The organism is Pseudomonas parasichuanensis, from assembly GCF_021601385.1.
GTDB lineage: Bacteria > Pseudomonadota > Gammaproteobacteria > Pseudomonadales > Pseudomonadaceae > Aquipseudomonas > Aquipseudomonas parasichuanensis.
This window is the reverse complement of the sequence record NZ_BQHO01000009.1, coordinates 1-57,671: the sequence shown is the minus strand read 5'-3', so window position 1 is coordinate 57,671 and position 57,671 is coordinate 1. Positions and strand designations below refer to the sequence as shown.

Sequence of the window (57,671 nt, the reverse complement as noted above, 5' to 3'; positions counted from 1 at the left end):
CCTGTTCCAGGTACTGCTTGAGCCAGCCGCTGAACGGGTAGGCGCCGGACTCGCCATGGAACAAGCCCCAGGCTTTGCCTTGCTTGGCGTTGTAGTTGTCGTTGAGGTCGGCCAGCAGGTTTTCGATGGCGTCCGAGGCTGCCAGTTCGCTGTCGCGCGCATGCAGTACAGCGGGGCTGCCATCGGGCTTCTTGTCGATCAGGTGAACGATGCAATGACGGATTGGCATGGAATTCTCTGTGATGGAAGCGGGGGCGAGGCCGCGCTGCAAAGTCGCTCAGTTTACCTCAGGGTGAGGGCGATGCAGTGGCCAGATGTTGGCAGAAATGGCGGTTGTTCGTTTTTTGTTCATTTTTGTGCGTGTTTTCCTTACAGCCCCGAAAAACCTGCACAAAATCAGTGTCGACAGCGGATATTTATCGATTCCTGTGGTAGCTTTGCGCGGTCTTGCGCCCCCCGAGTGGCGCATTGCTGGCAGCTTGCTGGCGGGGTGTCGAACCAAACGCCGATTTGCGCATCTACATACGCGATCGACGCGGCCTCTGGATTGTCCCGGGCTGGCCCGACCACCGACCAAGCACGCTGCACAACCTCTGATTTGATAGGGAAGGAACACCACCATGGCACTGACCAAAGACCAACTGATTGCCGATATCGCTGAAGCCATCGACGCGCCGAAAACCACCGCGCGCAACGCCCTGGAGCAGCTGGGCCAGATCGTCGCCGACCAACTGGAAAACGGCGCCGAAATCACCCTGCCAGGCATCGGCAAGCTGAAAGTCTCCGAGCGTCCTGCCCGTACCGGCCGCAACCCTTCGACTGGCGCTGCCATCGAAATCGCTGCCAAGAAAGTCGTCAAGTTCGTTCCGGCCAAGTCCCTGAACGACGCCATCAACAAGTAATTGTTGCTGCGTTGACGAGACCGCGCCCGGCTTGCCCGGGCGCGGTTTTTTTATGCCTTTGATTTGCCGCCGGCCTGCCAGCTTTGGCGCGCCCCATCGTCGTGGAAGCTCCAGGCGACCATACGACTCTGTTTCTGCCCCTGGCCCATCTCGACGATGCGCACGGCCTTTACGCCGGCCTTCTTCAGCGCTGCCTCGATGCCCGGCAGGTTGCTGGCCTTGGACACCAGGCTGGTGAACCACAGCACTTGCGCTGCGTACTGCACGCTTTCACCGATCAGTTGGCTGACGAAACGAATCTCGCCGCCTTCGCACCACAGTTCGTTGTTCTGCCCGCCAAAGTTCAGTACTGGCAGCTTGCGCTTGGGGTCCTGCTTGCCAAGGTTTTTCCATTTGCGCTGGCTGCCACGGGTGGCTTCTTCGCGCGATGCATGGAAGGGTGGGTTGCACAGGGTCACGTCGAAGCGTTCATCCTCCTGCAGCAGGCCGCTGAGGATGTGGTTGCGTTGTGGCTGGTGGCGCAGGCTGATGGCCTTGTCCAGCTGGTTGGCCTGGACGATGGCCTTGGCCGAGGCCAGCGCGACGCTGTCGATCTCCGAGCCAACGAAGCGCCAGCGGTAGTCGCTGTGGCCCAGCAGCGGGTAGATGCAGTTGGCGCCGACACCGATATCCAGTGCGCGTACGTTGGCGCCCCGGGGTACTTCACCGGCGTTGTCCTCAGCCAGCAGGTCGGCCAGCACATGGATGTAGTCGGCGCGGCCCGGGATCGGCGGGCACAGGTAGTCGGCCGGGATGTCCCAGTGCTGGATGCCGTATTGAGCCTTGAGCAGCGCACGGTTGAACACCCGCACGGCTTCGGGGTTGGCGAAGTCGATGCTGGGCTTGCCGTAGGGGTTGGTGATGGTGAAGCGGGCCAGGTCCGGGTGGGCCTTGATCAGTGCCGGGAAGTCATAGCGGCCCTGGTGGCGGTTGCGGGGGTGCAGGGTGGGTTTCTGGGTCATCGTGGTGTCCTGAAAAGCATCGCCGGCAAGCCGGCTCCCACAGGTACAGCACATCCTGTGGGAGCCGGCTTGCCGGCGATGGGCTGCAAGGCAGCCCCGAAGGCTTCACTGAATGTTACAGCGCAGCAATCCGCGCATGCTGTTCGGTGAAGTTGGCCAGGGCCTGCTCCGACTCGGCCAGCTTGGCGCGTTCTTTCTCGATCACCGCAGGCGGGGCCTTGTCGACGAAGGCGGCGTTGGACAGCTTGCCACCCACGCGCTGGACTTCGCCCTGCAGGCGCTGGATTTCCTTGTTCAGGCGCGCAAGCTCGGCGTCCTTGTCGATCAGGCCGGCCATCGGCACCAGCACTTGCAGGTCACCCACCAGCGCGGTGGCCGACAGCGGTGCTTCGTCCGCCTCGCCCAGTACGGTGAACGACTCGACCTTGGCCAGCTTCTTCAGCAGGGCTTCGTTTTCCTGCAGGCGGCGCTGGTCGTCGGCGTTGGCGTTCTTGAGGAACAGTGGCAGCGGCTTGCCCGGGCCGATGTTCATCTCGGCGCGGATGTTGCGCAGGCCGACCATCAGTTCCTTGAGCCATTCGATGTCGCCTTCGGCGGCGGCGTCGATGCGGCTCTCGTTCGCTTCAGGCCACGGCTGCAGCATGATGGTCTTGCCGTCGATGCCGTCGATGCCGTCGATGCCGGCCAGCGGCGCGATGCGCTGCCAGATTTCTTCGGTGATGAACGGCATGAACGGGTGGGCCAGGCGCAGCGCCACTTCCAGCACGCGCACCAGGGTGCGGCGGGTGCCGCGGGCACGCTCGACGGGGGCGTTCTCGTCCCACAGCACCGGCTTGGACAGCTCCAGGTACCAGTCGCAGTACTGGTTCCAGATGAACTCGTACAGCGCCTGGCTGGCCAGGTCGAAGCGGAACTGCTCGAGCTGGCGGGTCACTTCGGCTTCGGTGCGCTGCAACTGCGAGATGATCCAGCGGTCGGCCAGCGACAGTTCGTAGGCCTCGCCGTTCTGGCCGCAGTCCTCGCCCTTGTCCAGCACGTAGCGCGCGGCGTTCCAGATCTTGTTGCAGAAGTTGCGGTAGCCTTCGACGCGGCCCATGTCGAACTTGATGTCACGGCCGGTGGAGGCCAGCGAGCAGAAGGTGAAGCGCAGTGCGTCGGTGCCGTAGCTGGCGATACCTTCGGGGAACTCGGCCTTGGTCTGCTTGGCGATCTTCTCGGCCAGCTTGGGCTGCATCATGCCGCTGGTGCGTTTTTCCAGCAGGGCGTCGAGGGTGATGCCGTCGACGATGTCCAGCGGGTCCAGCACGTTGCCCTTGGACTTGGACATCTTCTGGCCCTGGCCATCGCGCACCAGGCCGTGCACGTACACGGTCTTGAACGGGACCTGCGGGGTGCCATCGTCGTTCTTGATCAGGTGCATGGTCAGCATGATCATGCGCGCAACCCAGAAGAAGATGATGTCGAAGCCGGTCACCAGCACATCGGTGCTGTGGAACTTCTTGAGGAATTCGGTCTGTTCCGGCCAGCCCAGGGTGGAGAAGGTCCACAGGCCCGAGCTGAACCAGGTGTCGAGCACGTCGTCGTCCTGGCGCAGGTTCACATCGCTGCCCAGGTTGTGCTTGGCGCGCACTTCGGCCTCGTCGCGGCCGACATAGACCTGGCCGGCCTCGTCGTACCAGGCCGGGATGCGGTGGCCCCACCACAGCTGGCGGCTGATGCACCAGTCCTGGATGTCACGCATCCAGGAGAAGTACATGTTCTCGTACTGTTTCGGCACGAACTGGATGCGGCCGTCTTCCACGGCGGCGATGGCAGGCTCGGCCAGCGGCTTGGTGGACACGTACCACTGGTCGGTCAGCCACGGCTCGATGACGGTGCCGGAGCGGTCGCCCTTCGGTACTTTCAGGGCGTGGTCGTCGATGCTGACCAGCAGGCCCTGGGCGTCGAGGTCGGCCACGATCTGCTTGCGCGCGACGAAGCGGTCGAGGGTGGCGTACTGGGCCGGCAGGCTGGTATCGATCTGCTCGTTGACGCTGCCGTCGAGGTTGAACGCCTGGGCACTGGCCAGCACCATCGCGTTCTTGTCGAAGATGTTCAGCAGCGGCAGGTTGTGGCGCTTGCCGACTTCGTAGTCGTTGAAGTCGTGGGCCGGGGTGATTTTCACGCAGCCGGTGCCGAACTCGGGGTCGCAGTAGTCATCGGCGATGATCGGGATCAGGCGGCCGACCAGCGGCAGCTTGACGAACTTGCCGATCAGCGCCTGGTAGCGCTCGTCGTTCGGGTTGACGGCCACGGCGGCGTCACCCAGCAGGGTCTCCGGACGGGTGGTGGCGACCACCAGGTAGTCCTTGCCTTCGGCAGTCTTGGCGCCATCGGCCAGCGGGTAGCGCAGGTTCCACAGGTGGCCCTTCTCGTCGTGGTTTTCCACTTCGAGGTCGGAGATCGCCGTGTGCAGCTTGGTGTCCCAGTTGACCAGGCGCTTGCCGCGGTAGATCAGGCCGTCTTCATGCAGGCGTACGAAGGCTTCCTTGACCGCGTCCGACAGGCCGTCGTCCATGGTGAAGCGCTCGCGGCTCCAGTCCACCGACGAGCCCAGGCGGCGGATCTGGCGGCTGATGTTGCCACCGGACTGATCCTTCCACTCCCAGACTTTCTCCAGGAACTTGTCACGGCCCAGGTCGTGGCGGTTCTGGCCCTTGGCTTCCAGCTGGCGCTCAACGAGCATCTGCGTGGCGATACCGGCGTGGTCTGTGCCTGGCTGCCACAGGGTGTCGCGGCCCTGCATGCGGCGAAAGCGAATCAGGGCATCCATGATCGCGTTGTTGAAGCCATGACCCATGTGCAGGCTGCCGGTGACGTTCGGCGGCGGGATCATGATGGTGTAGGACTCGCCTGCACCTTGTGGGGCGAAATAGTTCTCGGACTCCCAGGTGTTGTACCAGGAAGTTTCGATGGCGTGCGGCTGGTAGGTCTTGTCCATGCGCGGCGGGACCCTATGGCATTTGTTCAGGAAAGCCGGGAAGTATAACGAAGCTGCGAGCTTCAAGCGACAAGCTGCAAAGGGAGATGGCGGCGCCAGGTGATGATCGTTCGAGTTCGCACGGGTGGTTGGCTGTACCGGCCCTTTCGCGGGTTTACCCGCGAAGGGGGCGCCGCGAAAGGCCCGACCTACTCGGAGCGCTTGAGCAAGCGCTCCAGGCGCGCATCGAGGCGGCGCTTGATCTCGGTCTCGATGTGCGGGGTGAAGTCGTTGATCACGTCCTGCATGATCTGCGCGGCGGCGGCACGCAGCTCGGCGTCCAGGTGCAGCAGGGTGTCCTGGCGGCGGGTCTGGGCATCCTCTTCGGGCGCAGGTGCGGGTGCCGGTGCGGCGACCGGCGGTGTGCCGGCCGGTTCGTCGAGCAACAACGGAATCTGCTCCACCGTTTCGGTCAGCAGCGGCGGTTGCAGGTCGGCGTCACCCAGCAGCTCGCGGATCGATTCGAGATCGTCGAGCAGGTGGGCGGAATGGGTGAGGGAGTTCAGCTGCTTGTCCATCGTCGTCAGAGTCGCTGTAAGCGGTGGTCTTGCAGAGCATAGCCCTGTTCGCGGTAGAAACGGAATCGTTCGCGGGCAGCCTGGCGTATCTCCGGCGCCTCGACGACGATCTCGGCGACGCGCTCGAACTGTTTGACGAACCCGGGCACATCGCCGCCCAGGTTGATCAGCAGGTCGCGGTGCTCGCCGGCATCGCTGCCGATGCCCAGCGCCACGCGGGCGTCCTGGTGCAGTTCGGCGTGGTCGTGGGGCACGAAGGCCTCACCCTTGAACTGCCACAGGCGCAGGTCAAGCGCGTTGCGTTGCGCCTCGTCCTGACAGTGCAGGTAGACCCGGTGGCCCAGGCGCCAGGCCTTCTCGCACAGCTTGCAGGCAAAATCCAGCCGCGCCGACAGCGAGTCGGTGGGCAGGATATAGAAGTCGACTTTGCTCATGGTTCGTTTCGCCAGCCCGTGGCGCCGTCAGGCGCCACGGGCCGTACGCCATCAGGCGCCAGCGCGGTCCAGCAGGTACTGGGTCAGCAGCGGCACCGGGCGGCCCGAGGCGCCCTTGTCCTTGCCACCGCTGATCCAGGCGGTACCGGCGATGTCCAGGTGCGCCCAGTTGTACGCCTTGGCGAAGCGCGACAGGAAGCAGCCGGCGGTGATGGTGCCAGCCTTGGGGCCGCCGATATTGGCGATGTCGGCGAACGGGCTGTCCAGCTGCTCCTGGTACTCGTCGAACAGCGGCAGCTGCCAGGCACGGTCGTCGGCGCGTTTGCCGGCGTCCAGCAGTTGGCCGATCAGTTCGTCGTTGTTGCCCATCAGGCCGGAGGTGTGGCTGCCCAGGGCGACGATGCAGGCGCCGGTCAGGGTGGCCAGGTCGATCACCGCCTGGGGCTTGAAGCGCTCGGCGTAGGTGAGGGTGTCGCACAGCACCAGGCGGCCTTCGGCGTCGGTGTTGAGGATCTCGACGGTCTGGCCGCTCATGGTGGTGACGATGTCACCCGGGCGGGTGGCGCCGCCGCTCGGCATGTTCTCGGCGCAGGCCAGCAGGCACACCAGGTTGATCGGCAACTGCAGTTCCAGCACGGCCTTGAGCGTGCCGAACACGCTGGCGGCGCCGCACATGTCGTACTTCATCTCGTCCATGCCGGCGCCAGGCTTGAGGCTGATGCCGCCAGTGTCGAAGGTGATGCCCTTGCCGACCAGTACGAACGGTTTCTCGCTCTTCTTGCCACCCTGGTACTGCATGACGATCAGGCGTGGCGGCTGGTCGCTGCCCTGGCCCACGGCATAGAACGCGCCCATGCCCAGGTCCTTGATCTTCTTCTCGTCCAGCACCTCGACCTTGAGGCCCTTGTGCGCCTTGCCCAGCTCCTTGGCCTGTTCGGCGAGGAAGCTTGGGTGGCAGATGTTCGGCGGCAGGTTGCCCAGGTCGCGGGTGAAGGTCATGCCGCTGGCGATGGCGGTGGCGTGCTTGACGGCACGCTCCACCTCGCCCTGGCCGGCCTTGTCGGCCAGCAGGGTGACTTTCTTCAGGGCGCGGGGTTCGGCTTTCTGGCTCTTGAAACGGTCGAACACGTAGGTGCCGTCGAGCAGGGTTTCGGCCAGCAGGCGGTATTTGCCGTAGTGGCCGTCACGGGCGGTCACGGCGATGTCGTCCAGGGCCAGCACCGCATCGGCGCCACCGAGGCCCTTCAGCACGCCGGCAACACTGGCGACCAGCTTGCGCCAGGCGCGGTCACCCAGCGCCTCGTCCTTGCCGCTGCCCACCAGCAGCACGCGCTCGGCCTTGAGGCCGGGCAGGCTGTGCAGCAGCAGGGTCTGGCCCGGTTTACCGGCCAGGTCGCCGCGCTTGAGCAGTGCGCTGATGGCACCGTCGGTGGCCTGGTCGACGGCCTTGGCGATGTTGCCGAGCTTGCGCCCTTCACCGACTGGCACCACCAGGGTGGCGGTCTTGACGGATGCGGCGGCTACGCTTTTTACAACCAGTTCCATGTCTGGATCCCCGAATGGTCTGTGAGTGGGCGCTGTCTTTCGCAGGCGCTCGGAATACGGGGCTGGCGGCCTTTGGCGGCCAGCGGAAAAGCTGCCAGTTTGAGCCTGCGGCAACCTCGATGACAACCCCGTTATGCACTGTCATGCGCGGCCAAGTGACAGGCGCCGCCAATCACAGGATAATGCGCGCACTTTACATGGAGGTTCGCCTTGGCGAGCCGGCATTGGTCCTGGCTGTTGCGAATCCTTCGTATGGCTGTCCGCCCCTGACAACCCAGGAGTGTCTGGTTTGATCGTCTTTCGTTATCTGTCCCGCGAGGTCTTGCTGACCTTGAGCGCCGTCAGCGCCGTGCTGCTGGTGATCATCATGAGCGGGCGCTTCATCAAGTACCTGGCTCAGGCCGCCCAGGGCGTGCTCGACCCGAGCGTGCTGTTCCTGATCATGGGCTTCCGCCTGCCGGGCTTCCTGCAGCTGATCCTGCCTCTGGGCCTGTTCCTCGGCATCCTGCTTGCCTACGGCCGGCTCTACCTGGAAAGCGAGATGACCGTGCTCTCGGCCACGGGCATGAGCCAGCAACGCCTGCTGGCGATGACCATGGTGCCGGCGGCGCTGGTCGCCCTGCTGGTGGCCTGGCTGAGCCTGAGCCTGGCGCCGCTTGGCGTGGCCCAGGTACAGAAGATCATTGCCCAGCAGGATGCGCTGACCGAGTTCGACACCTTGGTGCCGGGCCGTTTCCAGACTTTGCGTGACGGCACCCGGGTGACCTACACCGAGCAGCTGTCCGACGACCGTATCAACCTGGCCGGGGTGTTCATCTCCGAGAAACGCTTCAACCAGGACAAGACCAAGGACCGTGCACCTTCTGTGCTGGTGGCCGAGAAGGGCCACCAGGAAGTGCAGGCCGACGGCAACCGTTACCTGGTGCTGGAGAACGGCTACCGCTATGACGGCAACCCCGGCCAGGCCGACTACCGTGCGATCAAGTACGACACCTACGGCGTGCTGTTGCCCAAGCCCGAAGTCGCCGAGGACGTGACCGAGCGCGAAGCGATCCCGACCTCCCAGTTGATCGGTCAGGCCGGTACGCGTGAGCGCGCGGAGCTGCAGTGGCGCCTGTCGCTGCCGCTGCTGGTGTTCGTCGTGACCCTGCTGGCGGTACCGCTGTCCCGCGTCAACCCACGCCAGGGCCGCTTCCTCAAGCTGCTGCCGGCGATTCTTCTGTACATGGCCTATCTGACGATGCTGATTTCCGTGCGTGGCGCCCTCGAGAAGGGCAAGTTGCCCATTTCGCTGGGTATCTGGTGGGTCCATGGCCTGTTCCTGCTCATCGGCCTGGGGCTGATGTACTGGGAGCCGCTGCGCCTCAAACGCGCCGCGCGCCGTGCGGAGGTGGCCCGTGGCTAAACTCGACCGTTACATCGGCCAGAGCGTGCTACTGGCCATTCTCGCCGTGCTGGGCATCATCCTCGGGCTGGCCTCGCTGTTCGCCTTCATCGATGAGATGAGCGACCTCAGCGATACCTACACGGTGCTGGACGCCAGCAGCTTCGTCCTGCTGACCGCGCCGCGTCGGCTCTACGACATGCTGCCGATGGCGGCGCTGATCGGCTGCCTGATCGGCCTGGGTAGCCTGGCCAGCAGCAGCGAACTGACCATCATGCGTGCCGCAGGCGTGTCCATCGGCCGTATCGTCTGGGCGGTCATGAAGCCCATGCTGGTGCTGATGCTGGTGGGCGTGTTGATTGGCGAATACGTCGCCCCGGCCACCGAGAACAAGGCCCAGGCCGACCGCTCGCTGGCCCAGGGTGGTGGCGAGGCGCAAAGCTCCAAGCGCGGCATGTGGCATCGCCAGGGCGAGGAGTTCGTGCACATCAACTCGGTGCAGCCCAACGGCCTGCTGCTGGGCGTCACCCGTTACCGCTTCGACGACCAGCGCAAGATTCTCACCTCGAGCTTTGCGCGCAAGGCCCAGTACAACGAAAACCACTGGATGCTGAGCGATGTGAGCACTACCTATTTCCGGGGCGATCACACCGAAGTGGTGAAGAACGCCCAGGAGCCTTGGGATGTCTCGGTTACCCCCGAGCTGCTCAACACCGTGGTGCTGGCGCCGGAGTCGCTATCGATCACCGGCCTGTGGGACTACATCCACTACCTCTCCGACCAGGGCCTGAACAATGCTCGCTACTGGCTGGCGTTCTGGACCAAGGTGCTGCAACCGGCGGTAACGGCAGCGCTGGTGCTGATGGCGATCTCCTTCATCTTCGGTCCGCTGCGTTCGGTCACCCTCGGACAGCGCGTGTTCACCGGTGTGCTGGTGGGCTTCGTGTTCCGTATTGCCGGCGACCTGCTGGGCCCATCGAGCCAGGTGTTCGGTTTCCCGCCGCTGCTGGCGGTACTGATCCCGGCTGGGGTCTGTGCCCTGGCCGGTGTGTGGATGCTGCGGCGAGCCGGTTGATGGCGTGACAGCAATGAAAAAGCCGACCCTTGGGTCGGCTTTTTTGTGGGTGCGGGAGTGGGGCGTTACTTCTGGCGTTTTGGCAATCGAACCAGTTGGGTGTCGGAGTAGATGTCGTGCCAGCTGCGCTTGCGCTTGTCGAACAGTGACCAGATGAAGCCCAGCCCCAGGCACAGCCATGAAGCGATCGACACCACAAAACGCAGCAACGCCTGCCACAGGCTGATGGCGCTGCCATCGGCATTCTGCACGCGCAGGCCCCATACCTGCATGCCGAGGGTCTGGCCCCCATGGGTCCAGAACTTGGCGAAGAAGCCGAACAGCGCGAACACCAGGAGGGTCGACAGCAGCGGGTCGCCGTCCAGGGCGCCCGCTTCGGTCAACTCACGCATGCGTGCTTCGCCGATGATCGCCATCTGGATCATCTTGTAGGCACCGGCGGTCACGATCAGCAGGGCGGTGCACAGCAGGGAGTCGTAGAACATCGCTGCCAATCGGCGACCCAGGCCGACGGGAGGGAAGTCACCCTGGGGGTTGAGCAAAGGCTTGGACATGCATGACGGCTCCAGATGGCAAAGGCCCATTCTAGGGAATTGCAGGCACAAAAAAGCCCCTGTGCGTCAACACAGGGGCTCTTTTTGACAGAAGATCAGCCTTCTGTCTGAACCTCGTCAGCCTGCATGCCTTTCTGGCCTTGCACGGCAACGAAAGTCACTTTCTGGCCTTCCTTCAGGCTCTTGAAGCCGTTGCCCTGGATGGCGCGGAAGTGTACGAACAGATCCGGACCGCTTTCAGGGGTGATGAAACCGAAACCTTTTTCGTCATTGAACCACTTGACGGTACCGCTCTGACGTTCAGCCATTGTCTTATTTCCTATGAAACTAAAATTTTGATGACAGTTTCTTTCACACGTTATGTACGTGAAAGAGTACTGGGCTGGGTTGCAGGAAAGTAAGAGACGTCGAACGGGTTGTAGCAAATTGCAGCTACTGGCCCAGGTCACGAACTGTTGCGACCCATGCAAACACAGTGCACTGACTCTACGCCAACTGCCGAACGAAAAACAAGCCCTGCGCCGGGGTGAAAATCAGGCTTTTCCGAAGCCTCGAGGGATTTGCCCGAAGCGGCATGGCGCCTGGCCTGGCGCTATGTTCAGAAGTTATTGGGCAGGTTCGAAAACGAATATGCCGAACCTGCCCAAAGCGTTCAATCAACCGCGGTAGTAACGCTGTGTCACGAAAGGCATTTTGCTGACTTTAAGGGCAACTTGCTTGCCGCGCACGACAGCGAACAGCGCGGTGTCCAGTGCCGCATGTTCGGTATCGACATAGCCCATCGCGACCGGTGCGCCGAGCGTCGGGCCGAAACCACCGCTGCAAACCTGGCCGACAATCTTGCCGCTGCCGTCGACAATCTCGGCACCCTCGCGCACCGGGGTGCGTTCCTGCGGCAGCAGGCCTACGCGCTTGCGTGCAACGCCTTGTTGCTGCTGGGCGAATACGGCCGCGGCGCCGGGGAAGCCACCGGCACGTGCGCCGTCGGCACGGCGCACCTTGGAGATCGCCCACAGCAGGCTGGCCTCGATTGGCGTGGTGGCGGTATTCATGTCGTGGCCGTACAGGCACAGGCCAGCTTCCAGGCGCAGCGAGTCGCGGGCACCCAGGCCGATTGGCTGTACTTCAGGCTCGGCCAGCAGGCGACGGGCCAGGGCTTCGGCGGCATCGGCCGGCACCGAGATCTCGTAGCCGTCTTCACCGGTGTAGCCCGAGCGGCTGACGAAGCAGTCGCTGCCGAGCAAGGTGACCGGGCGGAACTGCATGAAGGTCATGCCGGCCACTTCCGGCGCCAGGCGCTCCAGCACCTTGACCGCCGCCGGGCCTTGCAGGGCCAGCAGCGCGCGCTCCTCGAACAGCGGCTGGATCTCGCACTGGGCGCCGATGTGCTGGCGCAGGTGGGCCAGGTCCTGGTCCTTGCAGGCGGCGTTGACCACCAGGAACAGGGTGTCGTCACCCAGGTTGGCGACCATCAGGTCGTCGAGGATGCCGCCTTGTTCGTTGGTGAACATGGCGTAGCGCTGCATGCCCACCGGCAGGTCGATGATGTCCACTGGCACCAGGGTTTCCAGGGCGCGGGCCGCATCGCTGCCGCGCAGGACGATCTGGCCCATGTGCGAGACGTCGAACAGACCGGCCTGCTCGCGGGTGTGCAGGTGCTCCTTGAGTACCCCCAGCGGGTACTGCACCGGCATGTCGTAGCCGGCGAACGGCACCATGCGCGCGCCCAGTTCGAGATGCAGGGCGTGCAGTGGGGTCTTGAGCAGAGTTTCGGACATCGGTGACTCCTTGGTTTTTGTTCGGGTCAACATTCGATGATGTTGACGGCCAGACCGCCGCGGGCGGTCTCCTTGTATTTGCTTTTCATGTCGGCGCCGGTCTGGCGCATGGTGCGGATGACCTTGTCGAGCGAGACGTAGTGTTGCCCGTCGCCGCGCAGGGCCATGCGCACCGCATTGATCGCCTTCACCGAGCCCATGGCGTTGCGCTCGATGCAGGGCACCTGGACCAGCCCGCCGATGGGGTCGCAGGTCAGGCCCAGGTTGTGTTCCATGCCGATCTCGGCAGCGTTTTCGACCTGCTGCGGGGTCCCCCCCATCACCTCGCACAAGGCCCCGGCGGCCATCGAGCAGGCCACGCCGACCTCGCCCTGGCAGCCCACCTCGGCCCCGGAAATCGACGCGTTCTCCTTGTACAGAATGCCGATCGCCGCTGCGGTGAGCAGGAAACGCACCACCCCGTCCTCGTTGGCGCCGGGGACGAAACGCATGTAGTAGTGCAGTACCGCCGGGACGATACCTGCCGCACCGTTGGTGGGCGCGGTGACCACGCGTCCGCCGTGGGCATTTTCCTCGTTCACTGCCAGGGCATAGAGATTGACCCAGTCGAGTACCGACAGGGCGTCGCGCAGGCTGGCTTCCGGGTGCTGGCTGAGCTGGCGGTACAGCGCCGGGGCGCGGCGCTTGACCTTCAGCCCTCCCGGCAGGATGCCCTCGTGGCGGCAACCGGCCTCGACGCAGTCCTGCATCACCTGCCAGATGCGCAACAGCCCGGCGCGGGTTTCGGCCTCGGGGCGCCAAGCCGCTTCGTTGGCCAGCATCACCTGGCTGAACGAAAACTGTTGCGCGGTGCAATGGGCGAGCAATTGTTTGCCGGTCTTGAACGGGTAGGGCAGCACGGTGCTGTCCTCGACGATGCGGTCATGGCCGGCGGCCTCTTCATCGACCACGAAACCGCCACCCACCGAGTAGTACTCGCGGCTGCGGATCTGCAACCCGGCCGCATCGAAGGCACGGAAGATCATGCCATTGGGGTGGTAGGCCAACGGCTTGCGGATCATTGCCAGGTGCTGTTTTTCGACGAATTCGATGCCGTGCTCGCCTAGCAGGCGCAGGTGTCCGCTGTCGCGGATCGCCTGCAGGCGGGCGGGGATGTTTTCGGTATCGACGGTGTCCGGGTGCTCGCCTTCCAACCCGAGCAGCACGGCCTTGTCGCTGCCGTGGCCCTTGCCGGTGGCACCGAGCGAGCCATACAGCTCGGCCTTGACGCTGACCGTGCTGGCCAGCAGGCCGTCACGGCGCAGGCCTTCGGCAAAGCGTGCAGCGGCGCGCATCGGGCCGACGGTGTGCGAGCTGGAGGGGCCGATGCCGATCTTGAACAGGTCGAAGACGCTCAGGGACATGCTGACCTCCTAACCGGCTCTACAGGTTGACGGTGAGCCTGTGGGAGCGGGTTTACCCGCGAAGACGTCGTTGCATACACAACCGCATTCGCGGGTAAACCCGCTCCCACAGGGGGCGCGGCCCGCCTCACGGGGAGTGGGCGGGCTTGAGCGCTATCAGACGTCCTGATAGCTCTCGATCGACGGGCAGGCGCAGACCAGGTTGCGGTCGCCGAACACGTTGTCGACGCGGCCGACCGGTGGCCAGTACTTGCTTTCCACCAGGCTCGGCAGCGGGTACACCGCCTGCTCGCGGCTGTAGCCGTGGGTCCATTCGCCGGCCAACTCCGCCGCGGTGTGCGGGGCGTTCTTCAGCGGGTTGTCATCCTTGTCCAGGCTGCCGTTCTCCACCGCGCGGATCTCTTCGCGGATCTGGATCATGGCGTTGCAGAAGCGGTCCAGTTCCTCTTTCGACTCGCTCTCGGTCGGCTCGATCATCAGCGTGCCGGCCACCGGGAACGACATGGTCGGGGCGTGGAAGCCGAAGTCGATCAGGCGCTTGGCCACGTCGTCGACGCTGATGCCGCTGGTGTCCTTGAGCGGGCGCAGGTCAAGGATGCACTCGTGCGCCACCAGGCCGTTGCCGCCGGTGTACAGCACAGGATAGTGCTCTTCCAGGCGACGGGCGATGTAGTTGGCGTTGAGGATCGCCATCTGCGAGGCGCGCTTGAGACCGGCGCCACCCATCATGCGAATGTACATCCAGGTGATCGGCAGGATACTCGCGCTGCCGAACGGTGCGGCACATACCGCGCCAGCGGTGTTTTCCAGCTGGGCGTGGCCCGGCAGGAACGGCGCAAGGTGCGACTTGACGCCGATCGGGCCGACGCCCGGGCCGCCGCCGCCGTGGGGGATGCAGAAGGTCTTGTGCAGGTTCAGGTGCGACACGTCGCCGCCGAACTTGCCCGGGGCGCACAGGCCGACCATGGCATTCATGTTGGCGCCGTCGATGTACACCTGGCCGCCGTTGTCGTGGATGATCGCGCAGATCTCGCCGATGGCCTCTTCGAACACACCATGGGTCGAGGGGTAGGTGATCATGATCGCGGCCAGACGCTCGCGGTGTTCCAGGGCCTTGGCGCGCAGGTCGTCGATGTCGACGTTGCCGCGGGCGTCACAGGCGGTCACCACCACGCGCATGCCGGCCATGTGGGCAGTGGCCGGGTTGGTGCCGTGGGCCGAGGACGGGATCAGGCAGATATCGCGGTGGCTGTCGCCACGGCTGCGGTGGTAGGCGCGGATCGCCAGCAGGCCCGCGTATTCGCCTTGCGAGCCGGCGTTGGGTTGCAGCGACACGGCGTCGTAGCCGGTGGCGGCGCAGAGCATGGCTTCGAGCTCAGTGGTCATCTGCAGATAGCCCTGGCTTTGCGCGGCCGGGGCGAATGGGTGCAGGTTGCCGAACTCGGCCCAGGTCACCGGGATCATCTCGCTGGCGGCGTTGAGCTTCATGGTGCACGAGCCCAGCGGGATCATGGTGCGGTCCAGCGCCAGGTCCTTGTCGGCCAGGCGGCGCAGGTAGCGCATCAGCTCGGTTTCGCTGTGGTAGCGGTTGAATACCGGGTGTTCAAGGATGGCCGACTGACGCAGCAGGCCGACCGGCAGGCGCCCGACAACGGTGTCGGCCAGGGCGGCGAAGACGGGGGTAGCCTGGCCTTCGGCGAACAGCTGCCACAGGGCTTCGACATCGGCCTGGCTGCTGGTTTCATCCAGCGACAGGCCCAGGTGCGCGGCGTCGATCTGGCGCAGGTTGATGCCTTGGGCGCGGGCCTTGTCGTGCAGGGCTGCGGTAGCGGTACCGGTGTTCAGCGTGACGGTATCGAAGAACTCGCGGGTGAGCACTTTAACGCCCAGTTTCACCAGGCCAGTGGCCAGGATCGCGGTCAGGGCGTGGGTGCGTTCGGCGATGCGCTTGAGGCCCTCAGGGCCGTGGTACACGGCGTACATGCTGGCGATGTTGGCCAGCAGTACCTGGGCGGTGCAGATGTTGCTGGTGGCCTTCTCGCGGCGGATGTGCTGTTCGCGGGTCTGCATGGCCAGGCGCAGGGCGCTCTTGCCGAAGCGGTCGATCGACACGCCGACCAGGCGGCCCGGCATGTCGCGCTTGAACGCGTCGCGGGTGGCGAAGTAGGCCGCGTGCGGGCCACCGAAGCCCAGCGGCACACCGAAGCGCTGGGCGCTGCCGATGGCCACGTCGGCCTCGAATTCACCGGGCGGGGTCAGCAGGGTCAGGGCCAGCAGGTCGGCGGCCACGGCCACCAGGGCGCCAGCAGCGTGGAAGCGCTCGACCACCGCGCGGTAGTCGAACACGTCGCCGTTGCTGGCCGGGTACTGCAGCAGGGCGCCGAAGTAGGCGCTGGTGTCGCTCAGTTCACGCTCGTCGCCCACCACCACTTCGATGCCCAGCGGTTCGGCGCGGGTGCGCAGCACGTCGAGGGTTTGCGGGTGGCAGTGCAGCGAGGCGAAGAAGGCATGGCTGGCCTTGTTCTTCGACAGGCGTTTGCAGAAGGTCATGGCCTCGGCGGCGGCGGTGGCTTCGTCCAGCAGGGAGGCGTTGGCGATCGGCAGGCCGGTGAGGTCGCTGATCAGGGTCTGGAAGTTCAGCAGCGCTTCCAGGCGGCCCTGGGAGATCTCCGGCTGGTAAGGGGTGTAGGCGGTGTACCAGGCCGGGTTTTCCAGCAGGTTGCGCAGGATCGGCGCCGGCGTGTGGGTGTTGTAGTAGCCCTGGCCGATGTAGCTCTTGAACAGCTGGTTCTTGCCGGCGATGGCTTTCAGTGCGGCGAGGGCGTCGGCCTCGCTCTGGCCGTCTTCGCTGCCCAGCACGCTGGTGCCCTTGATGCTGTCGGGGATGACTGCGGCGGTCATGGCCTCCAGCGAGTCGAAACCGAGGGTGCTGAGCATGGCCTGCTCGTCAGCGGCGCGCGGGCCGATGTGACGGGCGATGAATTCGTTGGCAGTGCCGAGGTTGATGGTCATGGCAGGTTCCTCAGGCGTCGTCGTTGGCTTTGATCAGGCGGTCGTAGGCGTCCTGGTCGAGCAGGGCGGCCACTTGGTTCATGTCGGCGGGGATGAAGCGGAAGAACCAGCCTTCGCCCAGCGGGTCTTCGTTGACCAGCTCGGGGCTGTCGTTGAGGCCATCGTTGACCGCGACCACTTCACCGCTCAGGGGCATGTACACGCCGCTGGCCGCCTTGACCGACTCAACGGTGGAGGCTTCGGCGCCTTTGTCGTACTGCTGCAGTTCCGGCAGTTGCACGTAGACCACGTCGCCCAGTGCGTTCTGGGCGTAGGCGGTGATGCCCACGGTGACGCTGCCGTCGGCTTCGACGCGCAGCCATTCGTGATCTTCGGTGAAACGCAACTCGCTCATGGGAATTCCTCGGGAAGCAGGGGCGTTGGGCGCGGTAGACCCGCGCTCTTAAGGTTGGAATTTCCCTAGCAATAATGCGGCCAGCCCTGATAATTCCTTTTGAATCAACTAGTTATGTATTTTTCGAAAAAATGTTGTGACTGTTGTGGAACGAAATCGATACACAAAGATTCGCTTTGCAAAGCGTTGTGGGATCAAGCCCTTGCGTAGACGTATCCGAATGCGTGTGTATCGATTTGCGTACGGTGTATCGATTTCAATACGACTTGTTGCGTTCAGTTCGCGCCAAACAATGGCAACGCCAGGTACAGCTTGATCACGATGACATTGATGATGTCGATGAAGAACGCCCCAACCATCGGTACCACCAGGAATGCAATGTGCGAAGGCCCGTAGCGTTGGGTGACGGCTTGCATGTTGGCAATAGCGGTTGGTGTGGCGCCCAGCCCGAAGCCACAATGCCCGGCTGCCAGCACCGCCGCATCGTAGTTGCGCCCCATGACCCGGAAGGTCACGAAAATCGCGAACAGCGCCATGACCAATGTCTGCATTGCCAGTAGCACCAGGAACGGCAATGCCAGGGACGCCAGGTCCCACAGTTTCAAGGACATCAGGGCGATCGCCAGGAACAGCGACAGGCTGACATTGCCCAGCACCGAAACTTCCCGCTCGAATACCTGGTAGACGCCCAATACCGACAGTACGTTGCGCAGCAGCACCCCCACGAACAGCACGCAGACGAAGGTTGGCAATTCGAACGCGGTGCCCAGCAATGCGCCATTGAGCAGTGAACCGGCCAATAGACTTACGGCGATCAAGGCAATGGTTTCAATCAGCGAAAAGGGCGTGATCAAACGCTCTTTGTTGGGTTGCTCGAAACCTTTTGGCAGCCCAGGCATGCCCTGTTCGACGCCCGGTGTCTTTATGCGTTTGATCAGCAGGCGTGCGACAGGGCCGCCGATCAGGCCGCCCAGCACCAGACCAAATGTTGCGCAGGCCATGGCCAGTTCGGTGGCCGATGCCAGGCCGAACTGTTCTGTGAAGGTGGCGCCCCAGGCCGCACTGGTGCCGTGGCCGCCCGACAGGGAGATCGAGCCGGCCAGCAGGCCCATCAACGGATCCAGGCCCAACAGCTTGGCCAGCCCGATGCCCATGGCGTTCTGCACCAGCAACAGCCCGACGACGACCAGCAGGAAGGTTGCGACGACGCGGCCGCCCTTCTTCAAGCTGGCAATATCGGCGTTAAGGCCAATGGTGGCGAAGAACGCCAGCATCAAGGGTGATTGCAATGAAGTATCGAACTGGACCTGAATATCGAGTTTGCGCAGCGCCAGCAGGGCAAGGGCAACGATCAAGCCACCGGCGACCGGTTCGGGGATGTTGTAAGTTCGCAAAAAGCCGATGCGTTTGACCAGGCCGCGCCCCAGCAGCAATACCAGTGAAGCGGCCACGAGTGTTCCGTAAAAATCGAGTTCAAGCATTCAACGTACCCTTCGTCATGGTGTAGAGGCCCAATTGAGGCGCCTCCCGAACAGAGTCGAGATGGTACGTGGCAATATTTCGAAAGTATTAGTTAGCCCGTAGGGTAACTCTGAAGAGTAAGTAAGGCTTTTCACTGGTTTGAGATGAGCGCGGATCAAATGGATCCGCGCGGCAACGATCAGCCTTTGTTTGGAATACCGTACTTGCGCAAGCGCTGGGCAATCGCCGTATGCGAGGTTTGCAGGCGCCCCGCCAGTTGCCGCGTCGAGGGGTAGCTGGCGTACAGGCGCTGCAACAGTTCGCGCTCGAAATCGCCAACGGCCTGGTCCAGGCTCGCCACTTCGCCGTCCTGCCCGCGCGCCACCGAGGTGCCGGCGATGTCCAGGTCGCCGATATCCACCAGGTTGCTTTCGCAGATGGCCGCGGCGCGGAAGATCACGTTCTGCAGCTGGCGCACGTTGCCCGGCCAGGGGTTGGCCAGCAGCGCCGCATGGGTAGCAGGCGCCAGCCGGCACGCGGGCCGCTGGATCTGGGTGCAGGCCTGCTGCATGAAGTAATGCGCCAGCAGCAGGATGTCCTGGCCGCGCTCGCGCAGCGGCGGCACTTGCAGGTTGAGCACGTTGAGGCGATAGAACAGGTCTTCGCGGAAGGTCCCTTCGCTGACCATCTGCTCAAGGTTGCGGTGGGTGGCGCTGATGATGCGTACATCCACCTTCACTTCGCGGTCGCCACCGACCCGGCGGAAACTGCCATCGCTGAGAAAGCGCAGCAGCTTGGCCTGCAGGTACGGCGACATCTCGCCGATCTCGTCGAGGAACACCGTGCCCTGGTTGGCCAGTTCCATCAGCCCCGGCTTGCCGCCGCGCTGGGCGCCGGTGAAGGCGCCCGGGGCATAGCCGAACAGCTCGCTCTCGGCCAGGCTCTCGGGCAGTGCGGCGCAGTTGAGGGCCAGGAAAGGCGCGCTATGGCGGCTGCTGATGGCGTGGCAGGCGCGGGCCACCAGCTCTTTGCCGGTGCCGGTTTCGCCGTGCACCAGCAAGGGGGCGTCGAGGGCCGCCACGCGCAGGGCGCGGGCCTTGAGGGTGCGGATGGCCGGCGAGTCGCCGAGCATGGCGTCGAAGCCCTCGGCGTGATCGTGGTGCAGCGCCGACAGCCGCTCGCCCATGCGGTTGGGCGGGTACAGGGTGAGCAGCCCGCCGGCATTGGTGATCGGCGTGGCGTCGAGCAGCAGGCTCTGGCCATTGAGCTGCATCTCGCGCATGGGCAGGTGGAAATTGTTGTCCAGCAGCGCCTGGAGCAGCTCGGCGTCGCCGAACAACTCGGCCAATGAGCGCCCGGCCGACTCGCGCCCGCACAAGGCGATCAGCGCCGGGTTGGCCAGCAGCACCTTGCCGGCGCTGTCCACGGCCAGCACCGGGTCGCTCATGGCGGCGAGCAGGGCGTCGAGCTGCAGGTGGCGGCGTTGGCCGGGGAGAATGTCGACCACTTGCACCGACTGCACGCCACGCACCTCGAACAGGGCGTCGTGCAGCTCTTCGAGCACGGCGGGGCTGAGGGTCGGGGCGTCGATGTAGACGTTCGGCGGGACCATCTCAACGGCATCGAGGTTGAGGTTGCGGGCACCGAGCAGGGCCAGGACTTCCTGGGTGATGCCGACGCGGTCGATGAAGCTGACGTGGATGCGCATGGGATTGAGGCTATGGCCGGGGAGGACGCCAGTATGCCTTGGGGGAAAGGCCTAGCCCAGTATCGCGGGGCGCTGTGCGCCCTTTCGCTGGCAAGCCAGCTCCCACAGGAGCGCCTGAGCCCTCGACATGCGCTGTACCTTGTGGGAGCCGGCTTGCCGGCGATGAGGGCATGACGGGTAACGCGTCACTCGAGGTGTTCAGGCTTGATCGGATCGCCCGACTTGACATCCAGCTTGGTGCGAATGTCTTCGAACATCGCGTCATACAGTTTGTGCGGCGAGCCCAGGGTCTCGAATTTCTTGGGCGGCGCCAGGTAGGCCTGGGCCTTGCGCGTAGTGACGCTGAGGAAGCTGGGCAGCACCTGGTCCTTGGCCAGGAAGAACTTCTCGTCGACCGGCTTGCCCTCGATGCTGCCGTGCAGGCGGAACTCGATGCCTCTGCCTTCCTTGGGGTCCTGGGCCACTTCGTAGTTGATGTTCAGGTCATAGCTGTGGTCGTTGGTGTTCAGCGCGGTGCGCTCGATATGAACATGACCGGGTTGGTACTGGGCCATGGTGGAATCCTCCGGAAGGTTGAAAACGGCGGGCGACGGGCGCCCGCCAACTGCATTCAACGGTAGCTGATACCCGGCTTGGCGGTGGAAACCCGTGTGCCGGCAGTGCCCTTGACGATGTCCTCGATGTTTTCCAGCGAGCTGATCACCGCGACCTTGCCGGTGTGCCGGGCGAAGTCGCAGGCGGCCTGAACCTTGGGCCCCATGGAGCCTGCGGCGAAGCCGAGTTTCTCGAGTTCGTCGGGGTGGGCCTGGGCAATGGCTTTCTGGCTGGGCTTGCCGTAGTCAATGTAGGCCGCATCGACGTCGGTGGCGATGATCAGAAGGTCGGCTTCCAATTGCTCGGCCAACAGTGCCGAGCACAGGTCCTTGTCGATCACCGCCTCGACGCCCTTGAGCTTGCGGTTTTCGTCGTACATCGTGGGGATGCCGCCGCCACCGGCGCAGATCACGATGCTGCTCTTTTCCAGCAGCCACTTGATCGGGCGGATCTCGAAGATGCGCTTGGGTTTGGGGCTGGCCACCACGCGGCGGTACTTGTCGCCGTCGGGCTTGACCACCCAGCCTTTTTCCTTGGCCAGGCGCTCGGCTTCTTCCTTGGCATACACAGGGCCGATGAACTTGGTCGGGTCCTTGAAGGCCGGGTCCTTGGCGTCCACTTCAACCTGGGTGAGCAGGGTGGCGAACGGCACCTCGAAGGCCAGCAGGTTGCCCAGCTCCTGTTCGATCATGTAGCCGATCATGCCTTCGGTCTCGGCGCCGAGCACATCCAGCGGGTAGGCTTCGTCCGGCTTGTACGACAGGCTTTGCAGCGACAGCAGGCCCACCTGCGGGCCGTTGCCGTGGGCGATGACCAGTTCGTTGCCGGGGTGGATCTTGGCGATCTGTTCGGTGGCGGTGCGGATATTGGCGCGCTGGTTGTCAGCGGTCATCGGCTCGCCACGGCGCAGCAGGGCGTTGCCGCCCAATGCAACAACGATACGCATGGGGAATGTCCTTTACGGAAATAGGGGGGGCGTCCCGAACCATTGTGGGAGCCGGCTTGCCGGCGATCACCGGCGAAGCCGGTGCCATGCACCGTGTTGCCCGCATCGCCGGCAAGCCGGCTCCCACAGAGTCCAGGTTGCTGTCAGAGATCAGCCAGGGTCGACACCAGGATCGCCTTGATCGTGTGCATGCGGTTCTCCGCCTGCTCGAAGGCGATGCACGCCGGCGACTCGAACACGTCATCGGTCACTTCGATGCCGTTGGCCAGGTGCGGGTACTGTTCGGCGATCTGCTTGCCGACCTTGGTGTCGGAGTTGTGGAACGCCGGCAGGCAGTGCATGAACTTGGTGCGCGGGTTGCCAGTGGCTTTCATCAGCTCCTTGTTCACTTGGTAGGGCAGCAGTTGCTGGATGCGTTCGCCCCAGGCTTCGACCGGCTCGCCCATCGATACCCAGACGTCGGTGTGCACGAAGTCCACGCCCTTGACCGCGGCTTTCGGGTCTTCGGTGAGGGTGATGCGGGCACCGCTTTCTTCTGCGTATTTCTTGCAACGCTCGACCAGGTCGTCATGGGGCCACAGCGCCTTGGGTGCGGCGATGCGCACGTCCATGCCGAGCTTGGCGCCGATCAGCAGCAGCGAGTTGCCCATGTTGTTGCGAGCGTCGCCCAGGTAGGCGTAGCTGATGTCGTGCAGCGGCTTGTCGCTGTTTTCACGCATGGTCAGCACGTCGGCGATCATCTGGGTCGGGTGGTATTCGTCGGTCAGGCCGTTGAACACCGGCACGCCGGCGAACTTGGCCAGCTCTTCGACGATTTCCTGCTTGAAGCCACGGTACTCGATGGCGTCGTACATGCGCCCGAGCACGCGGGCGGTGTCCTTCATGCTCTCCTTGTGGCCGATCTGCGAGGAATTGGGGTCGATGTAGGTGACGTTGGCGCCCTGGTCGTAGGCGGCGACTTCGAAGGCGCAGCGGGTGCGGGTCGAAGTCTTCTCGAAGATCAGGGCGATGTTGTTGCCCTTCAGGTGCTGCTGCTCGGTGCCGGTGTACTTGGCGCGCTTGAGGTCGCGGGACAGGTCCAGCAGGTAGCGCAGTTCGCGGGTGGTGTGGTGCTCGAGGCTGAGCAGGTTGCGGTTATGGATGTTGAACGCCATGACGGTTCTCCTTGAGTTCGGTAGGTAGCCCGGCCGCCACTTCGTGGGTACGGCCGGGTGCAATGGGCGTTAGTAATCGATAGGGTCGCGGACGATCGGGCAGGTCATGCAGTGGCCGCCGCCACGGCCCCGGCCCAGCTCGCCGGCGCTGATGGTGATGACCTCGATGCCGGCCTTGCGCAGCAGGGTGTTGGTGTAGGTGTTGCGGTCGTAGCCGATGACCACGCCGGGCTCCACGGCCACCACGTTGTTGCCGTCATCCCACTGTTCGCGCTCGGCGGCGAAGCTGTTGCCGCCGGTCTCGACCACGCGCAGCTTTTTGAGGTTGAGCGATTCGGCTACCACCTCGATGAAGGATTTGTCCTCGCGTCGCACATCCATGCCATACGGCTTGCTGGAGTCGGGGCGAATGACGAATGGAACGATTTCCTTGACCACCTCGGGGAAGACCGTGACCAGGTCGCGATCGCAGAAGCTGAACACGGTATCCAGGTGCATGGCGGCGCGAGATTTCGGAAGCCCGGCCACTACCACCTTTTCCACTGCGCCTTTGGCAAACAGCGATTGCGCCAGCTGGCCGATGGCCTGGCGCGAGCTGCGCTCGCCCATGCCGATCAATACGACGCCATTGCCAATCGGCATCACATCGCCGCCTTCGAGGGTGGCCTTGCCGTGGTCCTTGTCCGGGTCGCCGTACCAGACTTCGAAGTCGGCGTTGGTGAACTCGGGGTGGAACTTGTAGATGGCGCTGGCCAGCAAGGTTTCCTGGCGTCGCGCCGGCCAGTACATCGGGTTTAGCGTAACGCCGCCATAGATCCAGCAAGTGGTGTCACGGGTGAACTGGGTGTTGGGCAGCGGGTCGAGCAGGAAGCTGGAGTGGCCCAGGTAGTCGCGGTACATCTTGATTACGCTGGCGCCTTCGCTATCGGGCAGGTCTTCACCGGCTACGCCGCCTATCAGGAATTCGGCCAACTTGCGTGGTTCCAGGCCTTCGAGCCAGCTGCGGACCTCGTTTTTCAGGCCAATGCCAACCGTGTCATCGGTGATTTTGCGATCGAGGATCCACTTCAGTGCTTCGGGGTTCTGCACGGTCTCGGTCAGCAGGTTGTGCATTTCCAGTACTTCGATGCCGCGTTCACGCATCTTGGTGACGAAGTCGAAGTGGTCGCGTTTGGCCTGGTTGACCCAGATAACGTCGTCGAACAGCAGTTCGTCGCAGTTGCTCGGGGTCAGGCGCTGGTGCGCCAGGCCTGGCGAGCAAACCATCACTTTGCGCAGTTTGCCGGCTTCGGAGTGGACGCCGTATTTCTGTTTTTCAGTGGACATGGTTCATTCCTCCAGTAAAGCGAATACAGGTGTTCAAAGGGTCAGGAAACCGTCGTACAAGCCGTAGGCCGCCACCACGGCGCCCACCACCACGGCGGCGAAGATCAGTTTTTCGATGCTGGTGAAGATCGGCTGGCCCACCTCGCGCTTGGCCTTGGCGAACAGGATCGCGCCAGGGGCGTACAGCAGGGCCGAGAGCAGCAGGTACTTCACGCCGCCGGCATACAGCAGCCAGATCGCGTAGATCAGGGCGATGCCGCCGATGATCAGGTCTTTCTTGCGTTCGGCCAGCGCCTGCTCGTAGGTCTCGCTACGCCAGGCCAGCAGGAAGGCGTAGGCCGCCGACCACAGGTAGGGCACCAGGATCATCGAAGTGGCCAGGTAGATCAGCGACAGGTAGGTGCTGTTGGAGAACAGCGTGATCACCAGGAATATCTGCACCATGGCGTTGGTCAGCCACAGGGCGTTGGCCGGCACCTGGTTGGCGTTCTCGCGGCGCAGGAACTCCGGCATGGTGTGGTCCTTGGCGGCGGCGAACATGATCTCGGCGCACAGCAGCACCCACGACAGCAGCGCCCCCAGCAGCGAGATGATCAGGCCGACGCTGATCAGCACCGCGCCCCAATGGCCGACCACGTGTTCAAGCACGGCAGCCATGGACGGGTTCTGCAGCTTGGCCAGTTCCGGCTGGGTCATCACCCCCAGTGACAGCACGTTGACCAGCACCAGGAACAGCAGCACGGTGACGAAGCCGATGACCGTGGCCTTGCCCACGTCGGAGCGTTTTTCGGCGCGGGAGGAGAAGATGCTCGCGCCCTCGATGCCGATGAACACCCACACGGTGACCAGCATCATGTTGCGCACCTGGTTCATCACGCTGCCCAGCTCCGGCGTACCGACCGCCCAGATATCAGCGGTGAAGATGTCGAGCCGGAAGGCGAACAGGCAGATCAGCGCGAACAGCGCCAGCGGCACGACCTTGGCCACGGTGGTGACCAGGTTGATGAACGCCGCTTCCTTGATGCCGCGCAGTACCAGGAAGTGCACGGCCCACAGCAGGATCGAGGCGCCGATCACTGCCGCCGGGGTGTTGCCTTCGCCGAAGATCGGGAAGAAGTACCCCAGGGTACTGAACAGCAGCACGAAGTAACCGACGTTGCCCAGCCAGGCACTGATCCAGTAGCCCCAGGCGGACGAAAAACCCATGTAGTCGCCGAACCCGGCCTTGGCGTAGGCGTACACACCGCCGTCAAGGTCCGGTTTGCGATTGGCCAGGGTCTGGAACACAAAGGCGAGGGTGAGCATGCCCACCGCGGTGATGGCCCAGCCGATCAGCACGGCACCTACGCCGGCGCTGGCGGCCATGTTTTGCGGCAGCGAGAAGATCCCGCCACCAATCATCGAGCCGACGACAAGTGCAACAAGCGCACCCAACTTTAGTTTTGCGGGAGAATCAGACATTTAACGACTCCGTACCAGGAGAAAGTTGACCTCAGAATAATTCTGACGCCTGGGCCATTAGCTGATTTAGATCAGTTCATGCCGACATGAAGGGTTGAAAAGACCCTTCATGTACCTCCTGGAGGATGCCGACAGCTCTGCTGCAGGCCTTGTGCGCTGGCACCTCCGTGTCCTTCTAGAGCAAACGCTCCGTTTTGCCTGCGCTATGAAGCTAGCCGTTTCTGGATATTTCGCAAATTTTTCACAAGATTGGATGGTGGCGATGAGCCATGCGCGAGAAAGTCCTTTCAAATGCTGTGCGTCACGCGTGTTTAGTTAGACAAAGGAGTTATGAGTGAACTAGCTTTAATGTCCTGCATTAATATAAATATGCTGTAACATTTATATGCGTTAGATCGAAATTTCATGCGCCGCACGGGCCAGAGGGGAGAAGCGCCATGAGCGAACCGGGACAGAAGCTGCGCCTAGGCGCCCTGATTGCGCTGGTGGTCGGCTCGATGATTGGCGGGGGGATTTTCTCGCTGCCGCAGAACATGGCCGCCCGCGCCGACGTCGGCGCCGTGCTGATCGGCTGGAGCATCACCGCGGTGGGCATGCTGGCACTGGCCTTCGTGTTCCAGACCCTGGCCAACCGCAAGCCGGAACTGGACTCGGGGGTGTACGCCTATGCCAAGGCCGGCTTCGGCAACTACATGGGCTTTTCGTCTGCCTGGGGCTACTGGATCAGCGCCTGGCTGGGCAACGTCGGCTACTTCGTGCTGCTGTTCAGCACCCTGGGTTTCTATTTCCCGGCGTTTGGTGAGGGCAATACGCCGTTGGCAATCGGTTGCGCCTCGCTGTTGCTGTGGGCGGTGCATTTTCTGGTGCTGCGCGGCATCAAGGAGGCGGCGTTCATCAACCAGGTGACCACCGTGGCCAAGGTGGTGCCGCTGCTGATGTTCATCGTGATTGCCGCGTTCGCCTTTCGCGCCGATATCTTTACCCGCGACATCTGGGGCTTGAGCAACCCCAAGTTCGGCAGCGTGCTGGAGCAGGTGCGCAACATGATGCTGGTGACGGTGTTCGTGTTCATCGGTATCGAGGGCGCCAGCGTGTATTCCGGCCGTGCCGAGCGCCGCTCGGACGTGGGCAAGGCCACGGTGCTGGGCTTTCTCGGAGTGCTGGCGCTGCTGGTGCTGGTCAACGTGCTGTCGCTGGGGGTGATGACCCAACCGGAGCTGGCAGGCTTGCAGAACCCGTCGCTGGCCTCGGTGCTGGAGCACATCGTCGGGCCGTGGGGGGCGTTGCTGATCAGCATCGGTCTGGCGGTGTCGCTGCTGGGCGCGTTGTTGTCCTGGGCGCTGCTGTGCGCCGAGATCCTGTTCGCCACTGCCCGTGACAAGACCATGCCGCGCTTCCTGGCCCGGGAAAACGCCAATCACGTGCCGGCCAATGCGCTGTGGCTGACCAACGTGATGATCCAGGGTTTCCTGTTGATCACGCTGTTCTCGGCGGGGACCTACACCAGCCTGATCTACCTGGCGTCATCGATGATCCTGGTGCCGTACTTCTGGTCGGCGGCCTACGCGGTGTTGCTGGCGCTGCGTGGCGACAGCTATCAGGGCCAGCCCAGCGTGCGCCGCAAGGACCTGCTGGTGGCGCTGGTCGCCTTGCTGTACGCGGTCTGGCTGCTGTATGCCGGGGGGCTCAAGTATGTGCTGCTGTCAGCGCTGCTGTATGCGCCGGGGGTGATCCTGTTCGCCCGGGCCAGGCGCGAGCAGGGGCAGGCGCTGTTCACCTCGTGGGAGAAACTGATTTTCGCGGGGGTGCTGGCGGGGGCGGGGCTGGCGGCGTATGCGCTGTATTCGGGGCTGTTGAGTCTGTGAACGGCGCAATCGCCGGATAACGGGCTCTCTGTAGGAGCGGCACAAGGCCGCTCCTACAGGGGCACGCGTTGAAGCCTCACCACTGAGCAGTGGCCGACCCCAGCTCGCAGCTACCCCGCGCCCAGCCCATCACTGCCGTGCCCACCTGCAGCGGCCCTTTGATCCGCTGCGCCGCGCCCCAGGGCGTGTGCTCGATCTGCGGCTCGAGATCCGCCTTCGTCTCGGCTGCCAGCGGCAGGTCTTCCTCCACCGTCCCGCGTTCAACCAGCAGTTTCGCGGTACGCGCCAGCGACAACCGCGCCTGGCAGCCCTGGCCGCTGCGCAAACGCTCGGTCAGCGCGCGGATCGCCTCTGCCGCCATCAGGTAGCCGGTGGCATGGTCCAGCGCCTGCACCGGCAGTGGCACAGGCCGATCCGCTTGCTGCCAGCGCATGCCTTCTTGAGCGATACCGGTGCTCATCTGCACCAGGCTGTCGAAGCCGCGACGGTCCTGCCAGGGGCCATCCCAGCCATAGGCGTTAAGGCTTATATCGATCAGGCCGGGGTTGAGCTGGCGCCGCCGTTCGGCACCCAGGCCCAGGCGTTCGAGCGCATCGGCGCGGTAACCGTGGACCAGGATATCGGCCTCGCCGAGCAGGCGTTCGAATCGCTGGCGATCAGCCTGTGCCCGCAAATCCAGCCGTGCGCAGCGCTTGCCCAGGGTGACTTCAGCTGCCAGCGACGGCTCATCCCAGCCCGGTGGGTCGAGGCGCAGTACCTCGGCGCCGAATGCGGCCAGCAAGCGGGTGGCGACGGGGCCGGCGATGATACGGGTGAGGTCGAGCACCTTCACCCCGGCCAGCGGCCTGGCCGCATTGCCTTGCCAGGCTTGCGCCGGCCCGGCGAAGGCCTGGCGCAGGATCAGCGATTGCCGGTTGACCGCCTGGCCCTGCGGGTGGGCACACCACTGCGGCCAACTGCGCATTCGCGCCGCACAGCCACCGGCTGCGACCACGGCGGCTTCAAGGGCATCGCCTTCCCAGGTGGCCACCTCGTGGGCGACGCTGGCACGTTCGGCGTGGCTGCCGAGCACCTGCAAGGCAGCGGCACGATGGTGCGGGGCATTGGTGTGCAGGCGGATCCAGCCATCGCGGGTCGGGTAGTCGCCGGCGATGGCATCCCATAACGGCGGGAGTTGCCAGCCGTGGGGGCGCAGGCTGGTGCCGAACCAGAACGAGGCCAGGCGACGGTCGATCCGCACCGCTGGGCAAGTGCCCACCTGGCTTTCCAGCAGCCTGGCCAGGGCCAGGCCGCAGGCGGCAATGCTGGCGCTGGCCAGTTCGCTCACGGCGAAGGTCGAGGGCAGGGCGCCGACCCCTTGCCAGCGCGCGGCGGTGGGGGCGAGGCTCAGGGACTGGGCGATGGTGTCGAGCAATGGCTGCATGCAGGGTCCTCCTTGCTGGGCCCTATTGCAGTACATCCGCCCGTGCGGTGCAAACCCCTCAGCGTTGCAGCTCGACAGAACCCGGCGTGGTCGGCCGCTCCGGGCGCGACCAGATCCACAGGTTGCCCAGGCTCATGCCGGCGATGGCCAGGTACACCGGCCAGTGGTGTTCGAGAAAAGTCAGCATCAGCCCCGCGCACAGCAGCATGCTCACGGTCGCGCTGACCTTGGCGCGACGCTGGATCACCTTGCCATTGCGCCAGTTGAACAGGATCGGCCCGAACAGCCGGTGGTTCTCCAGCCAGGCGGACAGCCGCGGCGAACTGCGGGTGGCGGCCCAGGCGGCGAGCAGGATGAATTCGGTGGTGGGCAGGCCGGGGATGACGATGGCGACCAGGCCTACTCCCAGGCTGACATAAGCCAGGAGCGCGTAGAGCAGGCGGGACACTTTGGAGCGGGCGAGTCGGGTCATGGTCTCACTACAGCGGTGCGGCCGCCCGCAGGCGGCCGGGTGAAGCGTGTCAGGCCAGCGCGGCGTCGGTGGCGTAGGCATGCTTGAGCAGCTCGGTGAAGCGCTCGAAGGCGGCGACCGCGCCACGTTCGGCGGCGGCGTCTTCCTCGGGCGACAGGGCCTGGCTGTCGAGAATGCGGGTGAACTGCTTCCAGCCTTCGGCGCGGCCGCCTTCCGGCTCGCCCAGGTGACGGGCACCAAAGCTGTCGGACAACTCCAGCGCCACGGCACGCTTGATCAGGAATGCGGCGCCCAGTTTGGAGCCTTCGGAGACGAAGATCCAGCCCAGGGCTTCACCCAGGCTCGGGTTCTGCAGCGCACCGGCGACGGGGGCCGGCACGTCGGTGTCGAGGTCGGCGAGGTCCAGGCGTGCCTGTTCGGCGCGGCAGCGCGCCGCCAGGTCAGGGACGATGGCGATCAGTTGCGGGTCGTTGTACAGGGCCTGCAGCTCCGACTGGAACAGGTACTGGGCGACCACGAAGCGGGCAAAGCTCTCGCGGCTGTCGAACGGCTTGTGCGACTTGACCAGGGCGTCCAGCTCGGTGTGCGGGGCGTGGGTGACCTGGTTCAGGCGCTGGGAGCGCAGGGCGGCGCGTTCGGAAGAGGTGGACATCGGGGGCATCCTTGGGAAATGGGCTGTCTAGTGACAAGACGAAACAGAAGACGGGCGACAGTAAAAAAACCTCACCTGGGAAGTTGAATCATTTACCGGGCGCGCAATGGGTGTCGCCCCCATCGCCGGCAAGCCGGCTCCCACAGGCACAGCTCCTGTGGGAGCCGGCTTGCCGGCGATGGGGTACACCCTGCCGGGATCAGATATCCCACACCAGGTTGATGGCAAAGTTACGACCCGGCGCGGTCAGGCGGTCAAGGTTGGCCGGCTGGGTGACGGCGGCTTCGCCGACACCGTTGCTGCCGACCATGGCGTACTTGCGCACGTCGTCCCACTGCCAGTACTTCTTGTCGGTGAGGTTGTACAGGCCGCCGTTGACGGTCAGGTCGTCGCTGATGCGATAGAAGCCGGTCAGGTCGAGCACGCCGTAGCCCGGGGTGCGGAAGCGCGAGCTGGAGCCGTCCGGGGCGAAGAACTTGGTGTCGTCGACGCGGTTCTTGCGCTTGACCAGGGTCCAGCTGAGCTGGGTGCCGTAGTCCGCTTGCTCATAGCCGAGGCCAAACACGCCGGTCAGCGGGTTGATGCTGTTGAGCGGTTGGCCGCTGTCGTCATCACGACCGTAGAGGTAGGCGATCGAGCCGACGGTATACAGGCCCTCAGGCGCGCCGAAGTGGTCGAGGTTCAGGCGGCCTTTGACCTCGGTGCCCTTGATGGTGGCGTGCTTGATGTTGTTGGCCTGGAACGAAGTACCGAGGCTGGCCGACTGCACGGCCTCTTCGTTGATGAAGTCGCGGTACTTGTTGTAGAACACCGCCACATCGAAGTTGCCGGCGTCGAAGTTGCCGCGCAGGCCGGTTTCGTAGCTCTTGCTCTTCTCCGGCTCCAGCCCTGGGTTGGGCTCGACCACATAGCCGCCAGCGACGTTCTCGAAGCGCCCCCAGATGGCTTTGGCGCTTGGCGTGCGGAAACCTTCGGCGTACTGGCCGTACCAGGTGTAGTTGTCGTTGAAGGCGTAGGTGATGCCGAACTTGGGCGATACGCGGTGCCATTTGCGCTCGGAATCGTCGACCTTGCCCGGGGTCGCGCTGGTGCCCTGCACGGCACGCAGGTACTCGGTGGTCATCTTCGGGTCGATACGGGTGTAGTCGTAGCGGGCGCCCGGCAGGAAGGTCCAGTCGTTCCAGCGGATTTCGTCCTGGACGAACAGGCTGTAGGTGTCGATGGTCGGATCGGGGAAGTCGCTGACCAGCACCTGGCCGTCGCCCGGGCTGTTCTGGCCGATGGCCCGGCAGCTGCCGCCGATGGCCACGCAGGTGCCGCTGCCGCTGCGCGAGCCGGTGACCTTCTCGTGCTTGAAGGTGGTGCCATAGGTCAGCAGGTGGTCGGTGGCGCCGATGCTGAAGGCCTTGTCGAGCTGGCCGTCGAATACCCACTGGCGGTCTTTGTAGGTGGTGTCGCGTTCACGCAGCACGGTACGGCTGAACGGGAAATAGATTTCCGACGTTTGCTGGTCGGTCTTGGCGATCTGGTAGTTCAGGCTCCACTTCGCGTGGTCGGCGACCAGCGAGTCCAGGCCGAACTCATGCTCGATGCCGAAACGTTCGCGGGTAACGGTATCGTTGCCGCTGCGGCTGCGGTACATGCCCAATGGCGCGCCGTTGTTGAACGGCCCGCCGATGGCGCTGAGGATGTTCTGGTCGCGATCGTCCTTGTAGCGCTCGTAGGTCAGCCCGAAGCGGGCATCGTCGGCGTAGTTCCAGCCCAGCTTGGCCAGTACGTTGGTGGTGCGCACATCCTCGGGGTTGGCTTCGGTGCGCGACAGGCCGGTGCCGCCGTGTTCGCCATAGGACTCGGTCTCGTGGCCGTTGCGCTGGCTCAGGTGCAGCAGGCCGTCGAAGTCGCCGTGGCGGCCGGCCACGGTGGCGGAGGTCAGCCAGCTTTCGTCGGCCGAGCTGTAGCCGGTCTTCAGGCGCGCGCCGACGTCCTTGCCAGGCTTGATGATGTCCGCGGGGTCGAGGGTGTAGTAGCTCACCGCGCCGCCGATGGCGTTGCTGCCGTACAGCACCGAGGCCGGGCCGCGCAGGATCTCGACGCGCTTGACGATTTCCGGGTCGACGTAATTGCGCTGGGTCTGGGCATAAGGGCCGTAGAAGAAGCTGTCGGGGATGGACACGCCGTCCACCTGGGTCAGCACGCGGTCGCCGTCGATGCCGCGAATGTTGTAGCCGTTCAGGCCGCTGCGCTGACCGGTGCCGGACACCGACACGCCTGGCTCATAGCGCACCAGGTCCTTGATGTTGTTGACGTTCTGGCGGTCCAGCTGTTCGCGGGTCTGCACGCTGACGGTGCTGGGCACCTGGCTGACATCCTGGGCGCTGCGGGTGGCGCTCACGGTCACTTGCTGCAGGGCGATGGCGTTGCCGGCGGCCTGGCGCTCGAGCACCACGTTGCCGTTGCCGATCTTGCGGTAAGCCAGGCCGGTGCCGCGCAGCAGGCGTTGCAGGGCCGCCTCGGCGGGCAACGAGCCCTGTACTCCAGGCGAGGCTACGCCCTCAGCCAGCTCCGCGCTGAAACCCACCTGCCAGCCGGTGACCTGGCTGAACGCATTGATGGCCTCGACCAGGGGCTGCTGGTTAATGGCGAAGCGGTAGTCGCCCATGCGCGGGCTGCTGGCCTGGGCAGGCTCCACGGCCAGCGCCGGCAGGCTGCAGGCGCCGCTGGCGAGCAGGGCCAGGGTCAGCAGCGACAGTTGCCCGCAGCGGCGGGGTGAGGAAGATGGGCGAGTTTGACCTGAGGACATCGAGAGCGCTCCCTGTCGCGCGAGGGTTATAGGCAGTAGCTGTTCTCGTTTTCGAACGAGAATCAATCGTATTGGCTATAACGAGACGGGCGAGGCGGGGCGATCGCGTAAAAAAACTTTCAGGTCAGTTGAGAATCACCACGGCGGGGTATTCGTACAGCCGGGCCGAGGTGATGTGGGCCAGTGCACGCAGGGTTTCCAGCGGTTGGTCGAGGCGGTAGTTGCCGGTGACCGCGACCTGCTCCAGTTGCGCATTGCGGCTGATGATCAAGCCTGGGTAGTAGCGACGAACCTCCGCCAGCACCTGGCTTAGCGGGCAGTTCTCGAACACCAGGCGGCCTTCGATCCAGGCCAGGTCTTTTTGCATGTCGGCGCGCTGGCGCTGGCCAAAGCCCTGAGGGCCGACGCTGATGCTGTCGCCGGCGCTGAGGCGGATGCGCTGCTCGCTGGCGGCTTGCAGGTCGACATCGCCACGCTGCACGCGCACTTGCGCCTGGCCATCCAGGTAGCGCACGGCAAAGTCGGTATCGCGCACGCTGGCTCGCAGCGGGCCTGCCTGCACTTCCAGCGGTGCCTGGCTGCCGGCCGGCACCTGGAAGTAGGCCTCGCCCTGCAGCAGGCGGGCAACCTGCCGCCCTTCTCGGCTGTCGCTGGCAAAGGCCGAGTTGGTGTTGAGCAGCACCTTGGCGCCGTCATCGAGCTGCAGGCGCTGGCGCTCGCCGACCACGGTGAGGTGGTCGGCCTGCAGGCGCACCGGCAGATTGCCGAAGGTGAACAGCCCGACCAGCAACACGGCGGCAGTGGCCAACGGCTTCCAGTGGCTGCGCAGGCGCCCGCCGAAGGAGCGTTTGCGCTGTTGCTGCAGTTGGCCGGCGGCCTGGCGCAATGGCGCTCCGTTCCAGAGCGCTTCGGCCTCGACATAGGCCTCGGCGTTTTCAGGTTCGGCGCCCAGCCAGTGCTCGAAGGCCTGAGTGTCGTGTTCATCGGCGCACTGCAAACGGATCAGCCAGTCCATCGCTTCCTCGCGGGCACGGGCGCGGGCATCAGGCTCGGCAGGTGTCGGGCGAGGGGTGGGCTGGTCGGTCACGGAGGGTCCTTGCGGGGGCTTTTTTGCGCATGATCGGCGCAGGCCCGGCGCATGGCAAGGGCTTTGCGCAAGTGCGCGGCGAGTGGTCGCGTTACTGGTGCCGTGCGGCGACGCCCATGCAGATGGCCATGATCAGTTTCAGTTCCTTCTGCACCGTGCTGGCCGACACGTTCAACTGCTCGGCGATCTCGAGGTAGCTGGCGCCATGCAGGCGGCTCTGGATGAAAATGCGCTGCTGGCGCTCGGTCAGCTGGCCAAGGCTGAGACTCAGGTGCTTGAGCAATTGCTCGGCATGGGCGGCATCCTCGCTGCTGCCGGCGGGCGCGGCGACGTTGTGCAGCACTTGTTCGGGCACGTCGTCGACCAGGGTACGAGCCTGGACCCGGCGGGCGCGCAGGTGGTCCAGGGCGAGGTTGCGCGCGGTCTGGAACACGAAGGGCTCAAGGTGATCGATCGGCCGCTCGCCCAGGGCGCGGGTAACCCGCAGGTAGGTTTCCTGCAGCAGGTCCTCGGCGGTGCTGGGGTTGCCGACCATGCGCTGCAAGGTGCGCAGCAGGCTGAGGCGCTGGGTGAGGAAGACTGAATTGAACCGGGATTGACTCACGGGGGGACCTGGCCACTGTGGGGTGAATGATAATGCTTATCATCCGTGCGGCAGGTCAAGTGTTGAAATGTCACGAACAGGTAAAGATTGCGCTTTACGCGGGTCCTGTAGCGGCCTTGCCGGGGCGCCGGACCGGCCGGAAAGGGCTGCAGAGCAGCCCCAGCAATCTGGTGACCTGCACAGATCCTGGGGCCGCTTCGCGCCCCTGTTCGCGGCACGAGGCCGCTCCTACAGGGATCGCGTAAGTAGTTACTTGGCGCTGAACAGCGCCAGGCAGTTGTCCAGCATGCGGTTGGAGAACGCCCACTCGTTGTCGTACCAGGCCAGCACCTTGAGCATGCGGCCATTGGCGCGGGTGTGGTTGGCGTCGAAGATCGACGACAGTGGGTTGTGGTTGAAGTCGCAGGACACCAGCGGCAGCGCGTTGTAGCCCAGCACCCGCGAATGGCGGCTGGCCTCGAGGAACAGCTGGTTGACCTCTTCGCTGGTGGTTTCACGCTGCAGGTTGACCGTGAGGTCGACCAGCGACACGTTGATCACCGGCACCCTCACCGCCATGCCGGTGAGCTTGCCGGCCAGTTCCGGCAGCACCAGGCCCACCGCCTCGGCGGCGCCGGTCTTGCTCGGGATCATCGACTGGGTGGCCGAGCGTGCGCGGTACGGATCGGCGTGGTACACATCGGTGAGCACCTGGTCATTGGTGTAGGCGTGGATGGTGGTCATCAGCCCCTGCTCGATACCGAACTCGCGGTGCAGCACCTGGGCCACGGGGGCCAGGCAGTTGGTGGTGCACGACGCATTGGAAATGATCTGGTGCGAGGCGCGCAGTACGTCGTGGTTGACCCCGTACACCACGGTGGCGTCGGCGCCCTTGGCCGGTGCGCTGATGATCACCTTGCCAGCGCCGGCGGCCAGGTGCGCGGCGGCCTTGGCGCGCTCGGTGAACAGCCCGGTGCATTCGAACACCACGTCGATGGCCAGGGCTTTCCAGGGCAGCTCGGCGGGGTTGCGGATGGCGCTGACGGCAATGCGGTCGCCGTTGACGGTGAGGCTCTCGTGGTCGGCCTCCACCTTTGCATCGAAATGGCCGTGAACGCTGTCGTACTTGAGCAGGTGGGCGTTCATCGCGCTGTCGCCCAGGTCGTTGATGGCGACGACCTGCAGGTCCTGACGGTAGCCGTGCGTGTAGAGTGCGCGCAGGACGTTGCGTCCGATGCGGCCGAATCCGTTGATGGCGATGCGTAGGGTCATGGCGTTACCTCTGGCAGTCGGGTGAAGCCTGTGGCAAAAAGGCAGCTTCACTGAAACGGTTTTGTTATTGGAATTACAAGATTATTCACTGCGTGATAGAAAACAAGCCTTTTTAGTGGCAGTATTTTGTTAAATCTACAACGAGTGGCCGGGCAGGCCGCTCCACGAATGTGCCGGGTACCTTTACTGCAAGCCTAGGCCGCAATCGTTTGGAGGGAAAATGCCCGTCGAAGCCGCCCTTACCGTTAGCCTGGAGTCCAGTACATGCACCCGCGCATCCTTGAGGTCACCGCACGGCTGATCGAACGCAGCCGTCCCACCCGTGAACGCTACCTTGAGCTGATCCGCGGCGCGGCCAGTGACGGACCGATGCGCGCCAGCCTGCAATGCGCCAACTTCGCCCATGGCGTGGCCGGCTGCGGGGCCGACGACAAGCAGACCTTGCGCCTGATGAACGCCGCCAACGTGGCCATCGTCTCGTCATATAACGACATGCTCTCGGCCCACCAGCCGTACCTGCACTTCCCCGAGCAGATCAAGCAGGCCCTGCGCGAGGTCGGCTCGGTCGGCCAGTTCGCTGGCGGTGTGCCGGCCATGTGCGATGGCGTCACCCAGGGCGAGCCGGGCATGGAGCTGGCCATCGCCAGCCGCGAAGTGATCGCCATGTCCACCGCCATCGCCCTGTCCCACAACATGTTCGACGCCGCCCTGATGCTGGGCATCTGCGACAAGATCGTCCCCGGGCTGATGATGGGGGCGCTGCGCTTCGGCCACCTGCCGACCGTTTTCGTCCCCGGCGGGCCGATGGTCTCGGGCATCTCCAACAAGCAGAAAGCCGACGTGCGCCAGCGCTACGCCGAGGGCAAGGCCACCCGCGAAGAGCTGCTCGAATCGGAAATGAACAGCTACCACGGCCCCGGCACCTGCACTTTCTACGGCACCGCCAACACCAACCAGCTGGTGATGGAAGTGATGGGCATGCACCTGCCCGGCGCCTCGTTCGTCAACCCCTACACGCCCCTGCGTGATGCCCTTACCGCCGAGGCGGCGCGCCAGGTCACGCGCATGACCAAGGCCGGTGGCAACTTCATGCCGATCGGCGAAATCGTCGACGAGAAGGCGCTGGTCAACTCGATTGTCGCCCTGCACGCCACCGGCGGCTCGACCAATCACACCCTGCACATCCCGGCCATCGCCCAGGCCGCTGGTATCCAGCTGACCTGGCAGGACATGGCCGACCTGTCCGAGGTGGTGCCGACCCTGTCCCACGTGTATCCGAACGGCAAAGCCGACATCAACCATTTCCAGGCTGCTGGCGGCATGGCCTTCCTCATCCGCGAACTGCTCGATGCCGGGCTGCTGCACGAGGACGTCAACACCGTGGCCGGCCCCGGGCTACGTCGCTACACCCAGGAGCCGTTCCTCGACGACGGCCAGCTGGTCTGGCGCGAAGGCCCGCAGCAGAGCCTCGACGAGAGCATACTGCGCCCGGTGGCGCGGCCGTTCTCGGCCGAGGGCGGCCTGCGGGTGATGGAAGGCAACCTGGGCCGTGGGGTGATGAAAGTCTCCGCCGTGGCCCCCGAACACCAGGTGGTGGAGGCCCCGGCGCGGGTATTCCACGACCAGCAGGCGCTGGCCGATGCGTTCAAGGCCGGCGAGCTGGAACGCGACTTCGTCGCCGTGGTGCGCTTCCAGGGCCCGCGCTGCAACGGCATGCCCGAGCTGCACAAGTTGACGCCGTTCCTCGGCGTGCTGCAGGACCGTGGCTTCAAGGTGGCGCTGGTCACCGACGGGCGTATGTCCGGCGCCTCGGGCAAGATCCCGGCGGCCATCCATGTGTGCCCGGAGGCCTTCGACGGCGGCCCGCTGGCGCGGGTGCGCGATGGTGATATCGTGCGGGTCGACGGTGTCGAGGGCACGCTGCGGATCATGGTTTCGGCCGAGGAACTGGCCAGCCGCGAGCTGCCCGAGCCGCCCCAGGGCAACGACCTGGGTTGCGGCCGCGAACTGTTCGGCTTCATGCGCGTGGCGTTCAGCTCGGCAGAGAAGGGCGCCAGTGCCTTCACCTCTGGCCTGGAGAATCTCAAGTGAACGAGCTGCTGGTTGGCGACATTGGTGGTACCAACGCACGTTTTGCCCTGTGGCGCGACAACCAGCTGCACGCGGTCCAGGTGCTGGCTGCGGCCGACTACACCAGCCCCGAACAGGCGATCGAGGCCTACCTGGGCGAGCAGGGCATCGCCCGTGGTGGCCTGGCGGCGGTATGCCTGTCCGTGGCCGGACCGGTGGATGGCGATGAGTTTCGCTTCACCAACAACCACTGGCGCCTGAGCCGGCAAGCGTTTTGCCAGACCTTGCAGGTCGGGCGGCTGCAATTGATCAACGACTTCTCGGCCATGGCGCTGGGCATGACCCGCCTGCGCGAAGGCGACTATCGAGACGTCTGTGCGGGCCAGGCCGACCCTTCGCGCCCGGCGCTGGTGATCGGCCCGGGCACCGGCCTGGGAGTGGGCAGCCTGCTGCGTCACGGCGAGCAGTGGCTGGCGCTGCCGGGCGAGGGTGGCCATGTCGACCTGCCGGTGGGCAATGCCCGCGAGGCGGCGATCCATCAGGAAATTCATCGGCAGATCGGCCATGTCAGTGCCGAGACCGTGCTCAGTGGCGGTGGCCTGGTGCGCTTGTACCAGGCCATGTGTGCGCTCGATGGCGACACGCCGAAGCACAAGACCCCGGCGCAGATCACCGATGCGGCGCTGGCCAGCGAGCCACGGGCGCTGGCGGTGGTCGAGCAGTTCTGCCGATTCCTCGGCCGGGTGGCGGGCAACAATGTGCTCACCCTGGGCGCGCGGGGTGGCGTGTATATCGTCGGCGGGGTGATCCCGCGCTTTGCCGAGCTGTTCCTGCGCAGTGGCTTTGCCACGAGTTTTGCCGACAAGGGCTGCATGAGCGGGTATTTCGCCGGGGTGCCGGTGTGGCTGGTGACCGCGGAGTTTTCCGGGTTGCTGGGGGCGGGGGTGGCGCTGCAGCAAGCGTTGGGTAGCTGAAGCACAAGGTGATTGCTGTGGGAGCGGGTTTACCCGCGAATGCGGCGGCTGCCTTACCGACGCTTTCGCGGGTGAACCCGCTCCCACAGGATCCAAATAGCAGGCAGAAGATCTGCGCATACAAGAGGACGGACCATGATGACCACTGCCGGCAAATCGATCCTGATGGTCGACGACGACCAGGACATTCGCGAGCTGCTGCAAACCTACCTCAGCCGTGCCGGTTTCCAGGTGCAGGCCGAGCCTGACGGGCAGTCCTTTCGCCGGGCACTGGACGCCAACCCCTGCGACCTGGTGATCCTCGATGTGATGCTGCCCGACGAAGACGGCTTCAGCCTGTGCCGCTGGGTACGCCAGCACCCCCGGCTGTCACGGGTACCGATCATCATGCTCACCGCCAGCTCCGACGAGGCCGACCGGGTCATCGGCCTGGAGCTGGGCGCCGACGACTACCTGGGCAAACCCTTCAGCCCGCGCGAGTTGCAGGCGCGAATCAAGGCCCTGCTGCGCCGCGCCGACTTCGGCCAGGCCGCATCGACCAGCGCCGTGCTTGCGTTCGACGACTGGCGCCTGGACACGGTCAGCCATCGCCTGTTCCACCGCGATGGTGAAGAAGTGATCCTCTCCGGCGCCGACTTCGCCCTGCTCAAGCTGTTCCTCGACCACCCCCAGCAGATTCTCGACCGCGACACCATCGGCAATGCCACCCGTGGGCGCGAGCCAATGCCCCTGGACCGCATCGTCGACATGGGCGTCAGCCGCCTGCGCCAGCGCCTGCGCGACACCGAAAAACCACCCCGGCTGATCCGCACCGTGCGTGGCAGCGGCTACTTGCTGGCGGCCCATGTCAGCCCGGCTTGACGAGCGGCGCTGGCGCCTGCTGCCACGTTCGTTGCTGGGGCGCATGCTGCTGCTCACCTTGCTGGTGGTGGTGCTGGCCCAGGGGCTGTCCAGCCTGATCTGGGTCGCCCAGCTGCGCGCCAGCCAGTTGCAGGGCCTGCGGGCCAGCGCCAGCAGCCTGGCCCATTCGATGAGCGCCAGCGTCAGCTACTTCCGTTCGCTGCCGGTGGCCTACCGGCCAATGGTGCTCGACCAGTTGCGCAGCATGGGCGGCACGCGCTTTTTCGTGTCGCTCAACGTCAAGCCGCTGGACATGCCGGTGTTGCCCATCACCCCGCGCAAGCAGGCGGTGATCGAGGTGTTCCAGCAGGTGCTGCACGAACGCCTCGGGCAGCAGATGGACATTTCGGTGGAGTTCGTCAGCCCCGACGACCTGCGCATTTTCAACAGCGGCCTGAAGCTCGATGAGCTGCCGCGTTCGTGGGCGCATTACTCGCTGACCCTCGAACCGCTCAACCCGCCGGTGCTGGTCACCCAGATCCGCCTGGGCGAGGGCGAGTGGCTGTATATCGCCTCGCTGCTGCCCGAGCCCTACACCAGCCTTGAAGCCGAACGCCTGCCCCGCCAGCAGATCGGTTTCATCGCCCTGACCACCGCCCTGTTGCTGCTGTTCATCGGCTTGCTGGTGCACTGGCAGAGCCGGCCGCTCAAGCGCCTGGCACGGGCCGCGCGGGAGCTGTCGCTGGGCGCCGACGTGGCACCGGTGGCCGAAGGCGGCGGCAGTGAAGTGGTGGAAGTGGGGCGGGCATTCAACAATATGCGCGAGCGCATCAGCCGCTACCTGACCGAGCGCTCGCAATTGTTCAGCGCCATCTCCCACGACCTGCGCACACCGATCACCCGCCTGCGGCTGCGGGTCGAGCTGCTGGACGACGAGGCCTTGCAGGCCAAGTTCAGCCGTGACCTCGATGAGCTGGAGCTGCTGGTCAAGGGGGCGCTGCAATGCGTGAAGGACACCGACATCCACGAGAACATCGAGCCGATCGACCTCAACCAGGTGCTGGAGCTGCTGGCCGAGCCTTATCTGCGCGATGGCCGCATCACCCTCGAAGGCCGGGCGCTGGCGCCGTATCCGGGCAAGTCGCTGGCCCTGCGCCGCTGCATCGGCAACCTGATCGACAACGCCATCAAGTACGGCGAGCGGGCGCAGCTGCGCATCATCGACAGTGCCGAGAGCTTCGTGCTGCAGGTCGATGATCAGGGGCCGGGGGTGCCGGAGCAGCGTTTGGAGCAGGTGTTCGAGCCGCACTTCCGCCTGGCCGGGCAGCAGCAGGGGTATGGGCTGGGGCTGGGGATTGCGCGCAACATCGCCCATAGCCATGGCGGTGAGGTGAGTTTGCTGAACCTGCGCGAGGGTGGGTTGCGGGTGACGCTGTACCTGCCGCGCACACCCGATTGAGATGCCCCCTGTAGGAGCGGCCTTGTGCCGCGAAAGGGCCGCTCCTACACAAAAAGCGATGTCACCAGGTGGTGACAATCCGGCGAGCCTTCGTGACATGCCACCCAGGACGGCTGGCTAGAATCGGCTGACAACTACAAGGAAGACGCCAATGACCCGCAGCTGGCTCGATTCCCCCGTACACCACGCCTGGCTTACCAGCGAGGCCCTGCGCCTGCTCGATTTCGCCAAGGCCGCACGCCTGCCCCAGGGCTTCGGCAACCTCGATGACAATGGCCGCCTGCCGCGCGGCGCCCTCGCTGAAACCCTGAATACCACCCGCATGACCCACAGCTTTGCCCTGGCCCATCTGCAGGGCGTGCCGGGCTGCCTGCACCTGGTCGAGCATGGCGTCGCCGCCCTGCAGGGCCCGCTGTGCGATGCCGATTGCGGCGGTTGGTTCGCTCACCCTGAAGGCCAGGGTGGCAGCGACAAGGCCGCCTACCTGCACGCCTTCGTCGCCCTGGCCGCCAGTTCGGCAGTGGTGGCGGGCGTTGCCGCCGCACCCCGCTTGCTGGAGCAAGCGATCGATGTCATCGAGGCCCGCTTCTGGCGTGAGGAGGAGGGCGCCTTATGCGAATCCTTCACCCGCGACTGGCAGCAGCCCGAAGCCTACCGTGGTGCCAACAGCAACATGCATGGCGTCGAGGCATTCCTCGCCCTGGCCGATGTGACGGGCCATACGCGATGGCTGGACCGCGCCCTGCGCATCGTCGAGCGGCTGATCATTGGCCAGGCTGCCAGCGACGGGTTTCGCGTCACCGAGCATTTCGACGCCCACTGGCAGGCGCTGCCGGACTACAACCGCGACAACCCCGGCGACGGCTTTCGCCCTTATGGCGCCACCCCCGGCCATGCCTTCGAGTGGGCGCGCCTGTTGCTGCATCTGGAAGCGGCCCGGCAGCGCGCCGAGTTGCCGGTGCCGAGGGCATTGTTGACGGCAGCCAAAGGCCTGTTCGACAACGCCTGCCGCCACGCCTGGCACGCCGACGGCGCCCCGGGCCTGGTCTACACCCTGGACTGGCGCGACCGCCCGGTGGTGCGCGAGCGCCTGCACTGGGTGCATGCCGAGGCCAGCGCCACCGCCGCCGCCTTGCTGCGGCGCACCGGCGAGCGGCAGTACGAGCAGTGGTACCGCGGCTTCTGGGACTTCATCGCCACGCATTTCATCGACCGCGTGCACGGCAGTTGGCACCACGAGCTGGACCCGAGCAACCAGCCCAGCGCACGCATCTGGGGCGGCAAGCCCGATCTCTACCACGCGCTGCAGGCCCTGTTGCTGCCGCGCCTGCCGCTGGCGCCGAGCCTGGCTACTGCGCTGGCTTTGTAACCAAACGCTGACATTCGCGCATCCGTTCGTTACCTGGCGCCGGGTGCGAGGTCCTTACACTCACTGCAAAGCAAGCGAAAGCCTTGCCACGCATAACAACAAGAAAGGTATTCCCCATGCATTCGACGCTTCGTCTCGCCGCCGCGATCTCGCTCGCCTCCCTCTACTCCCTCAGCAGCCATGCCGCCGATGCCAAAGGCAGCGTGGAAGTCGTCCATTGGTGGACTTCCGGCGGTGAAAAGGCCGCCGTGGATGTGCTCAAGGCCCAGGTCGAAAAAGACGGTTTCACCTGGAAGGACGGCGCGGTTGCCGGCGGCGGTGGTGCCACCGCCATGACCGTGCTCAAGAGCCGCGCAGTGGCCGGCAACCCGCCGGGCGTGGCGCAGATCAAGGGGCCGGATATCCAGGATTGGGCGTCCACGGGTTTGCTCGATACCGATGTACTGAAGGACGTTGCCAAGCAAGAGCAGTGGGACAACCTGCTCGACAAGAAAGTCGCCGACACCGTGAAGTACGAAGGTGACTATGTGGCCGTACCGGTGAACATCCACCGCATCAACTGGCTGTGGATCAACCCCGAGGTGTTCAAGAAGGCCGGCATCGACAAGGCGCCGACCACCCTCGACGAATTCTACGCGGCAGGCGACAAGCTCAAGGCCGCCGGTTTCATCCCGCTCGCCCACGGTGGCCAGCCATGGCAGGACAGCACGGTGTTCGAAAGCGTGGTGCTCTCGGTGATGGGCGTGGATGGCTACAAGAAGGCCCTGGTCGACCTCGACGAAGAAGCCCTGACCGGCCCCGAGATGGTCAAGGCGCTGACCGAGCTGAAGAAGGTTGCCACCTACATGGACCCCGACGGCAAGGGCCAGGACTGGAACCTGGAAGCCGCCAAGGTGATCAACGGCAAGGCCGGCATGCAGATCATGGGTGACTGGGCCAAGAGCGAGTGGACCCTGGCCAGGAAAACCGCCGGCAAGGACTATCAGTGCGTAGCGTTCCCCGGCACCGACAAGGCCTTCCTCTACAACATCGATTCGCTGGTGGTGTTCAAGCAGAAGGATAAAGGCACCGCGGCGGGCCAGCAGGACATCGCCCGCAAGGTGCTGGGCGAGGACTTCCAGAAGGTGTTCAGCACCAACAAGGGCTCGATCCCGGTACGCAACGACATGCTCGCCGACATGGGCAAGTACGGCTTCGACGCCTGCGCCCAGACCTCGGCCAAGGACTTCCTGGCCGACGCCAAGAGCGGCGGGCTGCAGCCGAGCATGGCGCACAACATGGCCACCACGCTGGCCGTGCAGGGCGCGTTCTTCGATGTGGTGACCAACTACATCAACGACCCCAAGGCTGACCCGGCCGATGCGGCGAAGAAGCTGAACGCGGCAGTCAAAGCGGCCAAGTAAGGATCTGACGGCCCTATCGCCGGCAAGCCGGCTCCCACAGGTACACCCATCAGTCTCAGGGCGCCTGTACCTGTGGGAGCTGGCTTGCCAGCGATGAGGCCAGTGCAGGCAACCTCGCATCGAGAATCCAGACCATGACCACTGCAACCGCCCGCCTGCGGGCCTCACCCCTGGACGCGCTTCAGCGCTGGCTGCCAAAACTGGTGCTGGCACCGAGCATGTTCATCATCCTGGTGGGGTTCTACGGCTACATCCTGTGGACCTTCGTCCTCTCGTTCACCACCTCGACCTTCCTGCCCACCTACAAATGGGCCGGGCTTGCGCAGTACGCACGGCTTTTCGACAACGACCGCTGGTGGGTAGCCAGCAAGAACCTGCTGCTGTTTGGCGGCCTGTTCATCGCCATCACCCTGGCCATCGGTGTGTTCCTGGCCGTGCTGCTGGACCAGCGCATTCGCCGCGAAGGCTTTATCCGCACCATCTACCTGTACCCCATGGCGCTGTCGATGATCGTCACCGGCACCGCCTGGAAGTGGCTGCTCAACCCCGGCATGGGCCTGGACAAGCTGCTGCGCGACTGGGGCTGGGAGGGCTTTCGGCTGGACTGGCTGATCGACCCGGACCGGGTGGTGTACTGCCTGGTGATCGCTGCGGTGTGGCAGGCCTCGGGCTTCATCATGGCGATGTTCCTCGCCGGCCTGCGCGGGGTCGACCAGTCGATCATCCGCGCCGCGCAACTGGATGGCGCCAGCCTGCCGCGCATCTACTGGACGGTAGTGCTGCCCAGCCTGCGCCCGGTGTTCTTCAGTTCGCTGATGATCCTGGCGCACATCGCCATCAAGAGCTTCGACCTGGTCGCAGCCATGACCGCCGGCGGCCCCGGCTACTCCTCCGACCTGCCGGCGATGTTCATGTACGCCTTCACCTTCAGCCGCGGGCAGATGGGCATGGGCTCGGCCAGCGCCATCCTGATGCTCGGCGCCATCCTGGCGATCATCGTCCCCTACCTGTATTCGGAGCTGCGGGGTAAACGCCATGACTAGCCCTGTCGATAAACCCACATTGAGCTTCAGCCGCATTGCCATCCATGCCGTGCTGCTGCTCGCCGTGCTGCTGTACCTGGTGCCGCTGGTGGTGATGCTGCTGACCAGCTTCAAGACCCCCGAAGACATCAGCACCGGCAACCTGCTGAGCTGGCCCACGGTGTTCACCGGCATCGGCTGGGCCAAGGCCTGGGCCACGGTCAACGGCTACTTCGTCAACTCGATCCTGATCACCGTGCCGGCGGTGCTGATCTCCACCACCATCGGCGCGCTCAACGGCTACGTGCTGTCGATGTGGCGCTTCCGTGGCTCGCAGCTGTTCTTCGGGTTGCTGCTGTTCGGCTGCTTCCTGCCGTTCCAGACCGTGCTGCTGCCGGCCTCGTTCACCCTCGGCAAGCTCGGCCTGGCCAGCACCACCAGCGGCCTGGTGCTGGTGCACGTGGTGTACGGGCTGGCCTTCACCACGCTGTTCTTCCGCAACTACTACGTGAGCATCCCGGATGCGCTGGTGAAGGCCGCGCGCCTGGATGGCGCCGGGTTCTTCACCATCTTCGGGCGGATCATCCTGCCGATGTCGACACCGATCATCATGGTCTGCCTGATCTGGCAGTTCACCCAGATCTGGAACGACTTCCTGTTCGGCGTGGTGTTCTCCAGCGGCGACTCGCAGCCGATCACCGTGGCCCTCAACAACCTGGTCAACACCAGCACCGGGGCCAAGGAATACAACGTCGACATGGCCGCGGCGATGATCGCCGGGCTGCCGACGCTGCTGGTCTACGTGATTGCGGGCAAGTATTTCGTGCGCGGGCTGACCGCCGGCGCGGTTAAGGGGTAAGTCATGGCAACGCTCGAACTTCGCAACGTGAACAAGACCTACGGCGCCGGTTTGCCGGATACGCTCAAGGACATCCAGCTGGCGATCAAGGACGGCGAGTTCCTGATCCTGGTCGGCCCCTCGGGCTGCGGCAAGTCCACCTTGATGAACTGCATCGCTGGCCTTGAGAACATCAGTGGCGGGGCGATCCTGATCGACGACGAGGACGTCAGCGGCATGAGCCCGAAGGATCGCGACATCGCCATGGTGTTCCAGTCCTACGCGCTGTACCCGACCATGAACGTGCGCGACAACATCGCGTTCGGGCTGAAGATCCGCAAGCTGCCCCAGGCGGCCATCGACGAGGAGGTGGCGCGGGTCGCCAAGCTGTTGCAGATCGAGCACTTGCTGGGCCGCAAGCCCGGCCAGCTGTCCGGCGGCCAGCAGCAGCGCGTGGCCATGGGCCGGGCGCTGGCGCGGCGGCCGAAGATCTACCTGTTCGACGAACCGCTGTCGAACCTCGACGCCAAGCTGCGGGTAGAGATGCGCACCGAGATCAAGCTGATGCACCAGCGCCTGAAGACCACCACGGTGTACGTCACCCACGACCAGATCGAGGCCATGACCCTGGGTGACAAGGTGGCGGTGATGAAGGACGGGCTGATCCAGCAGTTCGGCACGCCGCAGCAGATCTACAACGACCCGGCCAACCTGTTCGTCGCCAGCTTCATTGGCTCGCCCCCGATGAACTTCATCCCGGTGCGCCTGAGCCGCCAGGACGGCCGGGTGCTGGCGCTGCTCGACAGTGGCCAGGCGCGCTGCGAGCTGCCGCTGGGGGTGGACGCCGATGTGCTGGACGGGCGCGAGGTCATCCTGGGTGTACGCCCGGAGCAGATTTGCCTGGGGGGCGCTGAGGGCAACGGCCTGCCGGGCATCCGCGCCGAAGTGCAGGTGACCGAGCCCACCGGGCCGGACCTGCTGGTGTTCGTCACCCTCAACCAGACCAAGGTCTGCTGCCGCCTGGCGCCGGATGTGGCGTGCCGGGTGGGCGACAGCCTGAACCTGCAGTTCGACCCGGCGCGGGTGCTGCTGTTCGACGCCGCCAGCGGCGAGCGGCTGGACCTGGCTGCTACCGCGGTGAAGGACAACGTGACGCGTTTCAAAGGTCGTTAAACCGTTCTGTTAATAACAAGAAAAGAGGACGCAAAGGGATGGAACAGCGCAATCGCATCAGGACATTGGGCTCGCTGGCACTGCTGGCCATGGTCGGCAGCAGCGGGGCCCAGGCTGCCGAGGCTTTCTCGTCGGAATCGAAATGGATGACCGGCGACTGGGGCGGCACCCGCACCGAGCTGCTGGACAAAGGCTATGACTTCACCCTCGACTACGTCGGCGAGGTGGCCGGCAACCTGCACGGTGGCTACAACGACGACAAGACTGCGCGCTACAGCGACCAGTTCGCCCTCGGCGCGCACCTGGACCTGGAGAAGATCTTCGGCTGGCACGATGCCGAGTTCAAACTGGCGATCACCGAACGCAGTGGGCGCAACCTGTCCAACGACCGCATCAGCGACCCACGCGCCGGGCAGTTCAGCTCGGTGCAGGAAGTCTGGGGCCGTGGCCAGACCTGGCGCCTGACGCAGATGTGGGTCAAGCAGAAGTACTTCGACGGGGCGCTGGACGTGAAAGTTGGCCGCTTCGGCGAAGGCGAGGACTTCAACAGCTTCCCCTGCGACTTCCAGAACCTGGCGTTCTGCGGCTCGCAGGTGGGCAACTGGGTGGGTGGCATCTGGTACAACTGGCCGGTCAGCCAGTGGGCGCTGCGGGTGAAATACAACATCACCCCGGAATTCTTCGTCCAGGTCGGTGCCTACGAGCAGAACCCCTCGAACCTGGAAACCGGCAACGGCTTCAAGCTCAGCGGCAGCGGCACCAAGGGCGCGATCCTGCCGGTGGAAGCGGTGTGGTCGCCCAAGGTCAACGGCCTGCCGGGCGAGTACCGCCTGGGCTACTACTACAGCACCGCCAAGGCCGACGACGTGTATGACGACATCAACGGCAACCCGCAGGCATTGACCAAGCAGGACTTCAAGTCGCACTCCAGCAAGCATGGCTGGTGGGTGGTGGCGCAGCAACAGGTGACCGCCCACGCCAGCGACGCCAGCCGTGGCCTGAGCCTGTTCGCCAACTTCACCGTGCACGACAAGGCCACCAACGTGGTCGACAACTACCAGCAGGTCGGCCTGGTGTACAAAGGCGCCTTCGATGCCAGGCCCAAGGACGATATCGGTTTCGGCGTGGCGCGCATCCACGTCAACGACGATGTGAAGAAACGCGCCGAGCTGCTCAACGCCCAGTCCGGTATCAATGACTACGACAACCCAGGCTTCGTGCCGCTGCAGCGCACCGAGTACAACGCCGAGCTCTACTACGGCTTCCACGTCACCAACTGGCTGACGGTGCGACCGAACCTGCAGTACATCAAGAGCCCGGGCGCGGTGGACGAGGTGGATAACGCGCTGGTCGCGGGGTTGAAGATTCAGTCGTCATTCTGAGACGAATTGTTGTAAATTTACGCCATCCATTTTCGGCCCTCCGCTAACCACTGGTCTGCAGTGGTTAGCGGGTACGGGCCGAGACAGCGCTATCTCGAACAACAAAAGAGCTTGGAACCATGGCCGAACATCCGCTACATCGCTTCTTCACCTCGCAACGGCCGAGGCCGACCTTCGAGTGGGAGCGTTACCAGCAGCGCGATGTGCTGATCATCGACCACCCGCGCTGCCAGGCGGTGTTCAGCCGCCAGGGCGGGCAATTGCTGCATTTCCAGCCGACCGGTGAAAAGCCCTGGCTGTGGTGCGCCGAACAGTGGCCGCAGGTTGGCGCCATCCGCGGTGGCGTGCCGGTGTGCTGGCCCTGGTATGGCCGCCACCCCAGCGAGGACCTGTGGCCGGCCCATGGCTGGGCGCGGTTGCTGGACTGGAAGCTGGTGGACAGCCGCGAGGACGAGGAGGGCGTGACCTTGAAGTGGCGCCTGGACCTGTGCGACTGGCAGGTCGACCTGCATGCGCGCCTGGGCGCCAGCATGGAACTGAGCCTGAGCACCGAGCACCAGGACAGCGAACCCTGCCAGTTGAGCCATGCGCTGCTGGCTTACTGGCGGATCAGTGACGTGTCGAAGATAGCGCTGTCTGGGCTTGAGGACATCGAAGGCTACGACCGCCTCAACCGCCAGGCTTGCCGTGAGGACGGCGCGTTGACACTCAAGGGCGGCTGCCAGAAGGTCTATCCCGGCACGCCCAGGGTGCAGTTGCAGGACCCGGCCTGGCAGCGCGAGTTGTGCATCGACACCGGCGACAGCGATGACACCGTGGTCTGGCACCCGGGCAACCGCCCGCTGATGGGCGTGAGCGGGCGCGAGTGCCAGGGTTTCGTCTGCGTCGAGGCGGCCAGTGGCAGCGACGAAGGGCTGAGCCTGATGCCGGGCGAGCGTGCGCACCTGCGGCTGCAGGCGCACCGCCTCAGTTGAGGTCGTCGTCCTCGATCGGGTAGCGGCTGGCGTTGAGGCTTTCCTTGATCTTGCGCAGGTGCGGCTGGAAGTCCACGCCGCGGCGCAGGGTCATGCCGGTGGCGAGCACGTCGAGCACGGTGAGCTGGATGATCCGCGAGGTCATCGGCATATAGATGTCGGTGTCCTCCGGCAGCGGAATGTGCAGGCTCAAGCTGCAGGCCTGGGCCAGTGGCGAGCCGGCGGCGGTCAGGCCGAGCACCGAGGCGCCGTTTTCCCGCGCCACGCGCGCCACCTCGACCAGCTCACGGGTGCGCCCGGTGTAGGAGATGATCACGAACAGGTCGCCGGTGTGGGCCACCGACGCCAGCATGCGCTGCATCAGCACATCGGCATGGGCCGACACGGCCAGGTTGAAGCGGAAGAACTTGTGCTGCGCATCGAGGGCCACCGGGGCGGAAGCGCCGAGGCCGAAGAAGTGGATCTGCCGGGCCTGGATCATCATGTCCACGGCGCGGCTGACCTGCTGCGGGTCGAGTTGCTGGCAGGCGCTGTCGAGCGAGGCGATGGCGCTGCCGAAGATTTTCTGGGTGTAGGCCGCCGGGTCGTCGTCGGCCTCCACCGCGCGGCTCACATAGGCCGCGCCGCTGGCCAGGCTCTGCGCCAGTTGCAGCTTGAGTTCGGGGTAGCCGTTGACGCCGAACGAGCGGCAGAAGCGGTTGACGGTCGGTTCGCTGACCGAGGCCGCCTGGGCCAGTGCGGCAATGCTGAAGCGGGTGGCTTGTTGCGGGTTGAGCAGGATGACTTCGGCGACTTTGCGTTCGGCCTTGTTCAACTCGTCCAGGCGGCCCTGGATCTGTTCCAGGAGGTTGCGCACGCGGTCCATGGGGTGTCCTTGGTCGGCTCTAGGTGACAGCCGGCTGGCGGGGCAGCAGGCTTTTTGCAGTGTTGTGTATCCTACTGGCGGTGAGATTGTCACACCACTGGGTTGTAATAGATGTGGATAATGTTGTGGTTTTTACTACATTAGGCCTTGAAAACCCGCTTTGAAAGCGGTATTCCTAGCTCAACTTTAATAAAAGAACCAACATCATGGCTGCGATCAGTGTCGAACCTTGCACCTTTGCCCTGTTTGGCGCCCTGGGCGACCTGGCATTGCGCAAGCTGTTTCCCGCGCTCTACCAGCTCGACCGTGCCAACCTGCTGCACCCGGACACCCGGCTGCTGGCCCTGGCCCGTGAGCCGGGCACCGCGCAGGAGCACCTGGGCACCATCGAGGCGCACCTGCGCCGCCATGTCCCCGACGCGGACATCGACGCCGTTGCCCTGGGTCGCTTCCTCGAGCGCCTGAACTACCTGCATGTGGACTTCGTCCAGCCCGAGGACTACCAGGCGCTGGTCGATCAGGCGCCAGGCGAGCTGCCACTGATTGCCTACTTCGCCACGGCCGCCGCAGTCTACGGCGCGATCTGCGAGAACCTCGACAAGGCCGGCCTGGCGCCACGCACCCGGGTGGTGCTGGAAAAGCCCATCGGCCACGACCTGGAGTCGTCGCGCCGGGTCAACGACGCCGTGGCACGTTTCTTCCCGGAAAACCGTGTCTACCGCATCGACCACTACCTGGGCAAGGAGACGGTGCAGAACCTGATCGCCCTGCGCTTCGCCAACAGCCTGTTCGAAACCCAGTGGAACCAGAACTCCATCTCCCACGTGGAGATCACCGTCGCCGAAAAGGTCGGCATCGAAGGCCGCTGGGGCTACTTCGACAAGGCCGGCCAGCTGCGCGACATGATCCAGAACCACCTGTTGCAGCTGCTCTGCCTGATCGCCATGGACCCGCCCAGCGACCTGTCCGCCGACAGTATCCGCGACGAGAAGGTCAAGGTGCTCAAGGCCCTGGCGCCAATCACCGGTGAAGGCCTGAGCACCCGCGTGGTGCGTGGCCAGTACATCGCCGGCTACAGCGACGGCAAGCCGGTGCCGGGTTACCTGGAAGAAGACAACGCCAATGCCCAGAGCGACACCGAAACCTTCGTCGCCCTGCGCGCCGATATCCGCAACTGGCGCTGGTCGGGCGTGCCGTTCTACCTGCGCACCGGCAAGCGCATGCCCGGCAAGCTGTCGCAGATCGTCATCCACTTCAAGGAGACGCCGCACTACATCTTCGCCCCGGAACAGCGCCTGCAGATCGGCAACAAGCTGATCATCCGCCTGCAACCGGACGAAGGCATCTCGCTGCGGGTGATGACCAAGGAGCAGGGCCTGGACAAAGGCATGCAACTGCGCAGCGGCCCGTTGCAACTGAATTTCTCCGACACCTGGCGCAGCGCACGGATTCCCGACGCCTACGAGCGCTTGCTGCTGGAAGTGATGCGCGGCAACCAGAACCTGTTCGTGCGCAAGGACGAAATCGAATACGCCTGGAAATGGTGCGACCAGCTGATCGCCGGCTGGAAGACCAGCGGCGATGCGCCCAAGCCCTACGCGGCCGGTTCCTGGGGGCCAATGAGCTCGATTGCACTGATTACACGTGATGGGAGGGCCTGGTATGGCGATATCTGAACTGCAACTGCCGGCGAGCGTGAAGGCGCATGCGTTGGCCGATTCGAACACCCTGGCGGCGACCCTGGCCCATGACGTGGCCGAGCGCCTGCGCCAGGCCATCGCCAGCAAGGGCCAGGCCTGCGTGGTGTTGTCCGGCGGGCGCAGCCCGGTGCCGTTCCTCGAGCAGCTGGCCGCTCAAGCGCTGGACTGGTCGAAGGTGACCGTGAGCCTGGCCGACGAGCGCTGGGTGCCGGTGGAGCATACCGACAGCAACGCCGGCTTGCTGGCCCGCCACCTGCTCAAGGGCGCGGCGGCCAAGGCACGCTTCGTCGGCCTTTACCAGGCGGCCGCCAATCTGGAAGCCGCTGCCGACCAGGCCGACCAGGTGCTGGCCGACTTGCCGCCGATCGATGTACTGGTGCTGGGCATGGGCGACGATGGCCACACCGCCTCGCTGTTCCCGGCCAGCCCCAACCTGCGCCAGGGCCTGGCCAAGGTGGGTGAGCGCCGCTGCCTGCCGATGCTGGCGCCCAGCGTGCCGCACCAGCGCCTGAGCATGACCCGCGCGCTGCTGGGCAGTGCCGGCTTCACCGCCTTGTCCGTGCAAGGCCCGGGCAAACTCGCTACCCTGCGCGCCGCGCTGGCGGGCAACGACCTTACCGAAATGCCGATTCGCGCCTTTCTTCACGACCCCCTGAGCATCTACTGGTGCCCATGAGCCAAGGATCCACAGTCATGACCACCCTCGAACGCCCACAGCCTTTGCTCTCGATGGCTGAGAAAGCCGAACGCATCGACGCAATCTGCGCCAAGGCACGCATCCTGCCGGTGATCACCATCGCCCGCGAGCAGGACATCCTGCCGCTGGCCGACGCCCTGGCCGCCGGTGGCATCCGTACCCTGGAAGTGACCCTGCGCTCGGCGCTGGGCCTCAAGGCCATTCAGGTGCTGCGTGAGCAGCGCCCGGAGCTGTGCGTGGGTGCCGGCACCGTGCTCGACCGCAGCATGTTCGCCGCGGTCGAGGCCGCAGGCGCGCAATTCGTCGTCACCCCGGGCATCACCCAGGACATTCTCGAAGCCGGCGTGCAGAGCGACATCCCGCTGTTGCCCGGCATCAGCACGCCGTCCGAGATCATGATGGGCTACGCCCTGGGCTACCGCCGCTTCAAGCTGTTCCCGGCCGAGATCAGCGGCGGCGTGGCGGCGATCAAGGCCTTCGGTGGCCCGTTCGGCGATATCCGCTTCTGCCCTACGGGCGGGGTGAACCCGGCCAACGTGCGCAACTACATGGCACTGCCGAATGTGATGTGCGTGGGCGGCACCTGGATGCTCGACAGCAGCTGGATCAAGAACGGCGACTGGGCGCGTATCGAGGCGTGCAGCGCCGAGGCGATGGCGCTGCTGGACTGACCGATTTCGTTGTGTGCTACACGGCTTGTGGGGCGCTTGGTCGGCGCCCCTTTTTTTTGCCTGTGCGGGCCCCATCGCGTACGGGCATAAAAAAGCCCGCATCACAGATGCGGGCTCTTGACCGATAGGCTATTGCTTACGCCGCCTTGGCCTCTTGCTGGCTCAGGGAGCGGTTCAGCGCACTGAACAGCGCCTTGAAGCTGGCGGTGGTGATGTTCTCGTCGATGCCCACGCCGTGCACCGGGCGGCCACCGGCCACGCGCAGCTCGATGTACGCAGCTGCCTTGGCGTTGGTGCCGGCGCCAATGGCGTGCTCGTTGTAGTCCATGATCTCCACGTTGACCGGCAAGCCGGCAACCAAGGCTTCCAGGGCGCCGTTGCCCTTGCCGTGCCAGTGCAGGGTGGACTCGCCTTCACCGGAGACTTCCACTTGCACGTGGCTGCTGCCGTTCTCTTCCTGCAGGCGGTGGCTGACCAGTGCATACGGCGCGTTGGCCTGCAGGTATTCCTTCTGCAGCAGTTTGTAAATCTGCTGGGCGGTCATTTCCAGGCCCAGGCGGTCGGTTTCACCCTGTACCACCTGGCTGAACTCGATCTGCATGCGGCGCGGCAGGCTGATGCCGTATTCCTGCTCGAGCAGGTAGGTGATGCCGCCTTTGCCCGACTGGCTGTTGACGCGGATCACCGCCTCGTAGCTGCGGCCGATGTCGGCCGGGTCGATCGGCAGGTACGGCACTTCCCACAATTCGCCTTCCTGCTGCTTGGCGAAGCCCTTGCGGATGGCATCCTGGTGCGAGCCGGAGAAGGCGGTGTGGACCAGGTCGCCGACGTAGGGGTGACGTGGGTGCACCGGCAGCTGGTTGCACTCCTCGACGACCTTGCGCACGCCGTCGATGTCGGAGAAGTCCAGTTGCGGGTCGATGCCCTGGGTGTAGAGGTTCAATGCCAGGGTCACCAGGTCGACGTTACCGGTGCGCTCGCCGTTGCCGAACAGGCAGCCTTCGGCGCGGTCGGCGCCGGCCATCAGGCCCAGCTCGGTGGCGGCGATGCCGGTGCCACGGTCGTTGTGGCAGTGCAGGCTGATGATCACGCTGTCGCGGCGGCTGACATTGCGGCAGAACCATTCGATCTGGTCGGCGTAGATGTTCGGCGTGGCGACTTCGACGGTGGCCGGCAGGTTGAGGATGACCTTGTGCTCAGGGGTCGGGTTCCACACCTCGATTACCGCGTCGCACACCTCTTTGGCGAACTCCAGCTCGGTGGCGCTGAAGGTTTCTGGCGAGTACTGGAAGGTCCAGTGGGTTTCCGGCTGCTGGGCGGCGTACTTGACGAACAGCTTGGCAGCGTTGACCGCAATGTCCTTGACGCCTTGCTTGTCCTGGTTGAAGACGATGCGGCGGAACGCCGGGCAAGTGGCGTTGTACAGGTGGACGATGGCCTTCTTGGCGCCGCGCAGGGATTCGAAGGTACGGGCGATCAGGTCTTCACGGGCCTGGGTGAGCACCTGGATGGTGGTGTCGTCCGGGATGTGGCCGTCTTCGATCAGGGTGCGCACGAAGTCGAAGTCGGTTTGCGAGGCGGATGGGAACGACGCCTCGATTTCCTTCACGCCGACCTGCACCAGGGTCTTCCAGAAACGCAGCTTCTTCTCCGAATCCATCGGCTCGATCAGCGACTGGTTGCCATCACGCAGGTCGGAACTGCACCAGATCGGCGCCTGGGTGATGGTTTTCGACGGCCAGGTGCGGTCGGGCAGGTCGATGGTCGGGAAGGCGCGATATTTCTTCGAAGGGTCTTTGAGCATGGTCATGGAAGCAATCCTTTTATGTGCGGCCGAAATCGGGCCTGCCAAACGATAACGAGATGAAAAGGCGAGGCGATGCGATTCAGCCTGGTAGTCGTGCGCTGACCAGGCAGAGGCTGCGGTGTTGTCGGAGCAGGATGAGGGTGCTGAAGGTTTTCATGTGCTCAACCCTAACCAGTGGGGTGGGGGATGGCAAGGCTTCAGAAAAAATTGAGAGGAATGCTTAAAAAAAGCAGTTGTTCGAGATTTTGTGGCTGAAATTTTGAGGAATGGTTGAAAACTTTGCGGTGTATTTTGGGATGGCGCAAGACGGGTGAGTTGATGCCAGCCATGCTGGCCCTTTCGCGGGCTTGCCCGCGAAGAGGGCGGCTCGGTCTCAGGGCTGGAACGCACCAATGAAGATCGCCGGGTCCACCCGCGCATCGTTGAGGCTGACGTTCCAGTGCATGTGCGGCCCGGTGGCGCGCCCGGTCGAGCCTACCCGCCCGACCACCTCGCCACGGCGCAGCACCTGGCCTGGCTGCACGTCAATCTTGGACATGTGGCAGAACATGCTGATGAAGCCCTGGCCATGGTCGACGAACACCGTGCGGCCATTGAAGAAGTAATCGCCCACCAGGATCACCTTGCCATTGGCCGGGGTCTTGATCGGCGTGCCGGCGGGCACGGCGAAGTCCAGCCCGGCGTGGGGGTTGCGCTCTTCGCCATTGAAGAAGCGGCGCACGCCGAACTTGCTCGACAGCGGGCCATTGACCGGCTTGTCGAGGATCAGGTTGCTCGGCAGCGTGGGGCTGAAGCTGCGGTAGGCCTTCACTTGCTCGGCCAGTTCGCGGTCGATGCGCTTGAGGTCGTCGGGCTCGGGGTTGACCTGGCGTTTGTTCTTCAGGGTGATGTGCTGTTCGGGGTACTTCTTGCTGCCGACGGTGAAGGGCAGGGTGCGGCCGCCCTGGGTGAGTACGGCGTTGCCGGGCTTTTGCGTCAGCGGGATGCCGACGATGGCCAGCCAGGTGTCCTGCTCCTTGACCACCAGCACCGGCTTGCCATCGAAGCGGGCGCTCGGGGCGCTGGCCGAAGGGCCGAGGTCGACCACCGCGACGCCGCCGGGCACCGGCTTGTCGAGGGTGCGGGTGATGTAGCTGGCCTGGGCAGCGGTGACCGGCAGCAGCAGGAACAGGGCGAGCAGGGGGGCGAACAGGCGGGGCATGTGTCAGTCCAGTAGCGAAAGGGTGACCGGAGTCTGGTGGTTGTCCTCGACCCGCACCTTGAGTTCGCCTTCATTGAGGCGTGCGGTCAGGCGCTGGCCGTTGTGGGTCTGGGCGGCGCTGCGGATGGCCTGGCCGCGTTCGTCGAGCAGGATGCTGTAGCCGCGGGCCAGGGTCGCCAGCGGGCTGACCACCTGCAGGGTCTGCAGTTGTGCCTGGAAGCGCTGGCGGCGGTCCTTGAGCACTTCGCGCATGGCCCGCGGCAGGCGTTCGCCAAGGCTGTCCAGGCGTTGCTTGAGCAGCTTCAGCGCGCGGCCGGGGTGTTGCGCGGCCAGGCGGGTATCGAGACGGCCCAGGCGCTCATGGCGGCGTTGCAGGCTGAGCATGAAGGCGCGGCGCATGCGCATGTCCAGGTCATCCAGGCGCTGGGCCTGCTGGCGCAAGCGCTCGCCTGGGTGGCGCAGGCGCCGGGCCAGGCCATCGACGCGCAGGCGATCGTGGGCCAGGCGATTCTGGATGCGCAGCAACAGGCGCCGCTGCAGGCTGTCGAGGCGCTGTTGCAGGCCGCTGCTGTCGGGGGCGAGCAGTTCGGCGGCGGCCGACGGGGTGGGTGCGCGCACGTCGGCGACGAAGTCGCTGATCGACACGTCGGTCTCGTGGCCCACGGCGCTGACGATGGGCGTTACGCAGGCTGCCACGGCGCGGGCCACGGCTTCTTCGTTGAAGCACCAGAGGTCTTCCAGCGAGCCGCCGCCACGGGCCAGGATCAGCGCATCGAAGCCCTGGCGGTCGGCCAGCTGCAGGGCACGGACGATCTGCGCGATGGCCTCGCGGCCCTGTACGGCGGTGGGGATCAGGTTCAGCTCGACCTGTGGCGCGCGGCGGCCGAACACGCTGATGATGTCGCGGATCACCGCGCCGGTGGGCGAGGTGATGATGCCGATGCGCTGCGGGTGCGCCGGCAGCGGCTGCTTGCGCTCGGTGCTGAACAGGCCTTCGGCGCCGAGTTTTTCCTTCAGGGCCTCGAAGGCCAGGCGCAGGGCGCCGTCACCGGCCGGTTCGACGGTGTCGAGGATAAGCTGGTAGTCGCCACGGCCTTCGAACAGCGAGACCTTGCCGCGCACCTTGACCGCCAGGCCGTCGCGCAGTGCCTGGCGCACGCGCAGGGCGTTCTGGCGGAACAGTGCGCAGCGGATTTGCGCGCCGTTGTCCTTGAGGGTGAAGTACAGGTGCCCGGAGGCTGGGCGGGCCAGGTTGGAGATTTCGCCTTCCACCCAGACGCTGCGGAACACGTCTTCCAGCAGCACCCGGGCGCGGCCGTTGAGTTGGCTGACGGTGAGGACCTCGCGGTCCAGGCCGAGTCGTTCGAAGGGGTCTTTGATCATGGGGGGCATGATAAGGGGGA

At 64.8% G+C, this 57,671-nt stretch carries 48 protein-coding genes (1 of these 48 running past the window's edge); 18 read left to right on the top strand and 30 right to left on the bottom strand.

The window, feature by feature from the left end:
- Positions 1–229: the start of a nucleoid-associated protein YejK gene (gene yejK / locus L6D77_RS09790; protein ID WP_232883130.1), read on the bottom strand. 779 nt of this gene lie to the left of the window's left edge; the window shows 229 of its 1,008 coding nt (coding positions 1–229); it begins with the start codon at positions 227–229; the stop codon falls past the left edge of the window.
- A gap of 391 nt (positions 230–620) precedes the next feature.
- On the opposite strand from yejK, the gene L6D77_RS09785 reads away from it, so the two are divergent.
- Positions 621–902, top strand: coding sequence for an HU family DNA-binding protein (locus L6D77_RS09785; RefSeq protein ID WP_110993227.1), 282 nt, complete (start codon positions 621–623; stop codon positions 900–902).
- A gap of 50 nt (positions 903–952) precedes the next feature.
- Here the strand turns inward: L6D77_RS09785 and rlmF are convergent, their stop codons facing one another.
- The 5 genes from rlmF to L6D77_RS09760 form a co-directional block, all read right to left on the bottom strand.
- Complete coding sequence (gene rlmF / locus L6D77_RS09780; RefSeq protein WP_232883131.1) at positions 953–1,903, bottom strand: 23S rRNA (adenine(1618)-N(6))-methyltransferase RlmF; 951 nt, start codon at positions 1,901–1,903, stop codon at positions 953–955.
- Between the two features lie 115 nt (positions 1,904–2,018).
- Entirely contained in the window at positions 2,019–4,883 is a 2,865-nt protein-coding gene (locus L6D77_RS09775) for a valine--tRNA ligase (RefSeq protein WP_232883132.1), read from the bottom strand.
- A 188-nt stretch (positions 4,884–5,071) separates the two neighbouring features.
- The gene (locus L6D77_RS09770) at positions 5,072–5,440 is read right to left on the bottom strand and encodes a DNA polymerase III subunit chi (RefSeq protein ID WP_232883133.1); all 369 of its coding nucleotides are present in this window, start codon (positions 5,438–5,440) and stop codon (positions 5,072–5,074) included.
- 5 nt (positions 5,441–5,445) lie between these two features.
- Positions 5,446–5,874, bottom strand: coding sequence for a DNA polymerase III subunit chi (locus L6D77_RS09765; protein WP_232883134.1), 429 nt, complete (start codon positions 5,872–5,874; stop codon positions 5,446–5,448).
- A gap of 51 nt (positions 5,875–5,925) precedes the next feature.
- A complete protein-coding gene (locus tag L6D77_RS09760) occupies positions 5,926–7,419 on the bottom strand; it encodes a leucyl aminopeptidase (protein ID WP_232883135.1) in 1,494 nt (497 codons plus the stop codon).
- 289 nt (positions 7,420–7,708) lie between these two features.
- On the opposite strand from L6D77_RS09760, the gene lptF reads away from it, so the two are divergent.
- Positions 7,709–8,824 carry an LPS export ABC transporter permease LptF gene (lptF, locus tag L6D77_RS09755; RefSeq protein ID WP_232883136.1) on the top strand — a complete coding sequence of 372 codons (1,116 nt, stop codon included), beginning with the start codon at positions 7,709–7,711 and terminating at the stop codon, positions 8,822–8,824.
- Positions 8,817–9,878, top strand: coding sequence for an LPS export ABC transporter permease LptG (gene lptG, locus L6D77_RS09750; protein ID WP_232883137.1), 1,062 nt, complete (start codon positions 8,817–8,819; stop codon positions 9,876–9,878). The genes lptF and lptG overlap by 8 nt, the downstream gene beginning before the upstream one ends.
- A 65-nt stretch (positions 9,879–9,943) precedes the next feature.
- Here the strand turns inward: lptG and L6D77_RS09745 are convergent, their stop codons facing one another.
- From L6D77_RS09745 to arcD (L6D77_RS09685), 13 genes are all read right to left on the bottom strand, one after another.
- Complete coding sequence (locus L6D77_RS09745; protein WP_232883138.1) at positions 9,944–10,432, bottom strand: RDD family protein; 489 nt, start codon at positions 10,430–10,432, stop codon at positions 9,944–9,946.
- Between the two features lie 95 nt (positions 10,433–10,527).
- The gene (locus L6D77_RS09740) at positions 10,528–10,740 is read right to left on the bottom strand and encodes a cold-shock protein (RefSeq protein WP_232883139.1); all 213 of its coding nucleotides are present in this window, start codon (positions 10,738–10,740) and stop codon (positions 10,528–10,530) included.
- A gap of 348 nt (positions 10,741–11,088) precedes the next feature.
- On the bottom strand, positions 11,089–12,210 hold the full coding sequence (gcvT, locus tag L6D77_RS09735; RefSeq protein ID WP_232883140.1) for a glycine cleavage system aminomethyltransferase GcvT: 1,122 nt from the start codon (positions 12,208–12,210) through the stop codon (positions 11,089–11,091).
- Between the two features lie 26 nt (positions 12,211–12,236).
- A complete protein-coding gene (locus tag L6D77_RS09730) occupies positions 12,237–13,613 on the bottom strand; it encodes an L-serine ammonia-lyase (RefSeq protein ID WP_232883141.1) in 1,377 nt (458 codons plus the stop codon).
- 156 nt (positions 13,614–13,769) lie between these two features.
- Positions 13,770–16,625, bottom strand: coding sequence for an aminomethyl-transferring glycine dehydrogenase (gene gcvP, locus L6D77_RS09725; RefSeq protein WP_232883142.1), 2,856 nt, complete (start codon positions 16,623–16,625; stop codon positions 13,770–13,772).
- Positions 16,626–16,635: 10 nt separating this feature from the next.
- Positions 16,636–17,019, bottom strand: a complete 384-nt coding sequence (gene gcvH, locus L6D77_RS09720; RefSeq protein ID WP_232883143.1) for a glycine cleavage system protein GcvH — start codon at positions 17,017–17,019, stop codon at positions 16,636–16,638.
- Between the two features lie 275 nt (positions 17,020–17,294).
- Positions 17,295–18,500 carry a sodium/glutamate symporter gene (gene gltS, locus L6D77_RS09715; RefSeq protein WP_232883144.1) on the bottom strand — a complete coding sequence of 402 codons (1,206 nt, stop codon included), beginning with the start codon at positions 18,498–18,500 and terminating at the stop codon, positions 17,295–17,297.
- A 179-nt stretch (positions 18,501–18,679) separates the two neighbouring features.
- A complete protein-coding gene (locus tag L6D77_RS09710) occupies positions 18,680–20,188 on the bottom strand; it encodes a sigma-54-dependent transcriptional regulator (protein ID WP_232883145.1) in 1,509 nt (502 codons plus the stop codon).
- A gap of 185 nt (positions 20,189–20,373) precedes the next feature.
- Positions 20,374–20,742, bottom strand: a complete 369-nt coding sequence (locus L6D77_RS09705) for a DUF5064 family protein (RefSeq protein WP_232883146.1) — start codon at positions 20,740–20,742, stop codon at positions 20,374–20,376.
- Positions 20,743–20,798: 56 nt separating this feature from the next.
- Complete coding sequence (gene arcC, locus L6D77_RS09700) at positions 20,799–21,728, bottom strand: carbamate kinase (protein WP_232883147.1); 930 nt, start codon at positions 21,726–21,728, stop codon at positions 20,799–20,801.
- A gap of 143 nt (positions 21,729–21,871) precedes the next feature.
- On the bottom strand, positions 21,872–22,882 hold the full coding sequence (locus L6D77_RS09695; RefSeq protein WP_110993243.1) for an ornithine carbamoyltransferase: 1,011 nt from the start codon (positions 22,880–22,882) through the stop codon (positions 21,872–21,874).
- A gap of 69 nt (positions 22,883–22,951) precedes the next feature.
- Positions 22,952–24,208: an arginine deiminase gene (gene arcA / locus L6D77_RS09690; protein WP_232883148.1), complete on the bottom strand. Its 1,257-nt coding sequence runs from the start codon at positions 24,206–24,208 to the stop codon at positions 22,952–22,954.
- Between the two features lie 33 nt (positions 24,209–24,241).
- A complete protein-coding gene (gene arcD / locus L6D77_RS09685) occupies positions 24,242–25,669 on the bottom strand; it encodes an arginine-ornithine antiporter (protein ID WP_232883149.1) in 1,428 nt (475 codons plus the stop codon).
- Between the two features lie 437 nt (positions 25,670–26,106).
- Here arcD (L6D77_RS09685) and arcD (L6D77_RS09680) point away from each other — a divergent pair, with 437 nt between their 5' ends.
- On the top strand, positions 26,107–27,534 hold the full coding sequence (gene arcD, locus L6D77_RS09680; RefSeq protein ID WP_232883150.1) for an arginine-ornithine antiporter: 1,428 nt from the start codon (positions 26,107–26,109) through the stop codon (positions 27,532–27,534).
- A 76-nt stretch (positions 27,535–27,610) separates the two neighbouring features.
- On the opposite strand, the gene L6D77_RS09675 is transcribed toward arcD (L6D77_RS09680), so the two are convergent.
- From L6D77_RS09675 to gap, 7 genes are all read right to left on the bottom strand, one after another.
- Positions 27,611–28,957: a CoA transferase gene (locus L6D77_RS09675; RefSeq protein ID WP_232883151.1), complete on the bottom strand. Its 1,347-nt coding sequence runs from the start codon at positions 28,955–28,957 to the stop codon at positions 27,611–27,613.
- Positions 28,958–29,015: 58 nt separating this feature from the next.
- On the bottom strand, positions 29,016–29,429 hold the full coding sequence (locus tag L6D77_RS09670) for a YbaN family protein (protein WP_232883152.1): 414 nt from the start codon (positions 29,427–29,429) through the stop codon (positions 29,016–29,018).
- A gap of 49 nt (positions 29,430–29,478) precedes the next feature.
- On the bottom strand, positions 29,479–30,090 hold the full coding sequence (locus tag L6D77_RS09665; RefSeq protein ID WP_232883153.1) for a biliverdin-producing heme oxygenase: 612 nt from the start codon (positions 30,088–30,090) through the stop codon (positions 29,479–29,481).
- A 190-nt stretch (positions 30,091–30,280) separates the two neighbouring features.
- A complete protein-coding gene (locus L6D77_RS09660; protein ID WP_236170041.1) occupies positions 30,281–32,881 on the bottom strand; it encodes a TonB-dependent receptor in 2,601 nt (866 codons plus the stop codon).
- A gap of 124 nt (positions 32,882–33,005) precedes the next feature.
- Positions 33,006–33,968, bottom strand: coding sequence for a FecR family protein (locus L6D77_RS09655; RefSeq protein WP_232883154.1), 963 nt, complete (start codon positions 33,966–33,968; stop codon positions 33,006–33,008).
- Between the two features lie 91 nt (positions 33,969–34,059).
- Positions 34,060–34,572 (bottom strand): RNA polymerase sigma factor, encoded by a 513-nt coding sequence (locus L6D77_RS09650; RefSeq protein ID WP_232883155.1) that lies wholly within the window; start codon positions 34,570–34,572, stop codon positions 34,060–34,062.
- Positions 34,573–34,821: 249 nt separating this feature from the next.
- Positions 34,822–35,823 (bottom strand): type I glyceraldehyde-3-phosphate dehydrogenase, encoded by a 1,002-nt coding sequence (gene gap / locus L6D77_RS09645; RefSeq protein WP_232883156.1) that lies wholly within the window; start codon positions 35,821–35,823, stop codon positions 34,822–34,824.
- A gap of 264 nt (positions 35,824–36,087) precedes the next feature.
- Between gap and edd the strand changes: the two genes are divergently transcribed.
- The 11 genes from edd (at position 36,088) to L6D77_RS09590 (ending at position 49,327) form a co-directional block, all read left to right on the top strand.
- Positions 36,088–37,914 carry a phosphogluconate dehydratase gene (gene edd / locus L6D77_RS09640; protein WP_232883157.1) on the top strand — a complete coding sequence of 609 codons (1,827 nt, stop codon included), beginning with the start codon at positions 36,088–36,090 and terminating at the stop codon, positions 37,912–37,914.
- On the top strand, positions 37,911–38,867 hold the full coding sequence (locus L6D77_RS09635; protein WP_232883158.1) for a glucokinase: 957 nt from the start codon (positions 37,911–37,913) through the stop codon (positions 38,865–38,867). The genes edd and L6D77_RS09635 overlap by 4 nt, the downstream gene beginning before the upstream one ends.
- Positions 38,868–39,005: 138 nt before the next feature.
- Positions 39,006–39,728 carry a response regulator gene (locus L6D77_RS09630; RefSeq protein ID WP_232883175.1) on the top strand — a complete coding sequence of 241 codons (723 nt, stop codon included), beginning with the start codon at positions 39,006–39,008 and terminating at the stop codon, positions 39,726–39,728.
- On the top strand, positions 39,712–41,166 hold the full coding sequence (locus L6D77_RS09625; RefSeq protein ID WP_232883159.1) for an ATP-binding protein: 1,455 nt from the start codon (positions 39,712–39,714) through the stop codon (positions 41,164–41,166). The genes L6D77_RS09630 and L6D77_RS09625 overlap by 17 nt, the downstream gene beginning before the upstream one ends.
- Positions 41,167–41,317: 151 nt before the next feature.
- A complete protein-coding gene (locus tag L6D77_RS09620; RefSeq protein ID WP_232883160.1) occupies positions 41,318–42,535 on the top strand; it encodes a D-mannose isomerase in 1,218 nt (405 codons plus the stop codon).
- A gap of 116 nt (positions 42,536–42,651) precedes the next feature.
- A complete protein-coding gene (locus L6D77_RS09615) occupies positions 42,652–43,938 on the top strand; it encodes an ABC transporter substrate-binding protein (protein ID WP_232883161.1) in 1,287 nt (428 codons plus the stop codon).
- A 134-nt stretch (positions 43,939–44,072) separates the two neighbouring features.
- Positions 44,073–44,981: a carbohydrate ABC transporter permease gene (locus L6D77_RS09610; RefSeq protein WP_232883162.1), complete on the top strand. Its 909-nt coding sequence runs from the start codon at positions 44,073–44,075 to the stop codon at positions 44,979–44,981.
- Complete coding sequence (locus tag L6D77_RS09605; RefSeq protein WP_232883163.1) at positions 44,974–45,819, top strand: carbohydrate ABC transporter permease; 846 nt, start codon at positions 44,974–44,976, stop codon at positions 45,817–45,819. The genes L6D77_RS09610 and L6D77_RS09605 overlap by 8 nt, the downstream gene beginning before the upstream one ends.
- A gap of 3 nt (positions 45,820–45,822) precedes the next feature.
- Positions 45,823–46,971: an ABC transporter ATP-binding protein gene (locus tag L6D77_RS09600; RefSeq protein ID WP_232883164.1), complete on the top strand. Its 1,149-nt coding sequence runs from the start codon at positions 45,823–45,825 to the stop codon at positions 46,969–46,971.
- 89 nt (positions 46,972–47,060) lie between these two features.
- Entirely contained in the window at positions 47,061–48,353 is a 1,293-nt protein-coding gene (locus tag L6D77_RS09595; RefSeq protein ID WP_232883176.1) for a carbohydrate porin, read from the top strand.
- A gap of 119 nt (positions 48,354–48,472) precedes the next feature.
- Positions 48,473–49,327 (top strand): D-hexose-6-phosphate mutarotase, encoded by an 855-nt coding sequence (locus L6D77_RS09590; protein ID WP_232883165.1) that lies wholly within the window; start codon positions 48,473–48,475, stop codon positions 49,325–49,327.
- Here the strand turns inward: L6D77_RS09590 and hexR are convergent.
- Positions 49,320–50,183, bottom strand: coding sequence for a DNA-binding transcriptional regulator HexR (gene hexR / locus L6D77_RS09585; protein ID WP_208642789.1), 864 nt, complete (start codon positions 50,181–50,183; stop codon positions 49,320–49,322). The genes L6D77_RS09590 and hexR overlap by 8 nt on opposite strands.
- Before the next feature lie 215 nt (positions 50,184–50,398).
- Between hexR and zwf the strand changes: the two genes are divergently transcribed.
- The 3 genes from zwf to L6D77_RS09570 are packed head-to-tail and all read left to right on the top strand — an operon-like array spanning position 50,399 to position 53,260.
- On the top strand, positions 50,399–51,868 hold the full coding sequence (zwf, locus tag L6D77_RS09580; RefSeq protein ID WP_232883166.1) for a glucose-6-phosphate dehydrogenase: 1,470 nt from the start codon (positions 50,399–50,401) through the stop codon (positions 51,866–51,868).
- The gene (gene pgl / locus L6D77_RS09575; RefSeq protein WP_232883167.1) at positions 51,855–52,568 is read left to right on the top strand and encodes a 6-phosphogluconolactonase; all 714 of its coding nucleotides are present in this window, start codon (positions 51,855–51,857) and stop codon (positions 52,566–52,568) included. Before zwf ends, pgl begins: the two co-directional genes overlap by 14 nt.
- A gap of 17 nt (positions 52,569–52,585) precedes the next feature.
- Complete coding sequence (locus tag L6D77_RS09570; protein ID WP_232883168.1) at positions 52,586–53,260, top strand: bifunctional 4-hydroxy-2-oxoglutarate aldolase/2-dehydro-3-deoxy-phosphogluconate aldolase; 675 nt, start codon at positions 52,586–52,588, stop codon at positions 53,258–53,260.
- Between the two features lie 136 nt (positions 53,261–53,396).
- On the opposite strand, the gene leuA is transcribed toward L6D77_RS09570, so the two are convergent.
- From leuA to xseA, 3 genes are all read right to left on the bottom strand, one after another.
- Entirely contained in the window at positions 53,397–55,070 is a 1,674-nt protein-coding gene (leuA, locus tag L6D77_RS09565; protein WP_232883169.1) for a 2-isopropylmalate synthase, read from the bottom strand.
- Positions 55,071–55,440: 370 nt separating this feature from the next.
- Complete coding sequence (locus tag L6D77_RS09560) at positions 55,441–56,268, bottom strand: M23 family metallopeptidase (protein WP_232883170.1); 828 nt, start codon at positions 56,266–56,268, stop codon at positions 55,441–55,443.
- Positions 56,269–56,271: 3 nt separating this feature from the next.
- Positions 56,272–57,651, bottom strand: coding sequence for an exodeoxyribonuclease VII large subunit (xseA, locus tag L6D77_RS09555; protein ID WP_232883171.1), 1,380 nt, complete (start codon positions 57,649–57,651; stop codon positions 56,272–56,274).
- Positions 57,652–57,671 lie beyond the last annotated feature (20 nt).

Bases quoted from the DNA above. Each gene is read 5' to 3' on its own strand.
- L6D77_RS09785 (WP_110993227.1), top strand. From the start codon at position 621: ATGGCACTGACCAAAGACCAACTGATTGCCGATATCGCTGAAGCCATC.
- rlmF (WP_232883131.1), bottom strand. From the start codon at position 1,903: ATGACCCAGAAACCCACCCTGCACCCCCGCAACCGCCACCAGGGCCGC.
- L6D77_RS09775 (WP_232883132.1), bottom strand. From the start codon at position 4,883: ATGGACAAGACCTACCAGCCGCACGCCATCGAAACTTCCTGGTACAAC.
- L6D77_RS09770 (WP_232883133.1), bottom strand. From the start codon at position 5,440: ATGGACAAGCAGCTGAACTCCCTCACCCATTCCGCCCACCTGCTCGAC.
- L6D77_RS09765 (WP_232883134.1), bottom strand. From the start codon at position 5,874: ATGAGCAAAGTCGACTTCTATATCCTGCCCACCGACTCGCTGTCGGCG.
- L6D77_RS09760 (WP_232883135.1), bottom strand. From the start codon at position 7,419: ATGGAACTGGTTGTAAAAAGCGTAGCCGCCGCATCCGTCAAGACCGCC.
- L6D77_RS09745 (WP_232883138.1), bottom strand. From the start codon at position 10,432: ATGTCCAAGCCTTTGCTCAACCCCCAGGGTGACTTCCCTCCCGTCGGC.
- L6D77_RS09740 (WP_232883139.1), bottom strand. From the start codon at position 10,740: ATGGCTGAACGTCAGAGCGGTACCGTCAAGTGGTTCAATGACGAAAAA.
- gcvT (WP_232883140.1), bottom strand. From the start codon at position 12,210: ATGTCCGAAACTCTGCTCAAGACCCCACTGCACGCCCTGCATCTCGAA.
- L6D77_RS09730 (WP_232883141.1), bottom strand. From the start codon at position 13,613: ATGTCCCTGAGCGTCTTCGACCTGTTCAAGATCGGCATCGGCCCCTCC.
- gcvP (WP_232883142.1), bottom strand. From the start codon at position 16,625: ATGACCATCAACCTCGGCACTGCCAACGAATTCATCGCCCGTCACATC.
- gcvH (WP_232883143.1), bottom strand. From the start codon at position 17,019: ATGAGCGAGTTGCGTTTCACCGAAGATCACGAATGGCTGCGCGTCGAA.
- gltS (WP_232883144.1), bottom strand. From the start codon at position 18,500: ATGCTTGAACTCGATTTTTACGGAACACTCGTGGCCGCTTCACTGGTA.
- L6D77_RS09710 (WP_232883145.1), bottom strand. From the start codon at position 20,188: ATGCGCATCCACGTCAGCTTCATCGACCGCGTCGGCATCACCCAGGAA.
- L6D77_RS09705 (WP_232883146.1), bottom strand. From the start codon at position 20,742: ATGGCCCAGTACCAACCCGGTCATGTTCATATCGAGCGCACCGCGCTG.
- arcC (WP_232883147.1), bottom strand. From the start codon at position 21,728: ATGCGTATCGTTGTTGCATTGGGCGGCAACGCCCTGCTGCGCCGTGGC.
- L6D77_RS09695 (WP_110993243.1), bottom strand. From the start codon at position 22,882: ATGGCGTTCAACATCCATAACCGCAACCTGCTCAGCCTCGAGCACCAC.
- arcA (WP_232883148.1), bottom strand. From the start codon at position 24,208: ATGTCCACTGAAAAACAGAAATACGGCGTCCACTCCGAAGCCGGCAAA.
- arcD (WP_232883149.1), bottom strand. From the start codon at position 25,669: ATGTCTGATTCTCCCGCAAAACTAAAGTTGGGTGCGCTTGTTGCACTT.
- arcD (WP_232883150.1), top strand. From the start codon at position 26,107: ATGAGCGAACCGGGACAGAAGCTGCGCCTAGGCGCCCTGATTGCGCTG.
- L6D77_RS09675 (WP_232883151.1), bottom strand. From the start codon at position 28,957: ATGCAGCCATTGCTCGACACCATCGCCCAGTCCCTGAGCCTCGCCCCC.
- L6D77_RS09670 (WP_232883152.1), bottom strand. From the start codon at position 29,429: ATGACCCGACTCGCCCGCTCCAAAGTGTCCCGCCTGCTCTACGCGCTC.
- L6D77_RS09665 (WP_232883153.1), bottom strand. From the start codon at position 30,090: ATGCCCCCGATGTCCACCTCTTCCGAACGCGCCGCCCTGCGCTCCCAG.
- L6D77_RS09660 (WP_236170041.1), bottom strand. From the start codon at position 32,881: ATGTCCTCAGGTCAAACTCGCCCATCTTCCTCACCCCGCCGCTGCGGG.
- gap (WP_232883156.1), bottom strand. From the start codon at position 35,823: ATGACCCTACGCATCGCCATCAACGGATTCGGCCGCATCGGACGCAAC.
- edd (WP_232883157.1), top strand. From the start codon at position 36,088: ATGCACCCGCGCATCCTTGAGGTCACCGCACGGCTGATCGAACGCAGC.
- L6D77_RS09630 (WP_232883175.1), top strand. From the start codon at position 39,006: ATGACCACTGCCGGCAAATCGATCCTGATGGTCGACGACGACCAGGAC.
- L6D77_RS09625 (WP_232883159.1), top strand. From the start codon at position 39,712: ATGTCAGCCCGGCTTGACGAGCGGCGCTGGCGCCTGCTGCCACGTTCG.
- L6D77_RS09620 (WP_232883160.1), top strand. From the start codon at position 41,318: ATGACCCGCAGCTGGCTCGATTCCCCCGTACACCACGCCTGGCTTACC.
- L6D77_RS09615 (WP_232883161.1), top strand. From the start codon at position 42,652: ATGCATTCGACGCTTCGTCTCGCCGCCGCGATCTCGCTCGCCTCCCTC.
- L6D77_RS09610 (WP_232883162.1), top strand. From the start codon at position 44,073: ATGACCACTGCAACCGCCCGCCTGCGGGCCTCACCCCTGGACGCGCTT.
- L6D77_RS09605 (WP_232883163.1), top strand. From the start codon at position 44,974: ATGACTAGCCCTGTCGATAAACCCACATTGAGCTTCAGCCGCATTGCC.
- L6D77_RS09600 (WP_232883164.1), top strand. From the start codon at position 45,823: ATGGCAACGCTCGAACTTCGCAACGTGAACAAGACCTACGGCGCCGGT.
- L6D77_RS09595 (WP_232883176.1), top strand. From the start codon at position 47,061: ATGGTCGGCAGCAGCGGGGCCCAGGCTGCCGAGGCTTTCTCGTCGGAA.
- L6D77_RS09590 (WP_232883165.1), top strand. From the start codon at position 48,473: ATGGCCGAACATCCGCTACATCGCTTCTTCACCTCGCAACGGCCGAGG.
- zwf (WP_232883166.1), top strand. From the start codon at position 50,399: ATGGCTGCGATCAGTGTCGAACCTTGCACCTTTGCCCTGTTTGGCGCC.
- pgl (WP_232883167.1), top strand. From the start codon at position 51,855: ATGGCGATATCTGAACTGCAACTGCCGGCGAGCGTGAAGGCGCATGCG.
- L6D77_RS09570 (WP_232883168.1), top strand. From the start codon at position 52,586: ATGACCACCCTCGAACGCCCACAGCCTTTGCTCTCGATGGCTGAGAAA.
- leuA (WP_232883169.1), bottom strand. From the start codon at position 55,070: ATGACCATGCTCAAAGACCCTTCGAAGAAATATCGCGCCTTCCCGACC.
- L6D77_RS09560 (WP_232883170.1), bottom strand. From the start codon at position 56,268: ATGCCCCGCCTGTTCGCCCCCCTGCTCGCCCTGTTCCTGCTGCTGCCG.
- xseA (WP_232883171.1), bottom strand. From the start codon at position 57,651: ATGATCAAAGACCCCTTCGAACGACTCGGCCTGGACCGCGAGGTCCTC.